At 25.1% G+C, this 57,671-nt stretch carries 49 protein-coding genes (1 of these 49 running past the window's edge); 22 read left to right on the forward strand and 27 right to left on the reverse strand.

Annotation, left to right across the window (positions count from 1 at the left end; genetic code table 11):
• Window positions 1–177 precede the first annotated feature (177 nt).
• Window positions 178–1,032, forward strand: a complete 855-nt coding sequence (locus Q0087_RS04860; protein WP_297898551.1) for a UbiA family prenyltransferase — start codon at window positions 178–180, stop codon at window positions 1,030–1,032.
• 199 nt (window positions 1,033–1,231) lie between these two features.
• Here the strand turns inward: Q0087_RS04860 and Q0087_RS04865 are convergent, their stop codons facing one another.
• Window positions 1,232–3,163 (reverse strand): glycosyltransferase family 39 protein, encoded by a 1,932-nt coding sequence (locus tag Q0087_RS04865; RefSeq protein WP_297898552.1) that lies wholly within the window; start codon window positions 3,161–3,163, stop codon window positions 1,232–1,234.
• A gap of 428 nt (window positions 3,164–3,591) precedes the next feature.
• Between Q0087_RS04865 and Q0087_RS04870 the strand changes: the two genes are divergently transcribed.
• Both Q0087_RS04870 and Q0087_RS04875 read left to right on the forward strand, forming a co-directional pair.
• Window positions 3,592–5,703 carry a glycosyltransferase family 39 protein gene (locus tag Q0087_RS04870; protein WP_297898553.1) on the forward strand — a complete coding sequence of 704 codons (2,112 nt, stop codon included), beginning with the start codon at window positions 3,592–3,594 and terminating at the stop codon, window positions 5,701–5,703.
• Between the two features lie 220 nt (window positions 5,704–5,923).
• Window positions 5,924–7,108 carry a glycosyltransferase gene (locus Q0087_RS04875; protein ID WP_297898554.1) on the forward strand — a complete coding sequence of 395 codons (1,185 nt, stop codon included), beginning with the start codon at window positions 5,924–5,926 and terminating at the stop codon, window positions 7,106–7,108.
• 155 nt (window positions 7,109–7,263) lie between these two features.
• Here the strand turns inward: Q0087_RS04875 and Q0087_RS04880 are convergent, their stop codons facing one another.
• Window positions 7,264–7,608, reverse strand: a complete 345-nt coding sequence (locus Q0087_RS04880; RefSeq protein ID WP_297898555.1) for a hypothetical protein — start codon at window positions 7,606–7,608, stop codon at window positions 7,264–7,266.
• 368 nt (window positions 7,609–7,976) lie between these two features.
• Here Q0087_RS04880 and Q0087_RS04885 point away from each other — a divergent pair, with 368 nt between their 5' ends.
• The 3 genes from Q0087_RS04885 to Q0087_RS04895 all read left to right on the forward strand — a co-directional run bounded on the left by Q0087_RS04885 (window position 7,977) and on the right by Q0087_RS04895 (window position 12,492).
• Window positions 7,977–9,167 (forward strand): transglutaminase-like domain-containing protein, encoded by a 1,191-nt coding sequence (locus Q0087_RS04885; protein ID WP_297898556.1) that lies wholly within the window; start codon window positions 7,977–7,979, stop codon window positions 9,165–9,167.
• Window positions 9,168–9,906: 739 nt separating this feature from the next.
• Window positions 9,907–11,817 carry a hypothetical protein gene (locus tag Q0087_RS04890; protein ID WP_297898557.1) on the forward strand — a complete coding sequence of 637 codons (1,911 nt, stop codon included), beginning with the start codon at window positions 9,907–9,909 and terminating at the stop codon, window positions 11,815–11,817.
• 159 nt (window positions 11,818–11,976) lie between these two features.
• Window positions 11,977–12,492 carry an acyltransferase gene (locus Q0087_RS04895; RefSeq protein WP_297898558.1) on the forward strand — a complete coding sequence of 172 codons (516 nt, stop codon included), beginning with the start codon at window positions 11,977–11,979 and terminating at the stop codon, window positions 12,490–12,492.
• Window positions 12,493–12,654: 162 nt separating this feature from the next.
• Here the strand turns inward: Q0087_RS04895 and queC are convergent, their stop codons facing one another.
• The gene (gene queC, locus Q0087_RS04900) at window positions 12,655–13,356 is read right to left on the reverse strand and encodes a 7-cyano-7-deazaguanine synthase QueC (protein ID WP_297898559.1); all 702 of its coding nucleotides are present in this window, start codon (window positions 13,354–13,356) and stop codon (window positions 12,655–12,657) included.
• 343 nt (window positions 13,357–13,699) lie between these two features.
• On the opposite strand from queC, the gene Q0087_RS04905 reads away from it, so the two are divergent.
• A complete protein-coding gene (locus Q0087_RS04905; RefSeq protein WP_297898560.1) occupies window positions 13,700–14,209 on the forward strand; it encodes a nitroreductase family protein in 510 nt (169 codons plus the stop codon).
• Between the two features lie 70 nt (window positions 14,210–14,279).
• Here the strand turns inward: Q0087_RS04905 and Q0087_RS04910 are convergent, their stop codons facing one another.
• The 9 genes from Q0087_RS04910 to larC form a co-directional block, all read right to left on the reverse strand.
• The gene (locus Q0087_RS04910) at window positions 14,280–14,933 is read right to left on the reverse strand and encodes a DedA family protein (protein ID WP_297898561.1); all 654 of its coding nucleotides are present in this window, start codon (window positions 14,931–14,933) and stop codon (window positions 14,280–14,282) included.
• A 204-nt stretch (window positions 14,934–15,137) separates the two neighbouring features.
• Window positions 15,138–16,040, reverse strand: coding sequence for a putative glycoside hydrolase (locus Q0087_RS04915; protein ID WP_297898562.1), 903 nt, complete (start codon window positions 16,038–16,040; stop codon window positions 15,138–15,140).
• A gap of 607 nt (window positions 16,041–16,647) precedes the next feature.
• Entirely contained in the window at window positions 16,648–17,685 is a 1,038-nt protein-coding gene (locus Q0087_RS04920) for a DUF354 domain-containing protein (protein ID WP_297898563.1), read from the reverse strand.
• A gap of 16 nt (window positions 17,686–17,701) precedes the next feature.
• On the reverse strand, window positions 17,702–18,088 hold the full coding sequence (locus Q0087_RS04925) for a restriction endonuclease (RefSeq protein WP_297898564.1): 387 nt from the start codon (window positions 18,086–18,088) through the stop codon (window positions 17,702–17,704).
• Window positions 18,081–18,701 carry an oligosaccharide repeat unit polymerase gene (locus tag Q0087_RS04930; RefSeq protein WP_297898565.1) on the reverse strand — a complete coding sequence of 207 codons (621 nt, stop codon included), beginning with the start codon at window positions 18,699–18,701 and terminating at the stop codon, window positions 18,081–18,083. Before Q0087_RS04930 ends, Q0087_RS04925 begins: the two co-directional genes overlap by 8 nt.
• 25 nt (window positions 18,702–18,726) lie before the next feature.
• The gene (locus Q0087_RS04935; RefSeq protein WP_297898566.1) at window positions 18,727–19,398 is read right to left on the reverse strand and encodes a hypothetical protein; all 672 of its coding nucleotides are present in this window, start codon (window positions 19,396–19,398) and stop codon (window positions 18,727–18,729) included.
• A 51-nt stretch (window positions 19,399–19,449) separates the two neighbouring features.
• Window positions 19,450–20,244 (reverse strand): hypothetical protein, encoded by a 795-nt coding sequence (locus Q0087_RS04940; protein ID WP_297898567.1) that lies wholly within the window; start codon window positions 20,242–20,244, stop codon window positions 19,450–19,452.
• Between the two features lie 973 nt (window positions 20,245–21,217).
• Complete coding sequence (locus Q0087_RS04945) at window positions 21,218–21,469, reverse strand: KTSC domain-containing protein (RefSeq protein ID WP_297898568.1); 252 nt, start codon at window positions 21,467–21,469, stop codon at window positions 21,218–21,220.
• A 295-nt stretch (window positions 21,470–21,764) separates the two neighbouring features.
• Window positions 21,765–23,030: a nickel pincer cofactor biosynthesis protein LarC gene (larC, locus tag Q0087_RS04950; RefSeq protein ID WP_297898569.1), complete on the reverse strand. Its 1,266-nt coding sequence runs from the start codon at window positions 23,028–23,030 to the stop codon at window positions 21,765–21,767.
• A 389-nt stretch (window positions 23,031–23,419) separates the two neighbouring features.
• Here larC and Q0087_RS04955 point away from each other — a divergent pair, with 389 nt between their 5' ends.
• The 3 genes from Q0087_RS04955 (at window position 23,420) to Q0087_RS04965 (ending at window position 26,353) form a co-directional block, all read left to right on the forward strand.
• Entirely contained in the window at window positions 23,420–24,733 is a 1,314-nt protein-coding gene (locus Q0087_RS04955) for a phosphatidylglycerophosphatase A (protein ID WP_297898570.1), read from the forward strand.
• Between the two features lie 181 nt (window positions 24,734–24,914).
• Window positions 24,915–25,724 (forward strand): adenosylcobinamide-GDP ribazoletransferase, encoded by an 810-nt coding sequence (gene cobS, locus Q0087_RS04960; RefSeq protein WP_297898571.1) that lies wholly within the window; start codon window positions 24,915–24,917, stop codon window positions 25,722–25,724.
• An 86-nt stretch (window positions 25,725–25,810) separates the two neighbouring features.
• Entirely contained in the window at window positions 25,811–26,353 is a 543-nt protein-coding gene (locus Q0087_RS04965) for a tRNA (cytidine(56)-2'-O)-methyltransferase (protein ID WP_297898664.1), read from the forward strand.
• Between the two features lie 34 nt (window positions 26,354–26,387).
• Here the strand turns inward: Q0087_RS04965 and Q0087_RS04970 are convergent, their stop codons facing one another.
• The 6 genes from Q0087_RS04970 to Q0087_RS04995 all read right to left on the reverse strand — a co-directional run bounded on the left by Q0087_RS04970 (window position 26,388) and on the right by Q0087_RS04995 (window position 33,812).
• Window positions 26,388–26,891 (reverse strand): fumarate hydratase C-terminal domain-containing protein, encoded by a 504-nt coding sequence (locus Q0087_RS04970; protein ID WP_297898665.1) that lies wholly within the window; start codon window positions 26,889–26,891, stop codon window positions 26,388–26,390.
• A gap of 19 nt (window positions 26,892–26,910) precedes the next feature.
• Window positions 26,911–27,384 (reverse strand): gamma carbonic anhydrase family protein, encoded by a 474-nt coding sequence (locus tag Q0087_RS04975; RefSeq protein WP_297898572.1) that lies wholly within the window; start codon window positions 27,382–27,384, stop codon window positions 26,911–26,913.
• Between the two features lie 430 nt (window positions 27,385–27,814).
• Window positions 27,815–29,017 (reverse strand): tyrosine decarboxylase MfnA, encoded by a 1,203-nt coding sequence (gene mfnA / locus Q0087_RS04980; RefSeq protein ID WP_297898573.1) that lies wholly within the window; start codon window positions 29,015–29,017, stop codon window positions 27,815–27,817.
• Between the two features lie 408 nt (window positions 29,018–29,425).
• Window positions 29,426–31,711 carry a phosphoenolpyruvate synthase gene (gene ppsA, locus Q0087_RS04985; protein WP_297898574.1) on the reverse strand — a complete coding sequence of 762 codons (2,286 nt, stop codon included), beginning with the start codon at window positions 31,709–31,711 and terminating at the stop codon, window positions 29,426–29,428.
• Window positions 31,712–32,103: 392 nt separating this feature from the next.
• Complete coding sequence (gene rplJ, locus Q0087_RS04990; protein ID WP_297898575.1) at window positions 32,104–32,586, reverse strand: 50S ribosomal protein L16; 483 nt, start codon at window positions 32,584–32,586, stop codon at window positions 32,104–32,106.
• Window positions 32,587–33,572: 986 nt separating this feature from the next.
• On the reverse strand, window positions 33,573–33,812 hold the full coding sequence (locus tag Q0087_RS04995; RefSeq protein WP_297898669.1) for a hypothetical protein: 240 nt from the start codon (window positions 33,810–33,812) through the stop codon (window positions 33,573–33,575).
• Here Q0087_RS04995 and Q0087_RS05000 point away from each other — a divergent pair.
• From Q0087_RS05000 to Q0087_RS05015, 4 genes are all read left to right on the forward strand, one after another.
• Window positions 33,709–34,425 carry a carbon monoxide dehydrogenase gene (locus Q0087_RS05000; protein WP_297898666.1) on the forward strand — a complete coding sequence of 239 codons (717 nt, stop codon included), beginning with the start codon at window positions 33,709–33,711 and terminating at the stop codon, window positions 34,423–34,425. The genes Q0087_RS04995 and Q0087_RS05000 overlap by 104 nt on opposite strands.
• Window positions 34,426–34,707: 282 nt before the next feature.
• Complete coding sequence (locus tag Q0087_RS05005; RefSeq protein ID WP_297898576.1) at window positions 34,708–34,941, forward strand: KEOPS complex subunit Pcc1; 234 nt, start codon at window positions 34,708–34,710, stop codon at window positions 34,939–34,941.
• Between the two features lie 590 nt (window positions 34,942–35,531).
• Window positions 35,532–37,160: a serine--tRNA ligase gene (gene serS, locus Q0087_RS05010; RefSeq protein ID WP_297898577.1), complete on the forward strand. Its 1,629-nt coding sequence runs from the start codon at window positions 35,532–35,534 to the stop codon at window positions 37,158–37,160.
• Between the two features lie 407 nt (window positions 37,161–37,567).
• Entirely contained in the window at window positions 37,568–38,485 is a 918-nt protein-coding gene (locus tag Q0087_RS05015; RefSeq protein WP_297898578.1) for a hypothetical protein, read from the forward strand.
• A 390-nt stretch (window positions 38,486–38,875) separates the two neighbouring features.
• Here Q0087_RS05015 and Q0087_RS05020 read toward each other — a convergent pair whose 3' ends face one another.
• The gene (locus Q0087_RS05020; RefSeq protein ID WP_297898579.1) at window positions 38,876–39,634 is read right to left on the reverse strand and encodes a peptidylprolyl isomerase; all 759 of its coding nucleotides are present in this window, start codon (window positions 39,632–39,634) and stop codon (window positions 38,876–38,878) included.
• The gene (locus Q0087_RS05025) at window positions 39,625–40,779 is read right to left on the reverse strand and encodes a nucleotidyltransferase family protein (RefSeq protein WP_297898580.1); all 1,155 of its coding nucleotides are present in this window, start codon (window positions 40,777–40,779) and stop codon (window positions 39,625–39,627) included. Before Q0087_RS05025 ends, Q0087_RS05020 begins: the two co-directional genes overlap by 10 nt.
• 510 nt (window positions 40,780–41,289) lie before the next feature.
• On the opposite strand from Q0087_RS05025, the gene Q0087_RS05030 reads away from it, so the two are divergent.
• From Q0087_RS05030 to Q0087_RS05040, 3 genes are all read left to right on the forward strand, one after another.
• Window positions 41,290–42,609 (forward strand): dihydroorotase family protein, encoded by a 1,320-nt coding sequence (locus Q0087_RS05030; protein WP_297898581.1) that lies wholly within the window; start codon window positions 41,290–41,292, stop codon window positions 42,607–42,609.
• A gap of 107 nt (window positions 42,610–42,716) precedes the next feature.
• Complete coding sequence (locus Q0087_RS05035) at window positions 42,717–42,896, forward strand: CooT family nickel-binding protein (protein WP_297898582.1); 180 nt, start codon at window positions 42,717–42,719, stop codon at window positions 42,894–42,896.
• A gap of 89 nt (window positions 42,897–42,985) precedes the next feature.
• On the forward strand, window positions 42,986–43,633 hold the full coding sequence (locus tag Q0087_RS05040) for a DedA family protein (protein ID WP_297898583.1): 648 nt from the start codon (window positions 42,986–42,988) through the stop codon (window positions 43,631–43,633).
• Window positions 43,634–43,905: 272 nt separating this feature from the next.
• Here the strand turns inward: Q0087_RS05040 and Q0087_RS05045 are convergent, their stop codons facing one another.
• From Q0087_RS05045 to Q0087_RS05060, 4 genes are read right to left on the reverse strand one after another with little or no spacing between them, the layout of a single operon-like run.
• Window positions 43,906–45,141, reverse strand: coding sequence for a 4Fe-4S binding protein (locus Q0087_RS05045; protein WP_297898584.1), 1,236 nt, complete (start codon window positions 45,139–45,141; stop codon window positions 43,906–43,908).
• Between the two features lie 12 nt (window positions 45,142–45,153).
• Window positions 45,154–46,581, reverse strand: a complete 1,428-nt coding sequence (locus Q0087_RS05050) for a Ni/Fe hydrogenase subunit alpha (protein WP_297898585.1) — start codon at window positions 46,579–46,581, stop codon at window positions 45,154–45,156.
• A complete protein-coding gene (gene mvhG / locus Q0087_RS05055) occupies window positions 46,582–47,508 on the reverse strand; it encodes a F420-non-reducing hydrogenase subunit MvhG (protein ID WP_297898586.1) in 927 nt (308 codons plus the stop codon).
• A 14-nt stretch (window positions 47,509–47,522) separates the two neighbouring features.
• A complete protein-coding gene (locus Q0087_RS05060; protein WP_297898587.1) occupies window positions 47,523–47,951 on the reverse strand; it encodes a hydrogenase iron-sulfur subunit in 429 nt (142 codons plus the stop codon).
• A 1,198-nt stretch (window positions 47,952–49,149) separates the two neighbouring features.
• On the opposite strand from Q0087_RS05060, the gene sufC reads away from it, so the two are divergent.
• The 5 genes from sufC to hdrA all read left to right on the forward strand — a co-directional run bounded on the left by sufC (window position 49,150) and on the right by hdrA (window position 56,093).
• Window positions 49,150–49,917: a Fe-S cluster assembly ATPase SufC gene (sufC, locus tag Q0087_RS05065; protein WP_297898588.1), complete on the forward strand. Its 768-nt coding sequence runs from the start codon at window positions 49,150–49,152 to the stop codon at window positions 49,915–49,917.
• A complete protein-coding gene (locus tag Q0087_RS05070) occupies window positions 49,853–51,124 on the forward strand; it encodes a SufD family Fe-S cluster assembly protein (protein WP_297898667.1) in 1,272 nt (423 codons plus the stop codon). The genes sufC and Q0087_RS05070 overlap by 65 nt, the downstream gene beginning before the upstream one ends.
• Before the next feature lie 818 nt (window positions 51,125–51,942).
• Complete coding sequence (hdrC, locus tag Q0087_RS05075; RefSeq protein ID WP_297898589.1) at window positions 51,943–52,524, forward strand: ferredoxin:CoB-CoM heterodisulfide reductase subunit HdrC; 582 nt, start codon at window positions 51,943–51,945, stop codon at window positions 52,522–52,524.
• 46 nt (window positions 52,525–52,570) lie between these two features.
• Window positions 52,571–53,548, forward strand: a complete 978-nt coding sequence (gene hdrB, locus Q0087_RS05080) for a ferredoxin:CoB-CoM heterodisulfide reductase subunit HdrB (RefSeq protein WP_297898590.1) — start codon at window positions 52,571–52,573, stop codon at window positions 53,546–53,548.
• Between the two features lie 208 nt (window positions 53,549–53,756).
• The gene (hdrA, locus tag Q0087_RS05085; protein ID WP_297898591.1) at window positions 53,757–56,093 is read left to right on the forward strand and encodes a ferredoxin:CoB-CoM heterodisulfide reductase subunit HdrA; all 2,337 of its coding nucleotides are present in this window, start codon (window positions 53,757–53,759) and stop codon (window positions 56,091–56,093) included.
• A gap of 257 nt (window positions 56,094–56,350) precedes the next feature.
• Here hdrA and Q0087_RS05090 read toward each other — a convergent pair whose 3' ends face one another.
• The 3 genes from Q0087_RS05090 to Q0087_RS05100 form a co-directional block, all read right to left on the reverse strand.
• Complete coding sequence (locus tag Q0087_RS05090) at window positions 56,351–56,617, reverse strand: PRC-barrel domain-containing protein (RefSeq protein ID WP_297898592.1); 267 nt, start codon at window positions 56,615–56,617, stop codon at window positions 56,351–56,353.
• A 66-nt stretch (window positions 56,618–56,683) separates the two neighbouring features.
• Window positions 56,684–57,286, reverse strand: a complete 603-nt coding sequence (locus Q0087_RS05095; protein WP_297898593.1) for an NTP transferase domain-containing protein — start codon at window positions 57,284–57,286, stop codon at window positions 56,684–56,686.
• Window positions 57,287–57,357: 71 nt separating this feature from the next.
• Window positions 57,358–57,671, reverse strand: partial view of a methanogenesis marker 14 protein gene (locus Q0087_RS05100; protein WP_297898594.1) — the 3' end only. The gene runs 1,156 nt beyond the window's last position; only the last 314 of its 1,470 coding nucleotides appear in the window; its start codon lies beyond the right edge, outside the window — the gene reads right to left on this strand; its stop codon occupies window positions 57,358–57,360.

The raw sequence follows: 57,671 nt of genomic DNA on the forward strand, positions 1-57,671 counted from the left end.
TAATAGAATTATAAAATAATAAAAATTAAAAAATGAAAAATAATAAAAAATAATAGAATTATAAAATAATAAAAATTAAAAAATGAAAAATAATAAAAAATAATATAATTAAAACATAATTATATACCTAAAATTAAAGAAGATTGAATATAAACATTTTCAAAAAGAAGTGGATTTATGAATGGATATTTAGAAATAATCAGGCCAGGAAATGCTGTTATGGGGGTAATAGCAGTTATTTTAATGGCAATTATAGGTGAAGATTATAACATACCAATTATATTAGGAGCTATAGCTGTTTTTTTAGCAATGGGTGGAGGCAATGTTATAAATGATTATTTTGACCATAAAATAGATGCCATAAACAAGCCAAATAGGCCTATACCCTCTGGTAGGATTTCTCTTCAAAATGCTAAAATATATGCATATGTCCTATTCTTATTATCAATAGTTATTGGATTTATAATAAGTTATCTAGTAAACAGCCTAATACCAGCAATTATTGTAATAATATCATCAATATTAATGTATTATTATGCATATAAGCTTAAAAAAATTGCAATTATTGGAAATCTAAGCATATCTATTCTAACTGGCCTCTGTTTTATTTTTGGAGGATTTATAATTGGTTTAGAAACTTTTAATAATAATATAATTATAACCTCATTATACCTAGGATTTTTCGCATTTATTATGACAATGGCAAGAGAAGTAACAAAGGATATGGAAGATATTGAAGGAGATAAAACAGAAAAAGCAAGAACTTTTCCAATATTATATGGACTTAAAAAATCATCATATTTAGCTGGTTTTTTAATGATTCTTGCAAGTGTTTTAAGCCCAATTCTATATTTTAATGGAATATTTAATTTTTACTATATTCTAATATTATCTCTAGCTATAATAACCTTTTTTTATGGAGCATACACCATTTTAAAAGACCAATCAATAGAAAGTGCGAAAAAAGCATCTAAACTTGTTAAAATAGGCATGATGATTGCATTTATATCATTTGCAGTAGGATCATTCTAATAATATGGACCTATTGTAATAATATTGCTATTGAATCACTAATAGCAGTATTCACTAATTAATACGTCAAATATATTATAATTATTATCCCGATTATTATTATCCCAAATATTATTATAATTATTATCCTAGTTATTATTATAATTATTTCTAATTATTTAATTCAAAAAATGAAGAAATTAAGAGATTAAGTAGAATATTATTGTATGTTTCTCTGATAAATTATTACATCTCCAAATTTTTTAACTGGTGAAAATCCATTAATATAAGTTTTATTACTTATTGATATAAAATAATCCGTTTTGTTAGCTATCATCATCTCAGAAAGTTTATTAGGAGCATATTTCCAATTTACATAAAATACTTCTTGTTTTAAATACCATGTAAATATTGGGCCTCTTTCTGCCCAAATTACTAAATTTTGATAATCAGGATTGTTTATCTTAATCCACTCTACAGCTTCTCTTTCATTATGAACTAAAGGATCGTTTTTATTCATATCTAAATAGCTAAAAGAAGATATTAAAAATAAAGCTATTAAAACTATTGGAACTAAATTCTTAATTATGCCATTATTTATAGAAAAATGACTCTTTTTAAATAAGCTATAATTTTTGAAATTGAATGAATTTAATATCAATTCTAAAGCTAAAATAACAAAAAATATAAATCCTGGAGCCATAGTAGTGAAATATCTATCTGCTTTAACAAGGTGAGCTGAAAAGAATATTAAATATGAAAAAAACCATGCAAACATTAATAAATCAAAACTAAGTTTATCATATTTATAATCAGAACTTATCTCTTTTAAAGGAATATTTCCAGTATTTATATCTTTTAAAGCATTATTATTTGAATCTATTCCTTTTGAATCTATTTCTGTTGAATCTATTCTTTTTGAATCCCTTCTTTTTGAATCTATTTCTGTTGAATCCCTTCTTTTTGAATCTTTTCCTTTTACATTTATTCCATCAGGAACCATAAAGATAATTTTATTTAATATATACGATAAAGTAAATGCAGATGCAAAGAAGATTAATTCACTATAAATAAATGATATTTTGCTAGCTGTTAAAAATGAAAGAATAATAACTAATAAATTTATACAAAGAAACATGTAAAGAAGTTTATTTGAAATTTCAACATTTAAAAATTCAAATTTGCTTTTATTATTATCCCTAGATTCATAATACCTATCTTTTAAAAAGTTAATAGATTTGTAAGCTCCAATTATAATGCCAACAATAGCAATAATGATTAGTAAATATGCTAAAATTTCATTTATACTATAAATAAACCTCGGCATGTTTGTAAAATAAAAAAATAAATCATTTTGAACTTTTAAAGTAGAACTTGTTGTCTTTGAAGCTATATCCTGAGCCTGATTTAAAAATCCAAAAGGTATTTTATTTATTAAAAAATAAGCTATAAAAGGCATAGCTGTTATAATTCCTAAAATTATTCCTAAAACGGTATTTTTCCAATATTTCTTAATATTAAGAATAATATCTGGTTTTGATATTACATATAAAATCATTAATGGAATAGCTAGTCCTGCTGTATATTTTGCAAAAAAACCTAATACTGCTATTGGGAATGCCAAGTATAAATATTTTTGATTCTTTTCAATTCCTAAAACAAAGAAATATATAGATATTATAGTTAGTGAAACACTTGGAATATCTATTGTACCATTAGCAGCCCATAAAAGATTTATTGAAAGACCAGCATATAAAATACTTCCTAAAATAGCAATTAAATTTCTAAATCTTAGTTTTAAAAGTGAGAAGAATCCAAGAACCCCAATAATATAAAAAATTCCAGTTACTGTGAATATACTTGTTTCACTAACAAATCCTAAATCAAATAATAATGAGGTTAAAAAAGGTATAAGAGGAGATAAATAATTAATATATCCATATCCATCAATAGAATACCCAGAAAATCTAAGAGCCTCAATTAGATAAAAATAAACATCCCGATATGAAGTTCCTAAAATCTCATGAGAAGTATTTATCCATATTAAAAGTATAGTGATAATGGAAGAAAATAACAATATAAATAAAAATGAAAGCTTGTTTTCATTTGATTTAAAAAATTTAGTGATTGAATTGATTTTTTTAACTTTCAAAATGTTTTCCTCCACATTTATAGAACAAATATATTAATGAGTTAATTTTAGATAATATTAAATCTAAATAAAATATATAAATGATTAGTTATATCAATATAAGATTATATCAATATTAAGATATTAATTATATTAATATTTACGTTAATAAATTTAATGCTAATAGTTATATTAATAAAAGTATTATCAATAGTCATATTCCATATAAACCATTTATAGTGAAAAAAATATATTAAAAAATATAATAGAAAATATTTTAAAAAGTATTTTAAAAGGTATGTTAAAAAATATATTAAATTAGGCAAATTTAATTAATAAAAAAACAATTTGATTAAAAGAATCGATTTATATAGATTTTGAGATTTTAATTTATATAGATTATAATAATTTAATAAACTCCTATTAATTATTCTGATTGGAGCTAATATATGTTTAAAAGTAGAATCCTTGATAAAGCAGACAAAAATAAAATAGATATATTATTTATATTCATAATAGCTATTTTTACATCAATATTAGTGTATTTATTAATAAATGCAAACAATCAATTAGGAATATATTGCTCTGATGTTTTTATTTATTTAACAAACTCCTTAAATCTTGCAGGATATCCTCTTGGTAAAACATCAAATCTATATTTATCACCAGTAATATGTATCATAACATCTTTAATATTTAAATTAGGATATATCAATCAAATAGCAATATTCACAGTAACAGGTTTATTTTTCCCCATAGCATCCATAGGGACATATTTTTTATTTAGATTAAAATTAAATAAAATAATTAGTTTATTTGGTGCAATACTATTTTCAAGTTTCTCATTAAACATATTATGGGTAGCTAATGGAACAATGGACATACCCGCAATAGCTATCACTATTTGGATTATTTACTTTACAATTTTAGCAGTTAATAGAAATCCAAAATACTATTTAATAGTATTACCTCTTTTTACAATTGGTTTTTTCATAAGATATACTGTTGGATTCATTTTACCTTTGATGATTCTGTATATCTTATTTGAAATAGACATAATAGAAAAATTAAAGATTTTAAAATCTAAAAATAAATTTTTAAGTTTTTTAAATAAATCAAATCTAAAAAAGATATTAAAATCAAATAATTTTAAATATTTTTTAATAGGAATAATCATAGCATTACTTATATTTTCTTTATTTTTAATTTTTTTAAATATTAAAGGTACAGATTTAACATTTATAAGCCAAACCCAAAGCGCTGTTTCAGGAGATAAGGGTTCTTCTCTAGATCCTGGTTTTAGACCAGAACCCTATTTTTATTTGGAAAATTTAGGAAATTTTATATCATCAAACAGTTTGGAGTTTCATAAGCTAATCCCAAGTCTTAAAAGTCCAGGAATATTATCTTACTTTGTATTAATTTTAATATCTGGAGGAGCATTATTATATATATTAGAAATTATATTTAAAAATCTTAAAAGTCGTGCAAATAAAAAATATAAGATTAAAAGCCATATAAAAAATGCAAAAGATACAGATAATAAAAAAAATGGAAAAAATTCAAAAAGGAGATTTTATCTAAAAATATTATTAATTATCATAATATCAATCATTATAATTATTACCTATAAAAAGATTTCATCAATAATAAGTGAAATATTCTTCTTAATTAATATTTTATTAATATATAATATATTAAATAAAATATCTAACAATGATTCGAATATTTTAAATAATAAAAATAATTTGAATAGTTCAGATAGTTTAAATAATAAAAATAATTTGAATAGTTCAGATAGTTTAAATAATAAAAATAATTTGAATACTTTAGATAGTTTAAATAATAAAAATAATTTATATGACCATAGCGCAGATAATAAGTATGAAAGTAATTATAGGCCAATTAAAACATTGAATTTCAATTTATTGATGATATCTTGGTTTTTCATATATTTAATCTTCTTTAGTTTTAGTGATGTTAAGGTAGACAGATATTTTATAACAGTTATGCCAGTTATTGCATACTTTGGAGCATATTCACTTAATTTTTTATCTTTAAAAATTATAAAATTTTTAGAATTTTATAAGCATAATGCTGATAACTATGATAAAAAAGATAGTGATATATTCAATGAAAAAAATATTGAAACAGTTAACAAAGATATAAAGAAATCAAATATTAAAAGTGAAAGCAAAATTCAATGCATAATAACCATAATACTCATTTCAATTTTTATTATTTCTGCTTTCAATAATGTTGGAATAATACCTTCTAAAAATCAAGATGTTGAAGGTCCAATTGTAATTTCAAATTGGCTTAAACATTATGATCCAGATTATGAAAATAAAGTTATTTGGACATATAATACAAGATATTATACCTGGTATTTAATGATGAATGTAGGGGCAGCATATGAAAAAGATATTCCTAAACTAGAAAAAAATAATGTGACATATTATATTTCTAGAAATATATCAAAAGAAAATTATACTATTGAAAATTATACAATGATAAAAAAATATAATAATATTAATCTTTATAAAAGAAATACTAATTAAAAAGGTTAATTTTTATTAATTGAAAATAAAATCAATGAATTGATAAAATATAAGAAATAAAATAGGTTATATAAAAAATAAAATAGAATATATAAAAAATAAAATAGGATATATAAAAAATAAAATAATTTATATAAAAAATATATCTTATAATAAGACATATCTCATAATAATCTAAATTTTATAATAAAATAAATTTTATAAAACAAATAGGTAAACAATGAAAATTTTACATATAGTTCCAACATATTACCCTTGTTTAGAAGCAGGAGGAGTGGTTAATGCTGTTTATCAGTTGGGTAAAAAGCAAGCAAAAGAAGGAAATAGTGTTTCTATTTTTACAACTGATAGCTGTAAAAAACGTATGCAGCTCGATGAAAGATATGGTATTGATGTTGATGGAGTTAAAGTTTATTATTTTAGAAATCTTTCAAATTCACTTAAATCAAAGTTTTTAATTGATACTCCCTATTTATTGCCTTTTAAAATAAGGAAAGAAATAAAAAATTATGATATTGTCCATATACATGAACATAGACACTCTTTAGCTATTTTAGCTAGTTATTATGCATCAAAAAATGGAATACCTTATGTTATACAAGCTCATGGATCAGTACTTCCTTTCTTTCAAAAAGAAAAACTTAAAGAACTATTTGATAAAATTTGGGGATTTAAAATTCTTAAAAATGCATCAAAAGTTTTTGCATTGACAGATACTGAAAAAAAACAATATTTAAAAATGGGAGTGGAAAAAAACAAGATAGAAATTGTTCCATTAGGAGTTAATATTGAAGAATATTATAAATTACCAAAAAGAGGTAATTTTAGAAGGAAATATAATATCGAAAAAAATGAAAATCTACTCCTTTTTGTTGGTAGAATTCATAGAATAAAAGGTTTAGATCTCCTTATAAATTCTTTTGATATTTTAAATCAAAAAAATATAGATAATTTAAAATTAGCCATAGTTGGCCCAGATGATGGTTTTTTAAATGAATTAAAAAGACTTATAAATGATTTTGATTTAGAAAATAAAGTTATTATAACTGGCCCTTTATTTAATAATGACAAATTAGAAGCTATTGTTGACTGCGATATATTCATTATGCCATCCCAATATGAATCATTTACAACAAGTGGTTTAGAAGCAATGGCGTGTGGAAAACCATTAATACTAACTAAAAATAATCACATACATAGTTGGGTTGATGGTAATACTGGATTATGTTCCGAATATGATAAAAATGATCTTGCAACTAAAATTACAGAATTACTAAATAATCCTGAATTAATGAAAACTTTTGGAAAAAATGGATTAAAAGAAGTAGAAAAAAATTATAATTGGGATTCTGTTGAAAAAAGAATAATGTCAATATATAAAAATTTAGTGAAAGAAGATACTTAATTTAAGTATTAAAAATATAAAATACCAAATTAAGAATATCCAATTAAAAATATAAAATTAGAAATATAAAATATTTCAATTTAAAAAAAAAAATATTAAAAAATATTAAAAAATATTAAAAAATATTTGAATAATTTTTATATAATAAGCAATTTCTAGTTATTTAAAACCCCTAACAAATTTTTTGAATCATTTGTTATATTTTCTACTCCATTTTTAATATTTTCTGCTGTTTTATTCAAATCAGATATTTGTTTATCAATAGAATTGATTTGATTTTGAATATTAATATATTCAGCACTACCAGGCTCATATTTTTTCAGTTCTTCAGTTAAATTTGATTTTTGTTCCAATAAAGAAGTTATATTATTCTTAGTTTGGTTTAAAGAATCAATAGTTTGCTCAGCTGGATTCAAATAAGACATTAAACTGCCTGCAGCAAAAACTCCTATTATAACAACAGCTATAATAACAATTAACAATATTAAATATTTAAACATAAATACACCTTTAATTTATTTATATTAAACTCAAATATATGCAACTTTTATATATACTATTTTATACCTATTAAATTATAAAAAAATTTCTATTTAATAGTGAATTTTCTCTTTAAAATTAATAAAATAAAATTAACTATTTAAAAAAATTAATATAAAAAAATAATATAAAAAAAATAATACAAAAAATTAATATTATAAGCACTATAAAAAGACCCAAAATATTTTAATGGACTTCATATATAAATATAATAATATTTATATCCATGATCAATATGGCAATAATTAAATTGAATAATTAATAGAGTTTTTATTAAAGGCCATATGAAGAAAAAGTATCTATCGAAGCAATAAAAGGGTTAATTTTCATGATAAAAAAGAAAAAATTACTATTAATATGTTTTTTTTTAATAATAACCTTTAGTTTATTGATAAGCCATGTTTCTGCAGAGAAGATTGATGACAACCCTGCAAAATATTTCAATAAAGTAAAAGTTAAAAATAGTAAGAACCCTTATTTTCTATATAAGCCATTTAAAAAAACTAATACATATATTGGAAAAGTAGATATAAAAAATACCTCATCGGGAGTTAATTATTACTATAACAAAAGTAGTAACTTTAAGAAGATAATGCCTGTTTATTATACCTACAATTCAGTAATAAAGTTAAAAACCAAAAAAATGGCAAAAACAAAGACATATAGTAATGGAAAATATAAATTAACCATTAAAACAATCAAAAATTCTAAAGGAAAATTTAAATATTTAAAATTAAAAAAAATAGTTCAAAAAAATGAATATTACATAATAAAAAACCCTTATTTTTCTAATTCAGAATATTTAAACTGGAGAAATTCCCATATTACTAAAATTGCGAATATTATAAAAAAAAATATTACAAGTTATAATTATAAAGACAAAAATGTTTATAATACTGAACTTGCGAATGCAGTTATTAGATATTTATGGCTAAATATTAAGTACGATGACAATTATTCAAATGATCAATCTGCTATAACAACTCTAAAAAGAAAAAGTGGAACTTGTTTAGGAAAAAGTATGCTTGCAGGAGCATTACTTAGAGCAGTTGGAATTCCAACATATTTCGAAAGTAGCTACCCCAAAACAGGAAAAGGACATATATGGCCAGTTTCCTATATATTTTATAATAATAAATATCAATGGGTAAGAGCTGAAACAACTTATTATTATTCAGATACAGAAGATAGATATTATTATTCAATTATAGGAAATTTACAAAAAGAAAACGAATTGTATAAAAAGGGAATAGATACTTTAAATAGCCAAATAGAAATAAACAATCAAGAAATAAGTTTTTTAAATTCTTTAATAAATTATAATAATATTTCTGCAACTGAGTACTATACTATAATTAACAAGGAATATTCCTCAAATTGTTTGATTGAAATTAATATTACAAATTTGATTTATTTAAGTATATATTTTAAATTGAAATATCCTTTTCAAAAAGATTCGCTAAATTGGTGGATAATAGGTGAAAATGGAATATATGATTATTCTAAAACATTTACATAACATTTAATTTGATAATCTATAGCGTATTATTCGTTAGATTAATATTTTAAAACTAATATCCAATAATTTATTTTTATTAATTTTATTATTATTTTTATTATTATTTTTATTATTAAATATCTCCTTTTTAATCAAACAACTTCAAATAGTTATTATTTATTTAATTATTCTTTAATCTATTATTCTTTAATCTATTATTCTTTAATCCATCATTTTTTTAATTTATTATTAATTAATCATCGTTTATGTCATTTTTTATTCTTTAAATCATTCTATTTTCCATTTTTTAATATTATATGTTTTATACCATTTTATTAATTATTCCTCAATTAATAATCAATTAATTTTTAGATATTTATTTTATATATTAATTTTATAAAATTCTACAAAAATATATAATAAATAATTATTAGTCATTGGTAATTATCTCAAAAAATCATTATTTTCGTTCTTAATGAAGTAATAAAAAATATAGAACAATTAATATTAAAAAATAAATAATATAAATAAATGATTATAAATTAATTAGAAAGTTATATTAATTGTTAAAGAGACATATATTAAATATATTAATTTTTAAAGAGACATATATTAAATAAATTATATTATATTAAATTTTATATCTAAATAAGTCTTGAAAAGGAAAACATGATTAATAGAAAAAATGGATAATAAATTTAAACATTTTATAAAATAAACAAATATTTAAACACCATATTAAAAAATTAAGAAGGATATTATGAAAGTTGTAGCATGCAAAAATTGTGGGGCTAAATACCAAATAGAGGATAATGAAAAAGTCGATGACTATGAATGTTCCGTATGTGCTGGAAACTTAAAATTCATTGAAAAATATCCTTCAAGACAATCCTTAAAAAAACAAAGTAATAATGGTATTTATAAAAATGATTCAGACCAAAATATTGTTTATTGTGAAGATTGTGGTTTAAAATATAGTCTTAAAAGTAATGAAAATCCTAATGACTATGAATGTTCTAGTTGTTATGGAAATTTAAAATATATTGATGAAAAATTCAATAAGGGACTTAATAAAATTGAAAAAGAAAAAGAAAAAAGTGATAAAGAACATTCCCAGATTGAGTCTGAAGAGGTTATATATGTTGAAAAACCTCATTATGGTACACAAACACAAAATCAGGACAATAATTTAAATAATAATAGCAATAATTATAATCATAATTCAAATAGTAATCAAAATACCAATATTAATTCTAATAATATCCTTAAACCTAACAAAGAAGACAATAATTCACTTAATCCCAATAATAAACCAAAATATGAAAATATACCAATTTTTGATTCGGATATTATTTATCCAATAACAGAAGTTAATTTAAGGAAATTAGAAAAAAAGCTAAGAAAAGAAGCTAAAATAGAATTTTCAGAAAATATATCAATGATTTATGATAAAAAATTTGAAAAAGACATACCTACTACAAATTCACAAAATCAATTCATTAATAATAATGAAAATAATCTTAAATACGATGAAAATGGCAATATCAATGTAAAACAGGAAAATAATCAAAATAAAATTATTGGAAATCATTTAGAAGAAAAATTATTAGATAATGGGCAAAATATAGAAAATTCTAATTATAATGGATCTAAAGAAGACTCAATATTTGATAAAATTTCAAAAAGAAATAATTACCAAAATGAAAAAGTGGAAAAGACATCCAAATTGTCTATTCAAAAAGAAAAATCAAATTATCATAAAAATGAAGTTGAAGATGATTTAAATAGTACATTTAAAACAGCAAATCAAAAACAAGAACTAGTTCCTCACCCAAATATAAAAAACACTTCTTATCATGATGTTTATATAATTGCTGGGCTGATAATTGCTTTAGTGGGACTTTCTGATGTTTTAATATCTAAAAGAATATACAGCATAATATTTATTGCAATCGGTATTATTATATTTATTATTGGGTTAATTAAAAACAAAAAATATGTTTCAACAGAAAAAAGAGGGAAATTAATTCGAGAAAAACTTTTAACACTTCCAGAAAATTTCTATGTATTATATTATGTTAAAGTTCCAAATTCAAATGAAGGGATTAATCATGTGGTTGTTGGATCTTCAGGAATATTTTCAATTGTTAGTCAAAATTACAATGATAAAGAAGATAAAGAAAAGACCAAAACTGAAAATGAAAATATAAACCTAGTAAACAAAGCAAATCTAGATGATTTAACTCTATTAAATGATCCAAAAAATTTTGATGTGACAAACAATAATAATAATAATAATAACGAAAACAATAACAATATAAATTATGATAAAAACAAAAATAATATCCAAATATCTTCAAAAAAATTTAAATTTAAAGAAGCAGAGAATAAATTTCCACACAATAATAAAATAAAACAAAAATCAATACATTTAAGTGAAGAATTAATTGATTTTTTAAATGAAAGTGGCCTAAAAGACTTCTATGTTGAACCATTAGTTGGGTTTGTAAACAAGGAAGTTGCAGTTATAAACATGCCCCTAACAGACGAAGATTTATTTATGGATGAATTACTGCAAAAAATAGTTCATGGGAAAAGACAATTAGATGATAAAACAACACATAAAGTTGCTGTGTTATTATCACAATATTCAACTGAATGTTCTTCTTAATTTAAGTATCTGATTAAGTAATTTTAGTGTACGATTAAAAAAATAAAAATAAATGAAAAATTATTTAATAAAGTTATTTAGTAAAATTATTTAATAAATTCTTAAAATTAATTATTTTCTAATTTTTTAATAAATAAAAATATAATTAAAGGTTATTTTATGAGTATCTTAACATTTTTTTATGAACATTACCAAAATTTTCAAAGAAAAAATTATATGAAAAAGGTTAAAAAAGTAGCTAAAATTGTTGGAAATGATTTAAAAGTTAATGGTAAAAGTTATGTTACAACAAATACTGAATTGGGAAATAATGTAAACTTCAATGGAATAAAAATACAAGGTAAAGGCAATGTTATTATAGGAGATAATTTTCATTCTGGAATTGAATGTATGTTAATAACAGATATTCATAATTATGATAATGGTAATGCAATACCCTATGATGAAAAGACCATATCAAAAAACATTATAATTAAAGATAATGTATGGATTGGAAATAGAGTTATCATACTATCTGGAGTAACTATTGAAGAAGGTGCCATAATTCAAGCAGGTAGTGTTGTAGTGAATAATATACCTAAATATGGAATTGCCGGAGGACATCCTGCAAAAGTTTTTAAATATAGGGATAAAGAACACTATGAAAAGCTTAAAAATCAGGGAAAATTTCATTGATAGAAATATGTAATGGAATATCTTGAAAAAATTATTTTTTATAATTAAAAATTAATATAAACTAAAAAATAGTTTAAAAATATAAAAATGAAAAAAATATTAGAATTATAAAATATTAAACATTAAAAAAGTCAGAATAGTAAAATTAAAATTATATCAAATTTATTCAATATATGAAGTAGGATCATCAATTTTTGATTCCATAAAAGCTCTTTTACGACGAACACATGATTCACAAACCCCACAATGTTTATCTTCACCAAGATAACATGAATAACTATCTTCCATTGGAGCATTAACTCTTTTTCCAAGTTTTACAATTTCTATTTTATCTAAATCAATTAAAGGAGCCTTTATTTTGATTTTATTATCCGAAATTGTTCCAACTGAAATAAGATTATTGAAACTATCTAAAAATTCTTTAGAATTATCTGGGAAAGTTACTGCTTCTTCTTTATCCCAACCAACAATTATTATATCTGCTTTTTCACTTTCAGCGAAAGAAGTAGCTATAGCAGTAAAAACAACATTCCTTCCAGGAACCCATACTTTATTAGCTGTTTTTTCACTAATTTCAATATCATCAATATCTTGGAAATTAACCTTAGGGATAGTATTATCACTAGTTAATGCAGAATTTCCAAGATTAGATAACCACTTAATATCTATTATGGTGTGTTCCATCCCTAATTTTTTGCATATTTCCTTTGAAGCACTAATTTCCTTATCTAAACTTTTCTGACCATAATTAAAAGTTATTGCATGAATATCATAATCTTTTGCAAAGAAACTTGTTGCAACAGTTGAATCTAGTCCTCCTGAAAGAACAGAAATTGCTTTTTTCTTATTATTTTTATACTTCATTTTTACCAACAAAGATAATTTAATTGAAATTTTCCATATTATTACAATTTTTTATCATATTAAGATAACTTAAATATATATTAAACTTTTTAATATTAAAAATAAGCATATAGAAAAAACTTAATCTTAATCTTAAATAATATCCTAAATAAAATATTACTTTAATAAAAATATTTTTATAATAAATATTTGTATAATAACTATTTTTATAATAAATATTTATTTTTATAACTAATATTATATCTTTAACTCAAAATAATATTATTAGTTAAATTATTTATACAATTTGATTATTATATATTATTGAATAAAAATAATTATCAATCAAAAAGGAGTTTAGCTAATGGAAGAAATATTTAAAAGAAGAAGCATTAGAAAATATAGAACCCAAAAAATTGAAGATGAAAAGATAGATAAAATGTTAAGAGCTGCAATGCAGGCTCCAGGATCTAGAATGGGTAAAGAACCTTGGGAATTTGTAGTTATAAAAAATAAAGAAACAATTACAAAATTAAGCCAAATGGATAGTAATGCAAAAGTTTTAGAAGGAGCTAGTTTAGCAATTTTACTTATAGCTAATATGAACACGTCACATTTTAAACATGTTTGGCAACAAGATATGGCAGCTGCCGCAACTACAATGCTTCTTGAAGCAAGTTATTTAGGTTTAGGTGCAGTTTGGATAAATATTGCACCAAAAGAGGAAAGGATGAAATATATATCTGAATTATTTAACCTTAATCAAAATTTAAAACCTTTCAATATAATAAGCATTGGTTATCCTGCAGAAGGTCAAGAAAATAAATTTATTGATAAATATCATGAAGAAAGAGTTCATTACGAGAAATATTAAAATTTAATAAAAAAAGTAATATTTATATTATAATCTTTTAGTTAGTATAACCTTTTAGTTCTTAAATTTTCTATTTTTTAGATTTTCTATTTTTTAGATTTTTTACTAATATTTGTATTATTATAGGTAATCCAGAGATAATGATAATACCTATTACCAATAAGGAGAAATTATCCTTAACAACAGGCAAATTACCACAAAAATACCCCAATAAAGTAAATATTAAAACCCAACCTATTCCTCCAATTACATTATAAGATAAAAATTTTTTATAAGGCATTAATCCTATACCTGCAACAAAGGGAGCGAAAGCACGGATTATAGGTATGAAACGGGCCAAAATAATCGTTTTTCCCCCATATTCTTCATAAAAATCATGAGCTTCCATTAAATGTTTCCTATTGAAAAATCTTGAGCTTTCTTTATTAAATATCTTAGGACCTATAAATTTACCAATATAATAATTAACAGTGTCACCAAGAATAGCTGCAAGTGACAGAATAACAATTGAAAGTATTAAATTCAGTTCTCCTCCTGCAGATAGAGCACCAATTATAAATAATAATGAATCCCCAGGCAAAAATGAAACAATTATTATTCCTGTTTCAGAAAATATAACTAAAAATAATATTAAGTAAGTCCATAGACCAAATGCGCTTATTACATAAGCCAAATAAGTGTCTAAGTTCAAAATAATATTTAAGAATTGGTTTGTAAAATCCATGCGAAAAATCTCTTTAACTAATTTTATAAATTTTCAAAGTATTAATTTAAAAATGTTATTTTCAAAATTAAAAATCTTAAATAACATTAAATATTTTAGAAAATAATTTAATTTTTAATATTATAGAATAAATTTATTTATTATTTATATAAAAATTAATTAAATAATATTAATTATAAAATATTTAAATCCATAAATTATAAATTATTTAATATGATTTAAATTAAACCATTTTTTCATAAGTTCCCAATTAAATAATGCAATTCCATCAGCTCCACCATCTAAAGCCGCTTTAGAATTTTCTTTTATCGTATTGATAGGCAAAGAAGTTTCATTTTCATCACTATCATATACTTGAATACCCATAGTTACCTTTGACCACCACGCTAAGCTTTTAAAGTAGGATGCTGTTTCTTTAATCCAAGAAGAATCTTGATTATAATTTCCAGAATATGCCATAGGAATAATAACATCAACATATTGAGATAATGTTCTAACATCCTGGCCATAATATTTTTCGTCCTCTTTTTCAGGCATGACTGTTGCAGATAATGTTACATCTTTATCTTTAAGGCTATCACTAACCATTGAAACAAATTTTGAAACAGCATTAGTAGAAGTTACACCATTAGGATAATTATATTCATATGCATTTCCAGGATATCTAATATAATCTAGCTGAATTCCACTAATGCCCGGAATAGCTGCAAATTTATCTATTTGATCTATTTTTTTATTAAAATAATCATAGTTAAAATCTTTTTTATCAGTATCTATTGGATTTACCCATGTTCCATTATAAAAACATTGCACCCAAATATGGACCTTAATACCTTTTTCATTCGCTTTTTTTGCCCAATTACTGACATTTTTTTCTCCAAATTCATCAACTGCACTCGAATGGAGAAAAATATTTTGAACACCATTTTTAGATAGATTATCTAAGTCTACATCATTCATATGTTTTCCTTGTACCCATACAGCATTTTGAACACTATCTTTTAAAGCCACTGTTGCAAAACCATTTAATAAAAGGGCAATTATAAATATAATTGCTATTAAAGCAATGTGCCTTTTTTTGATAGATTTGGTGTCAATTTTTCTCATTTTATCTTTTATGAATTTTTAATAATCAAACCAAAATTTTTAGATTTATCTTATTAATATTATTCAAATAATATTATTCAAATTTAAAATTCTTGTCATTAAATTTAATATTTAAAAATATAATAAATAGATTAAATTATAATATTTATTAAATATACTAAATTGAACATATTTATTATATTTAATTAAAAATTTCAATCATTATATTAGTTAGTTCATGAACTTATATATTTGGTTAAAATTTTTAAATATTTAATATAATGAGTTATTTTATACAAATATTTTTATATTTATTTTGTGAATTTATTATAAATAAAAATATAATTTAGATAAAAACAATGCAAAAAATAAATTAAAATAGGTATGAAATAAATTAGAACTAAATACAAAACTATATTTTGAATTGAATGTTAAAATAGATTTTAAAATAAAAAAACTAATAAAACATGATTTGAAAATTAATAAAATATAATTAACTAAAATATATTTAAATAAAATATAATTAAATAAATTATATAATTAACTAAAATATAATTAAATAAAATATAATTAAATAAAATATATTTAAATAAATTATATAATTATTATTAATGAATATTGTCATTATTTAATTTTCATAAACACAATTAATAATAGTTTTAAATAGATTATCGCAAGAAATATTATGTTTCTCATTATTGAAATCTTTTTCCTTATCCATAATCAAAAAAGCTAGTGCATTATTTACAATATCCTCCACATCATTAGATTTGAGCATTAAGCCCTTATTAATATAATATTGGTCAACTGCCAATGTTTCTCCAGGATAACAAGAAATGACTGGTGTTTTTAAGACTGCTGCCTCCCTATTTATAGTACCCCCTGCACCTATAACCAGATCACATTTTTTTATTACGCTTGAGATATCTATAGGAGGTTCCAAAATACTAACATTTTCTATGTCTTTAAAAATATCTGCTTGTTGTTGAAAGCGAGGCAATATAAGAATATTAGCATAATCCTTCAATGCATCCACAATAGGAGAAAGTACAGATTTTTCACAATCAACATCTAAATATGATGCAAGTGAAGGTTCAGGACGCATCAGGATAGTCTTTTTTAGATTGAGATTGATATTTAATTCTTCAAAAATTCTTTTATTGCATTCAAAACTTTTAAAATGTAATATTTCACTAGTACCATCATATCTTATTATTTTGTTTGGATCCACACCATAACGCATTAATTTTCTTAAATCAACAACTTTTGGTGCAATAATTTTATTACATAATGGTAATGTCATCTTGTTTACAGCTTCAGCATATTCATTATCTATCATATAAATATTTGGTATTTTAAGGCCAAAAGAGACCCTAGGAAGCTCAACAGAATGTTTAGCTAGGCATATATCAATTTTTTCAGGAGCTATAATATCAACAAGTTCATTAACCCTATTCGTACTTTCTTTAAGCTTTTTATATAAACCAGACCCTCCATGTTTTCCAGCTGAAATAAAATCAATAGAATGAGTTTCCATCAGCCTATGTATATCCCCAAAGTCACGAGCAGTTACTATTACATCTTCCCCTTGATTCTGAAAGTATTTAATTATATCCTTAAAAAACATTACATGAGGAGCATTTGTTATATCTATCCACAATTTCACAAAAATACCTCATTTATTATGTTCCATACTCGGAAATTAAGTTTATTAATTCACTTCCATTAATTAGTCTAATATTATTATTTTTAGTGAATTCATTACTTTCAAAATCAGAAGTCGTGATCAAAATTCCATTTTCAGCATTACAGGTATTTAATTTTTTCATGAAATCTTGAATTTCATCTTGAGAAATATTATCCTTTGACTGTATAGCTTTTAGATAAATCTTTCTAAGTCCTAAAATATCTTCATTTATAATACCCTCAACAAAAATTGTTTTATTATCCATTATTTTTAAATTTGACTGAGTTTGTTTTCTTCCTCCACCATAACCCATTGAAACTAATAAATCAATTATTAATTTAAAAAAATTATCTGAAGGATAATCTATTATATCGCTAACCATTACTAAACACTTCTTTAATATTTAATCTTTTTTTATTATGAAAGATATTAGCTAAAAAAAGTAAAAAACCTAATAAAAAATAAACCATGACATTAATATCCATTAAACCCGTTTCAATACATATTACTGCATAAGTCAAAAGTAAACTATAAACAAATATATAAGAAGAATCTTTTGATATCTTCATTATTTTATAGCCCAATCCTAGTATAAATCCTAGGAGAGTCATACCTAAGAATACACCTATTCGTCCAAAATCAACCAACATTGGTCCAATAATAGTTGGAGTAATAGAAACAGTACTCCTCCAAGCAATTAATTTACCAATAATCATTCGTGTACTGAAACCACTACTCCCCGGAATTGAACTAAGTGTCAATCTACCATGAGTAATGCCAAAATCGCCTGAAACACTATTTAAAAGATTTAAAACATTTATCGTGAAATCAACCCTAGATCTTAGTGAACCAAAAAGACCCATACTTCCAACACTATTTTCTTCAAGAGATCTATAATATCCAAATCCTAAAAGGAACAAAAATCCCAAAAATATGCCAATTATAACTTCCCAAATACAAAATATCCTACCATAATATCCTATTATAAACATCATAAGAATAACAGCACAAATATGTGTTCTATATCCTAGAGCAAATAAAAAAAAACGATGCAATTAAAATTAAGGTTAAAAATCTAAACCTTATTTGACCAAGGTTTAATTCATTATCTTTAAAACGTTTAAGATAAGAGACTCCGACTAAACCTACACCAGGTATTAACAAACTAATAGGCATAGTTAATATAGGAATCAATTTATAACGTAAAGAAGGGTTAAAAATTGGTAGTCCTCCCATGGATATTGCACAAACAAAAAAAGATAGAATTCCGATCAATATACAAATAAAGCCAATAGAATAAAGATCGATTGGCCTAATTTCAATAAAGTTGATTTTTTTTCTATCTTTAAAAAAGAATCTAGGCAATATAATTGCACCAAAGATAAAACTAAAAAATGCTAAAAGCAGTGTGATTTCCAACTCTAATGATAAATTAATAGTAGAAAGTAAAATAAAAATAAAAAATGCAATTAGAAAAGATAGAGGATGGAATAAATAATTTTTTAGTATTTTACTTTTTTTAAGAAAGCTTAAAAAATTTTTATTTGGATATATACTCCTGAAATAGCTATTAAGAAAACAATTTTCAATAGACAACATAACCTCAAATATGAGAAGAAATAATTTAGAATTTCTAAAAGACTTTTGAATAAATGTGGAAATCATTATTCCTAAACTATAAAAAAAACTCATATTAATACTCCCTATTAAATATAAAAAACCAAATTTTAAACTAAGTAATCATTATGTGACATTATTAATACTTATAACATCATAATTCTTTTTTATTGCTTCAATTTGATCTTTATTTGAATTATATATCCTAATATTAATTGTATCAGATTCACCATTAATATTTCCAAGAATTTTCGAAGCCACATTTATATCTTCATTATTAGCCATTACAAGAGCTAGTTGAAGATATGAATTTTTAAAAGTGGGCCGAATAGATTCTTTTTTTAAATCAGAATACATAACATTAGATAAATTCTGAAATACATTATTATTTACATTATTAACACTGATTCTTGTAGATATTGTGTAATTAGTTCCTTTCGGAATCCCTGATACAAATTTACTTAATGTTGAAATTTTTTGAGATTTAATTTCAAGATCAGTGACATTTTTGTATTTTTTACCATTGCTTTTCAGAGTTATCTGATTAATATAAATATCTGCATCATCTGCATCATATGCCGCCATTATAGGCGTGCTTGAATTATCAGGTAAAATTTCAACTTTTATATTACCTCCTTTATAAACATCAACCCATATAACTGTCCCATTAGCACTGATATCATTGCCTTCTTTATCAAAGCCAGTAATATCCGCATGAACAATTTCACCATTATTATATAATGTGGAATATTTATCTGGAAGATTTTGTATTGTTTGAGAATCGAAAATGTAAGTTTCGACACCACCAGCATCATCACTAATAATTGTATAAATAGAGAATACTAAAGCCCCTACAAAGAATACTATAATTAAAATATCAATTATTGTGAACCTAGATATAATCAAACGCAATTTTTTCATAATATTACAAAACCATTTTTTAAAGGATATACCTGCATAAAATCTAGAAATCTTTTTAAAATATCATTATCATGAACATTTCTGATGATTTATTAAATGATTTATAGACTTCTAAATTTGATATAAACTTTAAATAGTCATAGTAAAAATTTCAGGCATCATAAAAATAGCAATATTTGCCAATAATAAAAAGTTTATACTTCGTAATATGAACTTTAAATATCTAACATATACTCTTTAATATTTTAAATATAGAATTTAGAGTGTTCAAAACAATTATAATATCGTATAATTCAATACGAACTGTTTTATAGTTCTGAACATTAATGCCTAAGGTAATAATTACCATTATGTGGTGTGTTAGTAATAATATATAAAATTTACTAAAATATTCTTAAAATAAGAAAAAATATCAAGTTTTTTAAAGTTCTAAGCATCATTAGAATCTTTAAAAACTTTAAAATATATATTGATTCTTAATTTCGATAAATAAAATGTATTGTATTATATTTAACTAATATATTAACTTAATAAATTTAAAATTAGCTATTTAGAATTAAAATGAATCTAATTATTAATATAAGAAATAAATACTCTTTAAAATTTGTTAAAACTATAATTAAGTGTATAAATCATTAAATAAATGATATAAAGCCTATAAAGTTAAAATAATAAATAATATTAAAATAAAAAGCATAATTAAGTACTAAAAAAGATTATAATGATTATCATGATACGAATATAATTCAAATTAACCTATAAAAACTTTAAATAAATAATATTAAAAATTAACTAAAATTTAAATGATAAATAGATATTTTAAAAGTTTTAGGCATATATTATTAAGAAAGAAGAATAGTTGAAAGATTATTAAACAAATTTTAAAAAATTGAAACAAAAAATGAAAATAAACAACTTAAATATAAAACTAGAAATTAAATAATATTAAAAAGAACCATTATAAAAAATTAAATTAATCTTTAAAATTAAGATATTCATAGTCCATATCAGACAAAAAATCTATCTCATGTGAATATTTATCCTTAATATTTTTATAATAAAACCTATTAGAAAAATTTGACTTTTTAAAATCTTCGAAAACCTCATTAGGAACATTTTTATGCGCATATTTAGTACCATGACCATTTCTGAAAATAACAAACAATGTTTTAGATTCAGAGTCATAGTAAACTCTTTGAAAAGCAATATTATTAGAAAAATCCATTTATTACACTTCCACCATAGCCAAATAAACAATATAATTGGTTAAATTAAACTAAATTAAACTAAATTAAAACTAAATTAAAACTAAATTAAAACTAAATTAAACCTAAATTAAACCTAAATTAAACCTAAATTAAATACTAATTATCAAATATGATCATTTTAATAATAATTTCATGATATTAATAATGGGAATAAAATATTTAAAAATCATATAACCAATAGATAAAATATTAAAAAATAATATATAATAGATAAATACTATAAATTATAAAATACCCTAAATGAGACAAATATTATAAATTAGATAAATACTCATTAATTTTAAAATTAGCTATTTCAAACGCTTTATTTAAAGAAATATTATGTTTAATAGCTATTTTTTTTATATCTTCAAATTCTGGCCTATAGGATATTATTTCATCCCCAGTAGCCCCTATTTTAAAATTTATGGGCTCGATTTGCCCATCAAAATCAATTTCTAAAGATATAAACCTTACATTAGCTACACCCCTATGAAGATCTTGAGAAACCCTAATACCTAATGTGCCAGTTTCTTTAAAAAGAACAGATACTAAGTTATCTGTATCCTCTTTCTTTGATATTACTTTAATAATGTTTCCCGGCCTATTTTTCTTCATTATAACAGGAATAATAACAACATCACGAGCTCCTTCATCCATTAATTTTTCAAAAAGATAACCAATGCTTTCACCAGATAAATGATCTATATTAGTTTCTATAACATCAATGCTTTGAGATTTTATACTTGATTTAGCTTTTATGAGTCTTAAAACATTGGGAAAATCAAAATCTTTCTTTCCAGCACCATATGAAACCTTATTCACTTTAATAGTTGGTTGAAAATCCCTAAATTCGTCACATAATTCAACATAAAGAGCAACCCCTGTTGGAGTAGCAATTTCAGTATTAACTGGGCCTCCAAACGAAGATATATTATTTTTACTTAGAATATCAAGAGTAACTGGTGCCGGAACAGGAATCCTACCATGAACAGATTCTATTGAACCTCCGCCAACAGCTATTGGAAGGCCTATAACTTTTTCATTTTTTTCATTAAATCCTAATTTGCAAAACCCAAAAACAGCACCAAAAACATCTGCAACTGCATCAGCAGCCCCTACTTCATGAAATTTAACATCTTCCAAAGTTTTCCCATGAATTTTTGATTCCGATATAGCTATTCTTTTAAAAACTTTTCTTGAAATATCAAATACATCATTTATTAAATTATTTCCAAAAACACTATTGTTTTTTTTAAGTTCAATTTCTTCAATTTCATTTAATTTAGATAATAATTCCTTGTAAGAAATAGAATGATTATTGTGAGATTTATTATTTATAGTTTCAACTTCTAAAAAGGTGGATTCAATTCCTGCTTTATTAACCTTTTTTATTCTAACATTAACTCCACCAAAATCAATAGCCATATATTCCATGACTGACTTCATCTCTTTAGGATTACATCCTAAGTCTATAAGTGCACCTCCAAGCATATTCCCTGCTATGCCAGAGTTTTGAGGATCTATTATAAGTACCATATTTTACCTTCTAAAGAGTTTATAAAGTGATTAAATAGTTAAATAATATAATTAATAATAGTAATATAATTAAATAATTAAATATAATTAATTATTCATAATATAAATAAAATTATTCAGATATTATCAACATATATTTCTAAAAAAATTTTTAAATCAATAAAATAAATATGTTAAACAACATAAATAATCTTATTGAATATGAGTAAAAAAATTGAATTAATATAAAATTATAATAATCATTTATATAATATATAAAATTTTAATATCAAATGAAATAATAATTATTAAATAAATTATTAAGCAGAAATATTAAGTAAAAATATTAAGTTAAGTAAAAATATTAAGTAAACTATTTTATTAAGTTTATAGCCCTATTAGTGATTATCATGAAAAATAGTAAAAGTAAATTTAAAACAAAAAGAAGAACTAGTGAAATTTTTAATGATATAACACTATATAGCGACTATGATTATTTTTACATGGAAAATCCAAACTATTTTTTAACATTTTCAGATGTAGCAGATCATGAAAATCAAATAAATAATGGGATCGATATTATAAAAAATATAATCATTTTATCTCCCAATTATGACATAAAAAACAATTTTGAAACATCTATCAAACATTTTGAGAATGAAAAGAAAATTGAAAGCAATTTAAATGATTATGGCAATTATAACACATATATTGCTCAACAATTCCCTATTGATCCATTCATTAATGAAAATAATGATGAAACTAAAAACAAAAAAAATGATATTATTCCTAATAATAATATAAACTATTTTTTAGAAAAAACAGATAAAATAAGCATAATTAATTTTATAAATAGTAATCTTAACTTGATAAAAATATCTGACAATTTACAAGTAGCTAAAGTAAAAAGGGATTCTAATTCAATTGAATTAAATTTAAGTCAAATAATATATATAGATGAGAGTTTAAATCTAAAAGAACTTATACAACTATATAAAATAGCGGTTGAAACAAAAATTAAATATTTTGACTATTTAAAATTACCAGAACATATCCAAGATGCTTTGAATAATAATGAATCATTGATTTTAGCTTGTAAATCTCCAATTAATTTTAAAAAAGGAAAAAAACAAAATTTAATGAAGTTAATTAATGAGAATGATAAACAAAAAGAGATTAGTACTAATGAAAATCTAGAAAATTTAGAAAATATTAAAAAAGAATTAGTAAATTCAATGGTTAAAAGTTGTAGTTTATCTTTAGAAAAAACAAATTTGTCATTTGGAATACTTGATTATATATTAGCTGAGGGAATTACTATTGATTTACTTGTAGATGCAGGAATGGAATTATGTGTAGGAATAGATGAAACACCAGAAAGAATTAAAGAATTGAGATTGAGACTTAAAAATCAGATCTTAAAATCTTTAGAAGATATAAATGTTATTGCACTTTTAATCTCAGCAATACGATGTGAAGAAGATTTTAAAACTAATAGAGTCCGGGAAGTAGATGTTAGTGATGATCCTGCTTATCTATATACTGATGAAGTATTGGGAATAGCTATAGCTAATCAAATAGCTGGAACAAAAGCAACATTCAATTTTAAACGTTATGATGAAGAAAAACCAGGAATATTGTCAAAATTAGGACCAATGGTAGATGATATATTTGCAGGACTTATAGCTGGTTGTATGTCCAAGATATTTGAAGAAGAATATTAAAATATCATCATATTAATTATGTTTATAACAATTTCATTCTAATTAATATTAATAATGACATTATCAACAATATTAATAATGATATTGAATAATGATATTAAATAATGATATTAATATTAATATTAGAAATAAAGAAATAATATAATATACATTATCAAAAACTTTTTAAAAAGGAATTTAAATGGCAGAAAAAGATAAAAAAAAAGATAACTATTTTTCTAATGAGAAATCATCAAAATTAAGATCAATTGGGGGCCTTTTGACCTTTTCAACAATATTACCAATACATATATATACAAACATTGAAGAAATGGCTAAGATGACATGGTTTTGGCCATTAATAGGGGCATTAGTAGGATTTATTGGATTAATTATTGGTTACTTTTTAAATATTCTAAATTTTCCAATTTTAGTTATTTCTGCTATTATCTATAGTTTTTTCATCTGGTTTAATGGATTCCACCACCTTGATGGACTTATAGATATTGGGGATGCATTGATGGTTCATGGCACCCCTGAAAAGAAAATATCTGTTATGAGAGATTCCATGATTGGAACTGGAGGAATAGCTTTATTTTTTATTGTTGGAATCTTAACTATCTTCTTTTTAAATTCAGTTCTTTCAATCGGATTTTTATTTTCCATATTAATATGTGAAATGTCTGCAAAAGTAGGTTTAGTTAGCTGTGCAATCTCTTCAAAATCAGGAAACGATGGGACAGGGAGATACTTCATAAAATCAATGACTATACCTAAATTTCTAATAACGCTGATTATTACCTTAACTATTGGTTATATGATAGGAGGAAATATAGGATTATTTGGAGTTGTTGGAGGAATATTTGGAGGAGCTTTAGTTAGTTTCATTGGAAGTAAAAATTTTAAAATAGCTACTGGTGATGTTTTAGGAGCTTCAAATGAAATTGGTAGGCTTTTTTCATTGTTTTTTATGTTAGTATTAATATCAATCTCTCAAATAAGAATATTTTAAAAAATATTCAAAATAACTTACAAAAAATAAATTGAAAAATAATATATAAAATAATTTTATTTAATATTGAATAATAACTTGTGATAATAATGAATATTAATGTTTTAAGATTAGACCATAGATCAAAAAGAGATGCTAGGATAACCACCCATGTTTGTTTAACATCAAGAGCATTTGGAGCTTCAAAAATATATTTAAGTGGAGAAGAAGATGAAAAGTTGATGAAGAATGTTGAAGATGTTGTAGAAAGATGGGGAGGCAATTTTCAAATTGAATATAAAAAAAGTTATATGAACCTTATTGAAGAATGGCAAAAAAATGGAGGAGAAGTTGTTCATTTAACAATGTATGGATCCCAGGTTCAAGAAGTTATAGGAGAAATAAGAGAATCTCCAAAAGATAAGTTAATTATCGTAGGAGGATCAAGAGTTCCTACTAAAGTATATAGAAAATCAAACTACAATGTTTCTGTTACAAAACAACCTCATTCTGAAGTTTCTTCACTTGCAGTTTTTCAACATATGTTAATGGATGGAAATGAATTTAACCTTGAATTTGATGATGCTGTTTTTGAAGTTATTCCAACAGCAGAAGGTAAAAGAGTTAATATACATGAAGAAAATAAATAATGGAAATATTAATAAGTCAATTAATAACTAAAAATTAATAAATAGACTCTCCATGAGCAATAGCTACTATTCCAGGGATATTTTTTACATTTAATTTAAAAATAGCCTCTATTCCTTCTTCTTCATAGGCAATTAGTTCTTTTGATATAATATGATTGGTTAATAAAGCAGCTACTGGAGGAGTTACAACAAAAATAGATTTTTCTTTAGCTAAGGACATTTTTGTTTTATCATTAAGAGCACCTTTCCCAATATGGATTTTTACCCCATTTTTAGCTAAAATTACCATTGATGATTCTATTTCCTCTTTATTACTTGTAGTGGGGGCTATTCCTGCACCACTAACAGCAGTATGCATAATAACACTACCTTCTAAATTAAAAGGAATTTTTCTTTCTAAATTATTGATTAAATTTTCTTTTAATTTAGGGAGAACTGCATCCCTTCCTGTGAAAATAGTTCCACTAATAAGTAATTTATCCCCTACTCTTAAATCATCAATATCCATATTAGATATAGGAGTTCTTAATCTTTTAATAACATTCATATTATCCAAATTATTTGTTATGTTTCTTTGATAAATCAACATACATGTATGCATTTGATTTACTCTCTTCTATTTCTTCAAAATTTAAACTCCTTACAACTCTGCCAGGTACTCCTAAAATTAAACTACCCTCTGGAAATTCTTTATCTTCTGTTACAACAGCACCTGCACCAACGATAGAATTTTTACCAATTTTTGCCCTATTTAAAATTGTTGCATTCATGCCAATTGTAACATTATCCCCAATTTCACATCCATGAACAACCGCACTGTGGCCAATAGAAACATTATTACCAATATAAGTAGTTGTTTTGGGAGGACTATGTATTACAGCATTATCTTGAACATTAGAATTTTTACCCAAAACAATTTTACCATGGTCTCCTCTTATAACTGCATTATACCAAACAGAAGAGTTTTCACCGATTTCAACATTTCCAATTACATGAGCTCCAGATAAGATTACAACAGTACTATCAATCATGAAAAAATTCCTATAAACATTTATAATAAAATATATAATAAAATTTGTAATAAAATCTATAATAAAATATATAATAAAATTTGTAATAAAATCTATAATAAAATCTATAATAAATCTATAATAAATCTATTAATTTATAAAAATTTAAATTTTTTCATTTGATATAAAAATTTTTATTTTTATAAATTTAAAAATTAATTTTTTAAAATAATAAATTTCTATCAAAATAATGTAATAAAATAAAAAATAATGAAAAATTAAAATAAAAAATTAATATAAAAATAAAAATATTAAAAGCAAAAATTGAAAAATTAATATAAAAATAAAAATATTAAAAATAAAAATTAAAAACAATTCAATTTAATGAAAATAACAAATAATAATAATAATAATAATAATAATAATAATATAAATAGAAACTATAATATTCCTATCTTATATTCAAACTACTTTTAATTTCACGAATACTTGTTAAAAAGTCAATTAAATGAGTGTATTTTATATGTCCCATCAAAACAATTCTAATTGCTTTTGGATAAGATGAAACCGATACCATCCATCCTCTTTCCTCTAACATGTTAGCTAAATCATCGGTTGGAATTTTTGGATGAGTGAATGCAACAATATTTAATTCAGGATCAACTATCAACTCAAAATCCTCTTTGAATAAAGCATCAGCTAAAAATTCAGTGTTAATCATACATTCATTAGCATTTTTAGCATAACCTTCTCTACCCATATGTTGCATAATAGCCCAGGTAGCCGCAGCTGGTGCGCCAAGACGAGTCCCTACAATAGTAGACTGTTCTTTAGAAGTTAAATATGGTGATTTAACCGCCATAACATCCAAATATTTTTTTTCTCTGAAAAGTATACATCCAGAAGGAATAGGAGCAAGACCCATTTTATGAGGATCAACAGTTATAGAAGAAACACCCTCAAGAGAAAAATCAAATTTGGGCATTTTATATCCAAAATCTTCTAAAAAAGGAATAGAAAATCCCCCAAATGCTGCATCTACATGAAAATAAATATTATTATCAAAAGCTAACTTAGATAATTCCTCTATAGGATCTATAACACCAAGTTCAGTAGTTCCAGCTATTCCCACAATAGCAATAGTATTCTTAGAAATATTATCCCTAACAGAATTTACATCAACATGATAATTTTCATCCAAATCTGCTTCAATGAGTTTTAAATTAAGTAAATCGGCAGCTTTCTTAAATGAAAAGTGAGCAGAACGAGGGACAATAATCTCTGGAGTAGAATAACCACTTTCACTATAAATATTTCCAATATCTTTCTCTTTTCTAGCCATATTACGAGCAGCACGTATAGCCATTAAATTAGCCTCAGTTCCACCAGTAACAACATTACCAAAAGGTTTCTCAAGTGATAAGAAAGAACCAATATCATTTATAACTTCTTCCTCAAGAAATTGAGTTCCTTTAAAAAGGCCAGGATCTCCAAGATTAGCATCTAAGAAATCATGAAAAACTTTTTTAGCTAATGGATCAGCACGAGTACACATTGACCCCAAAATTCTTCCATCAGAATATTCTAAATCCTTATTTTTAAATTTAGATAATTCTTCTAATATTTTTTCTTTTTCTAATGGTTCTTGATTCATCTGAATACCCTTTAGATATTAATCATGAAATAATTTTAAAATAATTTTATTAAGCAAATAATAAAGTAATCTCATTAATTAAATAATAAAATAATCTCATTAAACAAATAATATAATAATCTCATTGAGCAAATATTAAAATAAACTCAATAATTCAAATAATAAACTAATTTCATTAAACAATTAATAAATGTATTAGATATTGATATAAATAAATGTATTACATTACAATATAATTTATAAATAAATTATAAACAAAAGCAATTATAAATCAGTGAATTATATATAAAAAATCAAATCAATTAAAAAATAAATATAAATAATTATCAAATAGCTAAAAAAAAATAAATATAGATAACTATCAAATAATTAAAAAAGTAAAAAACCAAAATAAGATTTATTCAAATCTTATTTTTTTTGTTTTCTTGCTGCATCTAATATTAATTTCTGTTCGGATCTAGCTACAGTGTGTCTAACATCGCCTACAGCATCAGTATTAGCTGAAACACTATTTATTCCAAGTTCAACAAGTTTTTCAACAATATGTGGCTTACTACCTGCCTGGCCACAAATACTAGATGTAACTCCTGCCTCATTACATTTTCTAATAGTTCTTTCAATTAGTTTTAAAATTGCAGGATGTTCTTCATTATAATTTTTAGCTACTAATTCATTATTTCTGTCAACTGCAAGAGTATATTGAGTAAGGTCGTTTGTTCCAAGACTAGCAAAATCAATTCCAATATCAATAAATTCTTCAATAATTAAAGCAGCAGCAGGTGTTTCTACCATTATACCAAAATCAATGTCTTTATGAGGCCTAAGTCCAACTTCTTCAGCTATCTTCTTAGCTTTAATAAGTTCATCAGGACTTTGTGATAATGGAATCATAACTCCAATATTAGTGTAACCTTGTTCATAAAGTTTTTTAATTGCTTTAAACTCTGCTTTAAGTATTTCTGGTTCATCAAGTTCTCTTCTAATTCCTCTCCATCCAAGCATTGGATTATGTTCATGAGGCTCTTCTTCTCCACCTTCAAGAGTCTGGAATTCATCAGTAGGAGCATCTAAAGTTCTATACCATACTGGTTTAGGATAAAAAACATCCACAACTTTTAAAATATTTTCCATTAATATTTTTACAAGTTCATCTTCTCTATTATCTTGAATAAATTTGTTTGGATGTACACCAGCAGTTAACATCATATGTTCAGTTCTTAAAAGACCTACACCATCAGCACCAGTTGCAAAAGCTTTTTTAGCTGCTTCTGGCATGCTAACATTAGCTTTAACTTCTGTGACTGTGATAATTGGTGCAGCTGACTGAGCAACTACAGATTCATCTTGTTTATTCTCTTCAGATATTTGGAATTCTCCTTCAAAAACAAGCCCTTTTTTACCATCAATAGTTACTTTATTATTTTCTTTTAGAATTTCAGTAGCATTTCCAGTTCCAACAACACAAGGGATTCCAAGTTCACGAGATATAATTGCTGCATGGCAAGTTATTCCTCCCTCATCAGTAATTATCCCATTAGATCTTTTCATAGCAGGAACCATATCAGGAGTAGTCATTGTAGTGACCATGATGTCACCATTTTTAATTTTATCAAGCTCATCAATTTTTTTAATGATTTTTACAGTTCCAGCAGCCATTCCGGGACTTGCACCAAGACCTCTTACAATTACTTCCCTGTTTTCAATATCGGATTCTTCCTTTTCATTAGAAGAAGATTCATCTAAAGTAGTAATTGGTCTAGATTGTAACATGAAAAGAGTATTATCATAAAAAGCCCATTCAGTATCTTGAGGAGCCCCATAATGTTTTTGGATTCTTTTACCCATTTCGGTTAACTCAACAAGTTCTGCTTCAGATAAAACTCTTTTATTTCTTAATTCCTCTGGTACATCAACCTGTTTTGTTTCCCCATTAGGTAATTTTTCAAACATGACTTTTTTATCTGCTATATTAAAATTTAATATTTCATTAGATTTTTTATCAACATAATAAGTATCAGGTGTTACAGAACCTGAAACAACAGCTTCTCCAAGACCCCAAGAACCTTCAATAAGAGCAACATCCTCACCAGTAGAAGGATTAACAGTAAACATTACTCCGGCTTTTTCAGATTCCACCATCTCTTGAACAACTACTGCAATATAAACTTTTGAATGCTCAAAATTATTTTCTTCACGATAAAATATCGCCCTAGCTTCAAAAAGAGATGCCCAACATTTCCTAACGTAATCAATTACAGACTCTGAACCGTAGATATTTAGGAAAGTATCCTGTTGTCCAGCAAATGAAGCTTCAGGTAAATCTTCAGCTGTTGCAGATGACCTAATAGCTACAAGAACATCTTCAACACCAACTTTCTGACAAAGAGCATTATAAGCTTCAATGATAAGTGCAGATATATCTTCAGGGATAGGGGCATCAATAATGATTTCTTTAATTTTTTTAGCAGATTTTTGAAGTTCTTTAGTATTGTTAATGTCAATACCATTTAATATATCCATGATATTGTCAAATATCCCAGTATCATTCATAAATTTATTATAAGTTTCTGCAGTGACTATAAATCCTGGAGGTACTGGTATTCCTGCTTGGGTTAACTCACCTAAATTAGCCCCTTTACCTCCAGCAATTCCAACATCATCCTTACTTATACTTTCAAACTTTTCAACATACATATTTTTCGTCCTTGTTGAGTTTTAAACCTTTTAATAATAATTTTAGCAATTAATATCTTTAAGAATTCTTTTAATACCTTAAAAGCTTCGTTTTTTATAAAGCCAAAATTTCCATGATTTTAAGCAGATAAAAAAACTACTTTACAAAATTTATTAATTTGCAAAATTTTGTAATTTTGAATATATGAAATTTATTAATATGGAATATGAATACTAAATGTAATATATGAATTCATAATACTAAACAAATACCTGATAAGTACTAATAAATATATGAATAAATGATAAACAAATTCTTTTAATGCATGAAAATGCACTATAATAGAATATTAATTAGTTAAAGAGAAATATTATTTAAATAAAGCCAAAGCTTATTTAAATAAAGTTTAAGTTTATTTAACTAATTCTTCACCTTTATCTACTACAATTCTACAACTTACAGGTAATTTCATTGCAGCTCTTCTTAAAGATTCTTTAGCATCATTAAAGTTTTTCTTATTAGTGTCAATATATATAACTTTTTGATTCTTTTTCACAATAGCTTCTGAGCTTATAGATTTACCAAAAGATTTTCTCATACCATTCTGTACCCTATCTGCACCTGCACCAGTTGCCATTGGATTTTCCCTAACAATTTGGTGTGGGAAAACTCTAATCTTCAAATGATAACCCATTCTTCCAGCTTTCCTTTGCATAAATCTGTTAGAAGCAATACGTGCTGCTTCGAGAGCATTATGACTAATATGTGTAGGGTTTTTTACAGCTAAACTTACTCTTACAGGAAATTCATCAGTTAAATTTCCCATATCAAATTGAACTACCTTAGAACCAGGAATTTTTCTTATATATTCTCTTCTTGTATAAGCACGAACCATTAATAGTCCTCCATAATAAAATTGAATTAAATATAAATGTGTTTCTATCAATAGATTAATAAATTATCTATTATATCAAATGGACATTAATAACAATTTTTAATGGCAAAATATGTTAATTATAACGACCTTGTCCAATAATATAAAATTTAAAATTTGGAATTTAATATTAAAACTATAATATTTGACTAAATATTTATTATTTTAAATTTGATATACATAATTAGATAGAATAAAATTATTTATTTTTATAACTATTAATAAATGTTACTATATCATAACCAAATTTAGTATTTTAATTCTTAAAATAATTATATCCATTCAAAAAATAATAATTTTATTTAATATTAATTAGCTATTTTTATGTTAATAAATTTATGAAAAAATGAATTTATAAAAAATATTAATTGAAAATTTAGCTGAAAAATATTTATTTTATTGAATATGAGTTTAAAAATATGATAAAAATTTTATATCAACTTTATATCAATCCTAAACAAATAATATCCCAAAATTGCAACCATTATTTTCATAATTCATATATCCTCATAAAATCAATCTTATACTATCAATATTATATAATTTAATAATAAGTATAATCATTATCTATAAAAATCAAACAATTAGTGAATTATAATATCGAACATTTATTAATATTGAAATTTTTAATAATTATAATATTATAAATAGCCATTTTATTAACGTTTATCTTAAACAGCTATGTTAATAATATTTATTATTACTACTATTTATATGCATTATTTTGATAATAAGTTTTAGTAATTAATTTTTCATTATTACTTTTTATAGTTAAACTTCCATATTTGATTTTTTTAATTATATTTTTTGATTAGATTTTATTTATTGATTTTATTATTAATTTGAATAATAGAATATATACTAAGTCAAATATTAGTTAGAATTAACATAACAATAACAATTAATTACTAAAAAATACAAATTTAATAATATATTTTAATAATAATCTAGAGATATTTATTAGAAGATAATAGTAAAAAATTAGTAAAAATTATGATTAAATAAAAGAGGGAAAAAATGAAGATAGCTATTACCGGGAAAGGAGGTGTTGGAAAAACAACAATATCAAGTACTTTAGCCTGTATATTATCAGAAAAGCATTCAGTGTTTGCTATTGATGCAGACCCAGATATGAATTTGGCTTCAAGTTTAGGAATAAAAGATAAAATAGAACCCATATTCTCCATGCGAGATTTAATTAAAGAAAGGACAGGTGCAGAAAGTGGATCTTCTTTTGGAGAAGTCTTTAAGATGAATCCTAAAATAACAGACCTTCCTGAAAAGTTATCTTACGATTATAAGAAAGATGGATCATTAAAACTAATGGTAATGGGAACTATTGAAAAAGGCGGTGATGGATGTGTATGTCCTTCAGCAGTACTTCTTAAAGCATTAATGAGAAATATAATTGTTAAAAAAGAAGAAGTAGTCATATTAGACATGGAAGCAGGAATTGAACATCTTGGAAGAAAAACCGCAGAATCTGTCGATACAATGATAGTTGTCGTTGAACCAGGATTGAAATCTATAGAGACCGCAGCCAGAATTAAAAAATTAGCAGCAGATATTGGAATTAAAAAAATAGTTGCAATTTTAAATAAATGTTCTTCCTTAAAACAAAAAAAATTTGTTGAAAAGAAACTCTTATCAATAGATATTGATTTAATAGGATCAATTCCAATGGATGATGATGTTATAGCATCAGATATGGAAGGAAAGCCACTTATGAGTTATGGAAATTCAGTTGCATTAAATTCTCTCAAAGAGATTGCATCTAAATTGGAAATTTTATTAAAATAATTATTAAAATAAAAAATAATTAAAAAAATAGTCTTATACTATAAATATTATACTATAAATATTATAATATTATATAATTATGATTAATTATTCTAAACTTAGTTCATTATTATTTATATATAGATAAAGATATATATTAATAAAAACAAAAATTATTATATAATAATATATTTTAATGATAGTATAATTAATAATATTACAAATTGTTAAAGTATATATTATTATGAATTTTAAAAACTGCTAATTTTTAAATACTGATTTTATATTTAGATGTTTGATAAAATGAAAATAGATGCCAAAATTGAGATAGAATATAAAAATTCCAAAGATGCAAACATATCCCTAAAATCCTTAGATGTTGAAAATAAAGGTTATGTTGAATCTGAAAAGGAAGAAAATATTCTTACTTTTAAATTAAAATCCAAATCACTCTCTAATTTCTTAGCTACAGCAGATGATTTAATATTTTCTGAGATATTAGTCGAAAAGATAATTGAATCGGCATCGAGTAATTAAATCAATCATATTATTATCAAGTACTCCATATTTCTACTAAAATTCAAAAAGGTATTTCTATTTAAAGAGAAAAAATATTTTTATATTTTTTATTAAAGAGAAAAAATATATCTATTTTTATGACATTAATAATAATGAAAATAAATCCTAAAATAACTAATAAAATGATAAATAGTAGTAATAATAGTAAATAATGTTAATTATGGTAATTTATTAAATATACAAAAATACTTAACTAAACACCTAAAAATATTATTCTAACAGAGTATTCTTAAAAGATAATTATTTAATTTATAAGAAATTTATAAGGTTAATGATTATTTAAATCTATTTAATGTTAATTTTAATAAAATAATAAAATTATATTGATATTTATACTAAAATATAATTAAAATAAAGCATATTAAAATAAATTATACTAAATAAAATCATAATAAGAATTAGATAGAAGATATATTAAAAATTAAAAGAATATATCCAAATAATTTATTATTAATATAATATTCTAAATAATATTCTAAAATAGAATTATATTCTAAAATAAAACTTTTCAAATAATATCAAATAAAATAAATATTACTGGTGAAATTATGAAATTTCTACTTAAAGGGACAATAACATTTAATAAAAATGCTGAAGATGCTGAAGAGGATATTGCAAAGTTTGTTGAAGAAGCAAACAAAGACATATTACTTAAAGGTGTTAAAGAGGGCCATGAAAATGAAGGAGCCAAAATAACAGATTGGAATATTGAAGGGAATGAACTAAAACTTGAAATAAAATCTGGAAGTAAAGTAAGATCCCATGATGGATTACTTAGAATAAAAAAACCATTAACACAATTACTTGGTAAAAAATATCATTTAGGAGTCAGAAAAATTCATATTGACACATATCAAGTGACTATTCCTACGGGGGAAGGAGAATATGAAATTAATCACCAATTAGTTAAAGAGCTTCCTCAGATAGAAGATTTTCAAATTAAAGATAATTATGTTATAGTCACTATAAAAGATATGAATGAATCTGAAATTAGAAAACAAGGCATAAATAGAGTTATAAAACATATAAGCACGAAAAAAGAAGAAATTAAAGAAGAAAATGATGAAAATGTAGCTGAAAGTAGGCAAATGGCTTCTGGAGACCCTTCTGAAAATTTAGAAGAAAAAGATCTTACATTTACAGTTACAAAAACCACACCTGGAAAAATAATTGCTCGTAGCCCCGAATTTGAAAATTATTTCGAAGGAGATGTCACTGAGAAAGCTATTGAATTAGGTTGGATAAAGACATTTCCTGGAAGAGGTCAGTGGTTTTATGGACCTCAGATGACAGCACTCCAAAGAGCTTTTGAAAAAGTTTTAATCGATGATATAATTGAAAAACTTGGATTCGATGAATGTTTATTTCCAAAATTGATTCCTATTCCTACAATGGACAAAATGAGATATTTAGATGGACTTCCTGAGGGTATGTATTATTGTAGTGCACCTAAACGTGACCCAGAAGTATTTAACAAATTTAAAAATGAATTAGCTATTAATAGAGAAGTCCCAATGGATCTTCTTAAAAGTGGACTAAAAGATCCTGCTTATGTTTTAGCTGCAGCACAATGCGAACCATTCTATGAATTTCTATCCCATGAAGTTATAGATGAAAAAGATCTTCCAATAAAATTTTATGATAAAAGTGGTTGGACATATAGATGGGAATCTGGAGGAGCTAAAGGAATTGATAGAGTTCACGAATTTCAACGTATAGAGTTAGTATGGATAGATAAACCTAAACAAACAAATGAAATTAGAGACGCAACTCTGGAATTATCTCATGAATTAGCCACTAAACTTGAACTTGAGTGGTATACTGAAATTGGAGATGATCCTTTTTATCTTGAAGGAAGAAAAGTTGAAAGTAGAGGGATTGAATTTCCCGATGTTCCAAAATATGAAATGAGATTAAAAGTTCCAGGTCAAGAAAAAGGAGTAGCTGTTGTTTCTGCTAATGTTCATGGAACCCACTTTACAGAAGGTTTTTCTATTAGAGAAGCACATAAACACACACTTTGGACAGGTTGTACTGGATTAGGTCTGACACGCTGGTTATTTGGATTTTTAGCACAAAAAGGATTTGATGAAAATAATTGGCCAGAAATGATTAGAACTCAATACAAAAAAACCAAAATTCCAAAAATATTAACATGGCCGCAATCCAAAGAATAGAAATATTTAATAATTTATTTATAAAAATACTATTTTTTCACTAATTTTTAAAAAAATAAAATGAAAAATTAGATTAAATAATACCAATATCATCAGTTTATAAATAAAAATTAATATTAAATGAAATAGAATATTATTATTAAAAATAGTTGGAAAACATTAAATATAAATAATAAATAGAACAATTATAATATATTAATTTAAAAATTAGTAAATATTTTAGTATTTATTATAATTTCTGAAGTATTATTTTCAATAGTTAGAAAGTATTATTTTTAATATTTAGATTATAGTTTAATATTATATGTATTAAAAATACTTAATGAAATATAATTTTAGAGAAAAATTATATTTTATAATATAAACTAAAATTTAAAATTTCATCGAAATCAACAAGGGTAGAAACCATGAGTTGTGAAAAACATCCCAATAGAAATTCTGTAGCTAACTGTCAATTCTGTGGGAAAGAATTATGTGAAGAATGTGCCATAAATATTGCTGGAAAAAATTATTGTGAAGATTGTATGAGTGAGCTTGTAGGTCCAGAATTAGCGAGTATAGCTAGTAATAAACATGATGATGGACATCGTGAGCAAAAAAATGCAATTAATAGTGAAAATAATCAAATTCCTGCTGAACAAGACCCTTATCAGACAGAAAAAATCAGAAATCCTACAGAAGAAAAGAATTTTGCAGATGAAGACTACTTAAACAATTCCCCAACACAGCAAAATCCAGAAGGTTCTAATGAAAATTATGATGACCTCTATGGTGATGATAGATTTTATAATGATACTCGTGAAAATAAGGATCATATAACTCCTGATAAAAAAATCGAAGATAAATATGAGAAATATTTAGATGACCTTTACTATGATGAAAAACCTCAAAAAACAAATATACGCGAAAATGATCAAATAGGGATAGAAAGAGAACTGTCTTTGAGTGATCAACTAGCTATGGATGAAGCAAAACATGGTTCAATTACTAAAGAACCATTTATCCAAGAAAAACCTACTAACAAACAAAATGAATTTGAAGATTATGGTAACCAAAATAAAAGTGTTCCAATAATGGAAAATTTAAGGAATGAAAATTCAAATATTCAGCAAAATAAAAATAATGATGAATATACTCCTGCCTCACTTCATAGAAAAAATATACATTATAAAAAACAGGAAAAAAAACCATTTACATCAACAGAAACAGTTTTAACTGCAATATTGATATTATTAATAATATTTGTTGTAATTTATGTAGTATATTTATTAACACTACATAGTCAATATCCAAATATTTTAGATGCTATAAATTCATTATTTTAGTTAAAATATTTTTTAATATTTTTTAATTTTTTTATTATATTTATTTTCATATTAATTTAATTTTATTTCTAGATTTTACTAATTAACATTAAATATTATTTTTTAAATATATACTTAATTAATTTTTAAATATAGATTTTTTATTTTTATATTAGATTATATAGTTTAAACTTATTATAATTGAAAAATTAGTTAATATGCTGAAAAATAGAAATAAATACAAACAATCAATGAATTAAATATGTAATAATTATTTAAACATGAAAAATATATTAAAAAAATCCATTCAAAAAAAAAAAGTATATTAAAAAAAGTTAAATGAAAAATCCCTATTAAAAATAAAATTAAGCAAATAATAGAATAAATAGAAAATGAAAAATGAATAATTTATTAATTATTTTCTTCACTTTCATTATTTTCATCAGAAGAGTTATCCTCTGCTTCTTCTACTTTCTTTTCAAATGCATCTACAAATTCTACTTTTTCAAAGTCCATATTGTCCCAAATATCTTTGGATATTCTGAATCTTGCAAAAGTAACATCCATGTAAGATTTTTGATCAAATCTAGTAATTTCATCTAGTTTTATACTAACTTTATCCCCATCAATTTTGATTTCAGTTTTATCAAGATCCATATTCGGATAGGAATAATGAAGTTGAATCATACTTTTGATTTTTTCTTCATCATCTTCAATTATGTCAGAGATTACAATACTGTACTCGAGATTTTTACCAGCTAAGTCATGGTTGAAGTCTACTTTAACTCTTCCACCACTAACAGTTAAAACTCTCCCTTTATGGCCTTCGGAAGTTAATTCCATACCAACATGAGGAGTCATACCCTGTTTTTTGAATTCCTTCATAGGAATTAATTGAATTAGATTAGAATCTCTTTCTCCGAAACCATCTTTAGGAGAAACTTCAATTTCTTTTGATTCTCCAACATCTAAACCAATAACAGCTTCATCAATAGCTTTTAATAAATGATTACCTCCAACAACAATAGGTATTGGACCATATTCTTTATTTTCTACTAAAATTCCTGATTCTTTAGCTATTTCTTCGTTAGTAGTATCAAAAACATCTCCAGTTTCTTTAATTTTACCAGTAAATTCTAATTTAATAAAATCGCCATTTTTTATTGCCATAATTCGATTCTCCTATTATTTTCATTAATTTTTTCTTTAAACTCTTCTAAAACATTCTCATTTTTGTAATCTAGAACTCTAATTTTAGAAGGATAGTTATCAATATAATCATAAATTATATCCTTATTTATTTTAGTTTCTAATACACTTAAAACCCTATGGTTAAAGTGACTAGAAAATCCATATGAGATGCAATTTTGAACTTCTTCAATTGACTCGAAATCTTTATCTTCTCTAAAATTAACTATTTTTTTAGCTGTTTTATCATCAATAAGATTTAAACTTACTAATTCAGTAAAAGAAAGCTTATTCACTGAATCAATAATTGAATCAAAATCTCTAGACATATTTAAAGGAGCCCTATTATTTTTTATCTCCTCATCTAATATATCTATTGTGGAAGATGGCATCATATTATTTACATTTGAAAAGTCTCCTTTCATAGTAGCTTCACGAATTAAAGTCCCGCTTACTCCTTCAATACGTTTTACAAAAATAAATTTATCTTTAAAATCAAAATTTATCCTTTTCAACGATTTTGAAAGAGATGTTATAACATAATTATCTTCTTCAAGCTTGCCTTCATAAAGAACTTCCCTTTTGTCCATATCCATAATTTGATATGGTCTTGGAGCAACAGAATGTCCTAATTTTATCCTATCTAAAATAATATCATAACCTTCAAAAGGTCGATACCCCCTAGGGATAAAATCAGCACCTAAAGCTTTGAAAGTTTTAGCTAAACAGAGAGAATATTGACCAGACCCCATTATTCCCATAGGAGGACCTTCAACAACTATATCTGCACCAGCAGCTATAGCTGTTTTTGCTCTTGCTTCCCTTGTCATGATAAAAGGTAGTCCCCTACCACTTCTTTCAAATAGCCCAGGTACAACAGCTACAAACAAATTGTTAGGAATTTTTTCTTTAGCTACATTCATACAATGGTAATGACCATTATGAAGAGGATTATATTCTGTAAAATCAGCAATCAGACTTTTTTTAGAATTGCCAACATCTTCCAATTCCTCATTTTTATTTGACAATCCAATAGAATCATTATAATCTTTATAAAAAATATCCATATCTCTTTTAATTATCTTTTTTACAAAATCATCTAATGTTCCTAATTCATCTGAGTGCATACTTATATTTTTATTTTTTTAGTTATAACTATTTTACTAATTAATTATTATATAACAAAAAATAGTTCAAAAATGAATATTATTTATGATATTATTAAAGAATTATAAAATAAAAAATAATATAAAAATAATATAAAAATAATGTAAAAATAAAATAAGAATATTAAAAGTATTAATAAAAAAGTAAAAAGTTAAAATGAAAGTGAAAAATTTATAAAAATAAAAATAATAAAAAATAGTTCCAAAAATAATAAAAAGGAAGATTAAAGATAAAAATATAAATTATTAAAACGAAATATTAATATAAATTATTAAAATAATTAGTAGAATAAATAGAATAAATATAAGAAAAACATACACAAAACAGATAATTATTGGTTATATTTCAAATATATCTTTAATATTTTTTAAAAAATTTAATAGAATATTTTAAAAGCTAATTAATATATTTTAAAAGCTAATTTTATAAATTAAAATAATTATTATAAAAAATAATTAGGAAAAGTCAAAATGAATGATTTAGTAATTAAAAATTCTAAGTTAATAGAGAAATCTGGAAATCATTATATAGGTATAAAAGATGGGAAAATATCTGAAATATCAAAACAGCCCATAAATGGTGAAGAAGAGATTGATATAAGTGGAAAAATTCTTCTTCCAGGATTAATTGATCCACATGTTCATTTTAGAGACCCAGGATTAACATATAAAGAAAATTTTAAAAGTGGCAGTTTAGCTGCGGCTCATGGTGGATTTACAACAGTATTGGATATGCCAAATACTATTCCTCCAACAAATACTGCTAAAGCATTTAAAGAAAAGAAAAAAATAGGTGAAAATAAAAGCATTATTAATTTTGGACTTCATGGAGGATTAAGTAGTATAGAGGAAATAAAAAAAATATCTAAACTAAATCCTGCATCATTCAAAATATTTATGGATTTATATGAAAATTTTGAAATTGAAAAAATGTTTGAAAATCTTTCTTTTAATATTAAATCAAAAAACATACCTATAACCTTACACTGTGAAGATAAAAAGACCATAATAGAAAATACAGATAGAATTAAAAAGTTAGGGCGTTCTAGTGAAAATAATGCAATAGATTATAGCTATGCAAGAGATTCTAAGTCAGAACTTATTTCAGTCAAATATGCAATAGGATTAGCCCATAAATACAATTTATCTCTACATATTTGTCATTTAAGCACCATAAATGCACTAAATTATCTAAAATCAATTAAAAATTTAAAAATAGGAATTACAACTGAAATAACCCCTCATCACTTACTTTTAGACAATAGTTATTTTAATACATTGCGAAATATTGTTAAAACTAATCCTCCTTTAAGACCAAAAGGAGAAAATTTAACAATTGAATCATTGAACTCGATTGATATGATTGGTACTGATCATGCCCCACATTCTTTAGATGAAAAACAAAAAGGAGTTTGGGATTCAAACCCGGGAATTCCAAATTTAGAAACTACACTCCCACTTATATTGACTGAAGTAAATAAAGGAAATATTGATTTGAAAATGATTCCTAAATTAATGTCAGAAAACCCTGCAAAGCGATTCAATATTCCAAATAAAGGAAAAATAATTAAAAATTATGATGCTGACCTAATAGTAGTTGACCTCAAAAAAGAAGGAAGGCTAAATATGGACAATTTCTATACAAAAGCAAAATATAGTCCTTTTGAAGATTTTTATTATAAAGGAATAGCTACTATGACAATTTGTAATGGTAAAATTATTATGAATGATAATGAATTTTTAGGTGTAAATTCAGAATATAAAAATATAACTAAATATGTTTATGATTAAAAATTAATAAAGTTTTGAGATTAATAAAGTTTTAAAATTAATAGAAAATTAAAATTATATATAGTTTAAAATTAATATCATTTTTAGAATCAATAGAGGTTTAAATCATGTGTGAATCTAATATTTATAATAGTAATGGAGAATTAATAATGGAAGATGTTATGGTTGTTGATATTGAAGATACAAAAATAACCATGACGGATATACTAAATGAAAAAAAAATTATCTATGGGAAATTTATCAGATTAGAGCTAGAAGAACATAAACTAATTATAGATGAAATTTAAAAAAGATAAAAATTGAATTATAATTCAAAAATTAAAAGCTGAAAATTAAAAGCTGAAAATTAAAAGCTGAAAATTAAAAGTTGAAAATTATGTTAGAAACAGTTACAAGCTATTTACAATCTTTTTTTATTGAATATGGTGCAATTGGAGTATTTCTTGGAAGCATAATTGAAGAGATAATCGCCCCAATACCTTCAACAATAATTATATTAGGAAGTAGTTTTTTTATATTAGAAGGACAAATAATTGGATTAACTTCCATTACAAATCTTTTCTTGAATGTCGCACTTCCCGCAGCTTTGGGAATGACAATAGGATCACTATTCATATATGGTATTTGTTATTATATTGGCAAACCATTCATAGTTAAATGGGGAAAATATTTAGCTATTAACTGGGAAGATATTGAAAAAACAGATGAAAAATTCCAAAAACAAACAAAAGACGAAATTATTCTCTATGGTGTAAGAGCTATACCAGTTATCCCTAGTGTAGCTATTAGTGCATTCTGTGGAGTTATTCGGTATGATCTTAAAAAGTATATTATCATAACATTTCTAGGAGGATTAACAAGAGCCACTATTCTTGGATTTTTAGGATGGCAATTTGGAAATGTATATAAAAATATAGCAAATCAAATATCATTTTTAGAAGAAATAGTTGTAATAGCTATATTTGTTGGCATAATAGGATATATATTATATAAAAAAAATCAGAATAATGATAATGAGAAATAATAAATATATAATCTGTTTTTATTAAATACCTGGAAAAAATAAGTAATTATAATTCTATTAAGAATAAACTAAATATTATTTTTATAAAATATATGCTAAAAAATAAAAATGTTATTTTATAAATAGGCTAAAAAATAAGCTAAATATTATTTTTATAAATAGGCTAAAAAATGAGCTAAATATTATTTTTGTAAATTAAACTAATAAATATATTAAAAAAAAAATTAGATGGATTAACCATCTAATATATTAAAAATATTTTGTTTTCTTGTTTATTTAAATTCCATTGCATCTTTAGGACATGCTTCGATACATTGTTCACATAAAGTACAGAAACCAACGAGAGGTAAATTACCTTCATCCTTAAGTTTCAACATATCATATGGACAAACATCGATACAATCTCCACATTGATTACATTTAGATGGATTGAAAACAATTCTATTTCTTTCAACAATTTCCCCATTAGCTACTTTATCAATAGGTGCTAAAGTTAAAGCCCCTTCAGGACATTTTGCGGCACATGCACCACATCTAACACACATATTGAATGATGGTTCTTTGTTTGTTTGTTCTTCACCAGGAATTTGTACACCGTCTTTCCTAACTACACGAATAGCTTCAGAAGGACAAGAAACAGCACAAGCACCTAAGAAATCACATTTTTCAGAATTATTGACAACTCCTTCCTCATTTGCAGGTTTTGCATCTCCCCATTCGACGTCTAAGCTAATAGCATCAACTGGACAGAGTTTTTCACATAAACTGCAAGCAGCACAAATATCTGGAAGGTCTACGGTTAAATTGGATTTAGCTTCAATGAAGTCACCAGGACAAGCATCAACACAAGTATTACAACCAATACAAGTATCTTCACTTAAAGTAAAGGACTTGATTTCTTTTGAACGTTTTACTGGTCTTTTCTTTGATATAAATACTGCATCCCATGGGCAAGTTTGAGAACAAACTCCACATTTAATACAAGTATCTTCATCAATAACTATTTCTCCACCAACTTCTGGAAGTGTAATAGCATCAACAGGGCATTCAGGAACACAAGTTCCACAGCCAACACAATCTTTAATAAAGATAGGTTCAGTGATTTCTATTTCACGAGTTTTAGGTTCTTTAATTCCTGGAATTCCAATTACTTCAACTGGACAGATGTTTACACATTTTTGACACATTACACAGAAACCTTGTAAATTCAAAGCACCTTCACAATCACAGATTTTTAATGTTTGAGGAGGGCATATTTCTACACAATCTCCACATTCATTACATTTAACTGGATTGAAAACAATTCTTGCTTGGGTGTCTCCATTCTCATTAATGAGTAATTCATCCACAGTGAGTGCACCTTGTGGGCAAGTTTCAACACATTTAGGTTCTCCACCACAGATATCACAGTAGACGACTTTTTGATCTTCTAATTCGATAGCTGCAGATGGGCATGTTCCTTCACATGCTCCACACTTGATGCAGTCTTCTTGATTGACTACGATCATATGTTACACCCCTTAGATTTTGTTAATTAAATTGCCTTCACTATCATAAACTTCTATAGTAGCTAATCTCATTTGGCTATCCATTGAGTGAGTAGCACAAGATAAACATGGGTCGTAAGCTCTGATAACCATTTCCATTAAGTTGAAAATACTATCATCGACTTCAACGCCAGGTTTGATGTAGTCTTTAGCTACTTTTTGAATACCCATTTCCATTGCTGGATTATTTTGGATGGTTGCAACAACAATATTAACATTGGTCATTAAACCATCATCATCAGTTTTATAATGGTGTATTAAAGTTCCACGAGGAGCTTCTACAATACCTGCACCTTCACCAGCTACTCTTTCAATTGCATCTGGGAATTTTTTACCAGATAAGTCGCCTTCTAAGTGTGCAGCTGCACATTCAGCAGAAGCTAATAACTCGATTAATCTTGCCCAGTGGAAGAGTAATGGTGCTTGACCATATCCAAATTTATCATGGAACTCTTTAAATCTATCTTGAGCAAGAGGTGCAGCATCAGGCATTTTATCTGCTACATTAATTCTTGATAATGGAGCTACTCTATAAATACCATCAGGATAACCTAATTCTTTGATATAAGGGAATTTTAACCAAGAGTATGGTTTTACATGTTCAGCAACAACATCTAAGTATCCGAGGTTGTTGTATTCATATTCTGTTTTAGAACCATCTTTACTTTTGATTCTAACATCACCGTTGTAAACATCCCATACACCATCATTAGTTAAACCACAGTGTCTAGTGTCGCCGAAATTACCTAAAGAATTAACTAAATCTATTTTTTCTTCAAATATAGGAGTAGCTAAGTCTAAAGTTGCTTGAGCTAATTCAACATTTTGTTGTGCTTTAGCAAGTAAATCTTTTTGAGTTTCAGCATCTAATTCAGTGGATATTCCACCAGGAGTTGAAGAAGTTGGGTGAATTGGTCTTCCACCAACAGCTTTAACAATATCTAGACCATTTTTCCTCATTTGAATAGCTTGTAATGCTACATCAGGCATATCTTTAATAATTTGGAAAACATTCCTTGTTTTTCTGTTTCCATCAGGAATAACTAAATCAGGAGCTGCTAAAAAATAAAAGTGCAATGCATGAGAATGCATAAATGAACCCCAGTTCATTAATTCTCTCATTTTGTAAGCAGCAGGTAATATATCATTATCTTCAAATCCATAACATTGATCAGCAGCTTTTGCAGCAGCTAAGTGGTGTTGTACATCACAAATACCACAAATTCTAGGAACAATCCTTGGAGCTTCTTCAACAGGACGTCCTTGCATGAATTTTTCAAATCCTCTAAATTCCATTACATGTAATTTTGTATCTTGTACGTTTCCTGCATCGTCGAGTTGGACAGTGATTTTTGCATGTCCTTCAATACGGGTTACAGGTTCCATAGTAAGTTTTACCATTTATTTTCCCCCATTTTGCATTTTTGCAGGTATTAAAGCAGCTGGTAAAGTGTAGGTATAGAAAGTACCAACAATATCATCTAATTGATCAGCCACTTGTTCTGGGTCAATAGTTTTATCTTCTTCTACCCCATAATCAGATGCAATAGCACTAATCATTTTAGCACCTTGATCTTTTACTTTAGCAGTAGGACCATAACAACCTCTACATTGGATAGCTATGGATGGGCATTCTGCACCACATAAGGATACAGTAGCTGGCCCCATACAGATTAAACCTTGAGGTATTAAACATAAATCATCTTCAGGTTTTCCAACTTCAAATTGTCTTTTAATGAAATCCATAGATAAACCTTCAGGTGGTTTTTCTCTTGGACATACTTCACAAAGATTAGTTGTAGGTAATTCAACAGATTCTCCTTTTAATAAAGATACAACCGCTTCAGCTACAACATCAGATCTTGGAGGACAACCTGGTACAATTAAGTCTATATCGATTGCTTCTCCTAAAGGTCTAACTCTACTTTCTAATGCTGGAACATCTTCATTAGGAATAATTCCCTCTTCATTTACAGTACTTGGGGAATTAATGTATGCTTCTTGTTCTAAATCTTCTACAGTATGTAAATTACCAAGTCCAGGTATTCCACCATAAACCGCGCAAGTTCCATAACTTATAACAAATTTAGCTTTTTCCCTTAATTCTTCAGCTAATTCTCTGTTTTCTTCATTACGAATTCCACCTTCAATAATTAATACATCTAATTCAGGGACTTCATCATATTTAGTATCCATTAAAACAGGTGAAAATTCGAAATCAGCTAATTCTAAAACATCTAATAAAGATTCGTGAAAATCAGCAATAGATAAGTGACATCCAGAGCAACCTCCAAGCCACATAGTTCCTATTTTTGCTTTTTCTGCCATTTTATTTCCTCCACTTATGCCTCAGCATCAAGTTGTTCTTTTAAAGGTGCAGGACCTAACTCTTTAATACGGTTTACCATCATTTTAACAGTTTCTGCAAATTTTTCACCTTCAGATGCAGAAATCCAATCATGGTATACTCTGTCTTTTCCAATACCCATTTCTTCAGCTAATTTGTAAATTAGTCTCATTCTTCTATCTAATTTGTAATTACCTGCGTCATAATGGCAGTCACCGTGGTGGCAACCTGCAACTATTACACCATCTGCTCCTTCACGGAATGCTTTCAATACAAACTGAGGTTCAATTCTTCCAGAACACATTACCCTAATAACCCTAATATTCGGTGGGTATTGCATTCTAGCTGTACCTGCAGTATCTGCTCCCCCATAGGAACACCAGTTGCAACAAAACATTACAATTTTTACGTCATCTTCAGCCATAGAGTTTCCTCCACTTAACATATTTTATTTATATTCATAAATTTTAAACTCAATAATTCATTCTTAATTTAATAATATACATATTATTATAGATATCATAAATTATTTTTAGATAATATAGTAAAGTTTAGATAAAAATTTCTATATTTGCAAATTTTTATATAACTATAATTTATCTATAATAAAGAATTTCATCATATTGAATTTAATCTAATTACATATACATGTATATTTGAAAAATTAACATCAAATAAATTAGCTAAAAAGTAATCTAAAGAACATCCTCAAAATAGAAATATATTCCTAAATATTCAATTATAAACACATATCCAAATGAATTATAATCCATTTGTTCAATGAATATCCTCTGCATAATCTATTAATGTTGAATTTTAAATGTACCTTAATGAGCTAGCTCAGCGTTACATCAATGTACTGTTAATACATTAGGAATATAATTAATATAAAGGTTACTTAGAAATCAAAGTCGAAAAACTTATATAGGATATTAAGTTTTAAAAAAGTAATAATAAAATCAATTAAATAAATGATTAATATTGTCGAAAAAGAAAAATAAAAGCTTTAAAAAGATTTTAAGATATTTAAAAGATTAAATTAAATTTAAAACTATTATTATAGATTTAAACCATGTAATATGACAAAAAGTGATATTTAAAATAATATTAGTAAAAACAAAGCAAATAAAAGTATTGGTTAATAAATAAAATTATTAGTCTCACTTAAAAATAAAAATAAAAATAATAATAATTTTTATTATAGTATGAAATAATAAATAATTTACAGTATAGTTCATATATGATAAAATAAAATTTTGAAAATTTTTTTATTAAAGAAAAAATTTTAAATTTTGATAAAGTAAAAAAAATTTTATTAAAATAAATTATTATAATTAATATTACTGCAAGTTAATAATGTAATTATTATAATATTAATTTTAATATTAATTTATAATATCATATTTAAAATAATAAATTAACATATTTATAATTTAAAAAATATATTTATAAAATATATAAAAATATTTTATAATATATAATAATTTAAAAAAAAGAATTAATAAAATAATTATATTATGTAAATATAACTAAAATTATCAAATGATTATATTATAATTATAATTATAATTAAAATCAAATAATTAGAAATATAATTAATAAAGATAATAAGGTGGTGAATTATGTTACTTGAAATAAAGGATTTAGCTGTTGAAGTTAGTGGAAAACGTGTTTTAAAAGATATAGATCTGACTATAAAAGAAGGAGAGACACATGTACTTTTAGGGCCAAATGGGAGTGGAAAAAGCACATTGTTTATGAGTATTCTTGGATTTCCAAAATATAAAATTGTAAATGGTAGCATATTTTTTAAAGGAGAAGATATAACTAACTTGAGTACTACTGAACGGGTTAAAAGAGGAGTAGGAGTTAGTTTTCAAAATCCTCCTGCAATTAGAGGAGTTAATTTGAAAGATCTACTAAAAGTAGAAAGTGGTCAAGATACAAAAGAAGAAAATCTTACTCCTGAAATGCAATTACTTACAGATAAACTTAAATTTAATGAAGAATTCCTTGAAAGAGATGTTAATCTCGGATTTTCTGGAGGAGAAGTTAAAAGATCAGAAATACTTCAATTGCTTGCTCAAAAACCAGATTTTACTATGTTTGATGAACCAGATTCTGGCGTTGATATTGAAAATGTTGAATTACTCGCTGAAGAGATAAATGTACTACTTGACAAAGATAAAAAGCCAGGACAAAGAATGAGGTCCGGATTGCTTATCACTCATTTAGGCTACATACTTAATTTTGTTGGGGCAGATATGGCCCATGTATTAATGGATGGTAAAATTGCCTGTTCTGGAAACCCTGATGAAATTTTACATGACATACGAAAAGAAGGATTTAAAGGATGTGTTGAGTGTGCGAAATGTATTACAAAAAGCTGAAAAGGCTAAAGATAAAAAAGCAACTATTGGATCCGATATTGACATGGATGAATTTACAAAAGAAGATAAAGAAGAACATGAAAACGTAGATAGTATCCAAGATGTTCCAAAAAAAGTAAAAGAAACTCTTCTCAAAGTAGGAGTAGATACCTCTGAAAATGAGCGAGCAGGATCTTTCCTTCAGATGGATCAAAGTAATATTTATTCAAACTCAATTTCAGATTCCATAGAATTAATGAATCTTGAAACTGCACTTAATAAATATAACTGGTTAGATCAATATTTGTGGAATGTTGTATCCCCTGATGCAGATAAATATACTGCTCAAACCGCCCTTAGAGAACATGAAGAAGGAACAAGAAGTGGATATTTTATAAGGTCTTTACCTGGAACCAAAGAAGTTTTCCCTATGCAAGCATGTATGTTTATTGGTGATGAAACAGTTATGCAAACAGCACATAATATAATAATTGCTGAAGAAAATTCAGAACTACATGTTATTACTGGATGTGCAACTGGAGAAGATGTTTCTTCTGCACTTCATGTTGGAGTTTCAGAGTTTTATTTAAAACCAGGAGCAAAAATAACATTTACAATGGTTCATAATTGGGCAGAACAGGTCGAAGTAAGACCTAGAACCGGTATAAAAATTGATGATGATGGTACTTTTATAAATAATTATATATTAACAAGCCCTGTTAAAACAATACAATCTTATCCAACTGCATATTGTTCAGGTAAAAATTCAAAAGCAATATTTCAGAGCATACAAAGTGGACAAAAGGATTCTATTATTGATGTAGGTTCAAGGGTTTATTTAAATGGAAAAGGTTCTGCTGCAGAAGTCATATCTAGAGCCGTTTCTAATGATGAATCAAAAATTTATTCAAGAGGACACTTAGCAGGAACTGTTCCAGGAGTTAAAGGACATCTTGAATGTCATGGACTAGTCCTTTCAGATGATTCCATGATTTATGCTGTTCCAGAACTTGAAGCAAGTGCTGCAAATCTTGAAATGTCCCATGAAGCAGCTGTTGGAAAAATTGATGAAGAAGAAATATATTATCTTACATCAAGAGGCCTTACTGAAGAAGAAGCAACTTCTATGATTGTTAGAGGTTTTTTAAGTATGGATATAACTGGTCTTCCACCAGAATTAGCTAATGAAACCAAAAGAATGATTGATATGAGTTTAGAAGGTATGTGAAACACTACCTTTTTCTCAACACCTATAAATTATAAAATTTTTTTAAATTGAGAAGATATTAAATAATTTAATTTTTAAATCTTTCTGAAATTAATATAATTCTAAATCTATCTTAAAATAATCTAATTCTAAATATATCTTAAAATAAAATAATTATAATCCTATCTAAAAGTAAATTTAAAGATATACACTAAAAATATTATATAAATAAAATAAGATGGGAATTATTAAATTATTAATCAATATAATAGTATTATTAAATAAGTATAATACAATTATTAACAAAATATTTATACTATTAAAAATAAAATATATTATATTAAATTTTATTAAAATTAGAAAAAATATTAATTCATACTATTAATTTAATACTATTGATTTTTTAACTATTAATTTTTTACATTATTAAGTATTATGGTAATATCTATCAACTATTAGGACACATATTATTAATCGAGATATATTTTATTATACAAAAAAAACATATTATTGTACTTTATTTTAAACAAATTATTTTTATTTGAAAGAGTTTATAAGTTATAAAGAGTATTATAATATAAGAATTTTTATTAAAAATTCATCAACAATAATTTATTTTAACATATCAATTAAATTTTAAGATATGGCCTTTATCGTAACATATTATTTATAAATTAAAGTATATTATTTGTTTATATTATAATTTTGCTAATATTTAATTTTAATATATTAAATTTTTTGAATAAAAGATAAATAATACAATATTAAGATGAAATATAAGATTAAAATATTAAATAACTAGTTACCATTTAAAAATTATCTTATTGAAGAGGAATAAAATGGAAACCATAAAAATAGATGAAAACCCATTAGAGTTAGCTGAAAAAATTGTAGAGGATATTAAATTTTCTAAAGATAGAGGGCTTTTAAAATGTGTACAGTGCGGAATGTGTACTTCAATGTGTCCTGGAGCTAGAAACTCTGAATATAATCCTAGAACGATGATTGAAAAGGTTCTTGAAGGGGATGAATCAATAATTTATGATGAAACAATCTGGAATTGTTTTTATTGTTATACTTGTCATAGTATTTGTCCTGTTGGGAATAGTGCATGTGAAGTTAACCAAATACTTAGACAAATAGCCATATCGAAAGGAATAGCAAATGAAAAAGTAAAACCATTTGCAGGTTTTGTTGATTTAATGATGGACTTAGGTCTTGGAGGTATCCCTGATAATTTCCACTCAGACTTAAAAAGAGATGTTGGTGAAGAATGGGAAGAAAAAAACCTAAATTTAAATGATATAAGGGAACAATTAGGTCTTAAACCACTTGAAATGCCAGAAGAATCAAAAAATGAAATAAAGGCTCTTTTAAAACAGACTGGCCTTGACAAAAGAGCTAAAAAAGTTAGAAAATGATTTAAAAATAAAATAATATGTTAATAAACTTATAGAAGGTAAATATATGCGAAAAATACCTGATAAAAATATTATGCTCTTTAAAAGTTGTTTAATAAACGGAGAGTACCCCGGAATTGAATCTTCAACAAAATATGTTTTTGATAAAATAGGTGTCGAATATATTGTTGATGATAGGCAATCTTGTTGTACTGGTCTTGGTCATTATTCTGATATTTATGATCAACTTTCAACAACAGTTATTGGAGGAAGAAACTTCAGCATAGCCAAAAAAACTAATCATACTAATATAGTGATGATGTGCTCTACTTGTTATGCAATTCATAAAAAAGTAGCTAAACTATTAAATAATAACATAGAAGTTAGAGATAAAGTAAATAATATTTATGATGAAACTGGTTTAGATGAAATGAAATATGAAGAAGGAACAGTTGACTCTTCAAAAAATATATTTCATGTAGTAGATATTCTATTTGATAAAAAAGATGAAATTGCTAAAAATATAAAAATAGACTTATCTGGATTTAGAATAGCTACTCATCCTGCATGTCATTATTGTAAAGTCCAATATGAAGATGTTACTGAAGGTTTTAGAGATCCAAAGATCTTAGATGAAATTCTAAAAAGTTGTGGAATAGAAACAATTGGTTGGTATGACCATAAAAGATCTACTTGTGGAGCCGGTTTCAGGCAAAGATTTGTTAATCGAGACCTTTCTATGAAGGTTACATCTGAAAAATTAACATCATTAAAAAATGAAAATGTAGATATTCTAGTTCATATGTGTCCAAATTGCCAAATGCAGTTTGATAGGTATCAACCATTTATTGAAAAAGATTTAAATCTTGATTTTAAAATGTTACACTTAAATATATGTCAGTTAATAGCATTTGCAATGGGTTCAGACCCCTACAAAGTAATGGGAATCCAAACACACACAGTCCCGATTGAACCTTTAATTGAAAAAGTGGAAAAAAATCTAACAAATGAAATAAAAAAAGTTAAAACCACTAATAAAGCTTAATTTAGTAATTTGGAATTATTAATTTAATTTATTAATTATTATAATTAATTAATGATATTATGGTTTTAGATTATTGTTAGTTCTTAAAATTTATTAAATTATAGTATTAAATTGTATTATTAAATTGTATTATTAAATTGTATTATTAAATCAGAATTATATATGTCATAATATTAATATATTAAAATTATAATTATAAGGGATTAAAATGTATAATAAAATAACCCCAAATTCTCAAAAATCAGATCTCCGTGTTGGAGTATTCATTTGCAGATGTGGTGGAAACATCTCAGATATTGTTGATATTGAAAGGCTTAAAAATTCAATTGATGCAGATGTAATTGAAGAATTTGAAAATCTGTGTTCATTGAATGGGAGAAAAATAATTAGGGATAATATTGTCAACAACGATTTAGATCGTGTCGTAATTGCATCATGCTCACCCATAACTCATGAAAAAACTTTTCAAGATTATATACAGCCATTAAATCCTTATCTAATGGATATGGCTAATTTACGTGAACAATGTTCTTGGGTCCACAATGATATAGAAAAAGCAACAGATAAAGCAATTACACTTGTAAATGCATCAATCGAAAAAGTAAAACAATCACAAGCTGTTGACCCTATTCTTTGTCAAACTCCAGAAAGTGCCGCAGTTATTGGAGGAGGAATATCAGGAATAAGTGCTGCACTATCATTAGCTAAACAAGGAGTTAAAACATATCTAATCGAAAAGAAACCCTCAATTGGAGGAAATATGGTAAAAATTGGCAAAGTTTTCTCTCCAGTTAAATTAGCAGAAGAATGTGGAATGTGTTTACTTAACCCCATAATGAATGAAACAGTTTGGCATGAAAATATAGAAATACTAACTAATACTAAAGTTTTAAACACAGAAAGAAGAGCTGGAAATTTCAATATTCTACTTGAAAGCAATCCACGATATGTTGATGAAGATAAATGTATTTCTTGTGGCAAATGTATTGAAGAATGTCCTGTTGAAGTTCCAAACATATGGGATGACGGACTTTCAATGAGAAAAGCCATTTATAAACCATTTTCACAAAGTTATCCTGATGCATATACAATAGATATGGAAAATTGTGAAAAATGTGGAAAATGTATGAGAAAATGTCCAATGGATGCCATTTATCTGAAAGGAGAAAAAGAAGTAATTCCACTAAATGTTGGAGCAGTTATATTAGCTACAGGACATAAAACCTTTGATCCTGAACTTCGACCAGAATATGGATATGGTAGATATGAAGATGTTATAACCCAAAGTGAACTTGGGCGTATTATGGGAGTCAATGGTCCAACTAAAGGTAAACTGAAAATGTTATCTAAAGAAGAAGTTCCAAGAAGAGTTGTCATGATACAATGTGTAGGTTCAAGAGATGAAAAACCAGATGGGCATAAATATTGTTCCAAAGTATGCTGTATGGTAGCTTTAAAAAATGCAAATATAATCAAACATAAATATCCAGATACTGATGTTATAATATGTTATACTGATATGCGTACCCCAGGAATGTACGAAAAATACTACAAACATGGACAAGAAAATGGAATAAGATTGTTAAGAGGTAGACCGGGTGAAGTAAATAAAAAAGGAGATTCATTAGTAGTTAGAGTAGAAGATACTCTTCAAAAAAAATTTACTGAAATTGAAACTGATATGGTTGTTTTATCAACTGCAATGGAACCATCTACTGGAAGTCAAGAAATAGCAGAAATAATGGATGTTGGACTAACAGAAGATATGTTTATTAAAGAAACACATCCAAAAATAAAACCTGTTACTACTGATGTTAAAGGAGCTTATGTTTGTGGAAGTGCACAGGGTCCTAAAGATATCACCGACAGCATAATGCAAGCCCATGCAGCTGCTTCTAAAGTTGCAGAAATAATGAATGATGGACTTGAAATAGAACCATTTGTTGCAGAAATAGATGATGAAAGATGTAATTTATGTGAAGACTGTATTTCTATATGTAAATACAAAGCCATGTCTATTAAAGATGATAAAATTTACATAGACCCTATGTCTTGTTCAGGATGTGGAAAATGTTTGACTGTTTGTAAACCTAAAGCAATAAATATACATGGAAATATTGATGAAAAAATATTTGCAACTATATCTGGAATGTTAAAAGACAAAAAAGAAGGGGAAAAAAGAATTCTTGTATTCCTTGATCAAGTAGGTTATACCGCAGCAGATAATATAGGAGTTAATAGAGTAGATTATCCAGAATCAATATATATAATCAAAATTCATTCAGTAAATAGAGTAATGCCAAAACATATTATTTATGCTCTTGAAAATGGTGCTGATGGAGTATTTATTGGAGAATATCCTGGAGATCTAATGTATCAAGAAGTAGAAAATAAAATGAACCAAATAAGAGAAGAAATAAAAGAACATGGAATGGATCCAGAAAGACTTCAATTTTCAAATGTTTACATACCTTATTTCAGAGGACTTGCAAATAAATTTAAAGAGTTTGATGAAAAAATTGAAAGTATAAATGAAGAAGCATAATAACAAAAAATAAAACAAAATAATTAAAAAAAGTTAGAAATAATAATTTATCATTTAAAATGAAAAAAATATACAAATTAATAAAATGAAAAGTATGTAAATTAATAAAATGAAAGGATAGAAAATATTTTAAAAAAATGAGAATTTTATAAAACTAATAAACTTTTAAAAATTGGACAGAATTTAACTTAAAAAATAATTGTAATAAATTAAATAATGATAAATTTTTAATTATGAAATAAATAAAATAATTACAATTATTCTGTAACTATTATAAATTCTCCAACTTTTTCAACTTTTGCAAAAGGAACTAACAACAAATCCCCATTCCTTTTAGCACCTTTAACATGAATATTTCTACCCTGTTCTACTTTTATAGCTATATCAACAATTTTACCACTTTTTTCATTGATAATGAGTTCATCTAGAGAACCAAGAATACGAGCATTATTTGTTGCAACTTGATATCCTTTGACCTCACTCCATAATTTCTCTTCCTTTTTAGGGATGTTTTTATTTTCCATTATTTCACCATTAAATTTATTATATCCTCTATAGTTTATATAGTTTAGCTTTTATTGATTAATATCTCATATCTGATTATTCTCAAATAAGAAATAGGCTAATTTAGCATCACCAGTAGTGTTTATATTTAAAGCTAGTTCAATTTTAGGAATAATTAATTTATACTCATTTTGAACTTCATTTCGACTTAATAAAATATTTAAACCTGATGGAACTAAATCATCGATTATAAAAGAAGGTTTAATCCCATACTTATTAAAAATAGATAAAGGAACAAAAACAGACAGAGCATCAAAATTATTTTTTATATATTCTCCTATAACATAATCAATAATTTCTGTAGAGATAAAAGGCAAATCAGCATTTATAAATAATAATATATCTTCTTTAGATAATTTTTCAAAATATGATAGTATAAAAGATAAATCTTCCAAATATCCATTTCCTGGTGTTTTTAAACAATTAAAAGAATTTTTAGAGAGATATTTCTTGGTTTTGGGAGTATTTGGGCTTACTGCTATAATAATATCCTCAACATATATAGAATTCTCTAGATTAGCTAAAACATGGTCAATTAAAGGCTTATCATAAATTTTAAAAAGAGGTTTTTCAGAATTCAAATTCATTCTTTTACCTTTACCTCCTGCCATTAATACTGCTTTTATCATTATAACCCTAATAAGTTCTTATTATAGAAAAAAATAATTATTTAAATAATTTAAATAGAAAATAAAAATATTTATTTTTTTTGCTGTAATTTTCTTCTAGCGGCTAAAATACAAGGCCCTCCTTGTTTACCACCAATAGGAACTTGAATTGTACCCATAGAATTCATACACCTTGCCATAATAGCAGATCCAAGAGCAAGGCCATCAGAAACAAATACAGAGTCTTCAAATTTATCTTTAGTGTATTCTAAAATTAATTCAGGTTTTTTACCGGTTATACCTGCCCTACCAGTTATCCCTAAAACAGAACCTGGAACAATGATATTTTCATTAAATGCTACATTTAAAAGTCTATCAACAATCATTGCACTCACATGATCCATTG

This window comes from uncultured Methanobrevibacter sp. (genome assembly GCF_937881195.1).
Lineage (GTDB): Archaea > Methanobacteriota > Methanobacteria > Methanobacteriales > Methanobacteriaceae > Methanobinarius.

What these genes read in the sequence shown, in the direction of transcription:
- Q0087_RS04860 (WP_297898551.1), top strand. Translation starts at nt 178, where the DNA reads ATGAATGGATATTTAGAAATAATCAGGCCAGGAAATGCTGTTATGGGG.
- Q0087_RS04870 (WP_297898553.1), top strand. Translation starts at nt 3,592, where the DNA reads ATGTTTAAAAGTAGAATCCTTGATAAAGCAGACAAAAATAAAATAGAT.
- Q0087_RS04875 (WP_297898554.1), top strand. Translation starts at nt 5,924, where the DNA reads ATGAAAATTTTACATATAGTTCCAACATATTACCCTTGTTTAGAAGCA.
- Q0087_RS04880 (WP_297898555.1), bottom strand. Translation starts at nt 7,608, where the DNA reads ATGTTTAAATATTTAATATTGTTAATTGTTATTATAGCTGTTGTTATA.
- Q0087_RS04885 (WP_297898556.1), top strand. Translation starts at nt 7,977, where the DNA reads ATGATAAAAAAGAAAAAATTACTATTAATATGTTTTTTTTTAATAATA.
- Q0087_RS04890 (WP_297898557.1), top strand. Translation starts at nt 9,907, where the DNA reads ATGAAAGTTGTAGCATGCAAAAATTGTGGGGCTAAATACCAAATAGAG.
- Q0087_RS04895 (WP_297898558.1), top strand. Translation starts at nt 11,977, where the DNA reads ATGAGTATCTTAACATTTTTTTATGAACATTACCAAAATTTTCAAAGA.
- queC (WP_297898559.1), bottom strand. Translation starts at nt 13,356, where the DNA reads ATGAAGTATAAAAATAATAAGAAAAAAGCAATTTCTGTTCTTTCAGGA.
- Q0087_RS04905 (WP_297898560.1), top strand. Translation starts at nt 13,700, where the DNA reads ATGGAAGAAATATTTAAAAGAAGAAGCATTAGAAAATATAGAACCCAA.
- Q0087_RS04910 (WP_297898561.1), bottom strand. Translation starts at nt 14,933, where the DNA reads ATGGATTTTACAAACCAATTCTTAAATATTATTTTGAACTTAGACACT.
- Q0087_RS04915 (WP_297898562.1), bottom strand. Translation starts at nt 16,040, where the DNA reads ATGAGAAAAATTGACACCAAATCTATCAAAAAAAGGCACATTGCTTTA.
- Q0087_RS04925 (WP_297898564.1), bottom strand. Translation starts at nt 18,088, where the DNA reads ATGGTTAGCGATATAATAGATTATCCTTCAGATAATTTTTTTAAATTA.
- Q0087_RS04930 (WP_297898565.1), bottom strand. Translation starts at nt 18,701, where the DNA reads ATGATGTTTATAATAGGATATTATGGTAGGATATTTTGTATTTGGGAA.
- Q0087_RS04935 (WP_297898566.1), bottom strand. Translation starts at nt 19,398, where the DNA reads ATGAGTTTTTTTTATAGTTTAGGAATAATGATTTCCACATTTATTCAA.
- Q0087_RS04940 (WP_297898567.1), bottom strand. Translation starts at nt 20,244, where the DNA reads ATGAAAAAATTGCGTTTGATTATATCTAGGTTCACAATAATTGATATT.
- Q0087_RS04945 (WP_297898568.1), bottom strand. Translation starts at nt 21,469, where the DNA reads ATGGATTTTTCTAATAATATTGCTTTTCAAAGAGTTTACTATGACTCT.
- larC (WP_297898569.1), bottom strand. Translation starts at nt 23,030, where the DNA reads ATGGTACTTATAATAGATCCTCAAAACTCTGGCATAGCAGGGAATATG.
- Q0087_RS04955 (WP_297898570.1), top strand. Translation starts at nt 23,420, where the DNA reads ATGAAAAATAGTAAAAGTAAATTTAAAACAAAAAGAAGAACTAGTGAA.
- cobS (WP_297898571.1), top strand. Translation starts at nt 24,915, where the DNA reads ATGGCAGAAAAAGATAAAAAAAAAGATAACTATTTTTCTAATGAGAAA.
- Q0087_RS04975 (WP_297898572.1), bottom strand. Translation starts at nt 27,384, where the DNA reads ATGATTGATAGTACTGTTGTAATCTTATCTGGAGCTCATGTAATTGGA.
- mfnA (WP_297898573.1), bottom strand. Translation starts at nt 29,017, where the DNA reads ATGAATCAAGAACCATTAGAAAAAGAAAAAATATTAGAAGAATTATCT.
- ppsA (WP_297898574.1), bottom strand. Translation starts at nt 31,711, where the DNA reads ATGTATGTTGAAAAGTTTGAAAGTATAAGTAAGGATGATGTTGGAATT.
- rplJ (WP_297898575.1), bottom strand. Translation starts at nt 32,586, where the DNA reads ATGGTTCGTGCTTATACAAGAAGAGAATATATAAGAAAAATTCCTGGT.
- Q0087_RS04995 (WP_297898669.1), bottom strand. Translation starts at nt 33,812, where the DNA reads ATGGAGAATATGGGTTCTATTTTATCTTTTATTCCTAAACTTGAAGCC.
- Q0087_RS05005 (WP_297898576.1), top strand. Translation starts at nt 34,708, where the DNA reads ATGAAAATAGATGCCAAAATTGAGATAGAATATAAAAATTCCAAAGAT.
- serS (WP_297898577.1), top strand. Translation starts at nt 35,532, where the DNA reads ATGAAATTTCTACTTAAAGGGACAATAACATTTAATAAAAATGCTGAA.
- Q0087_RS05015 (WP_297898578.1), top strand. Translation starts at nt 37,568, where the DNA reads ATGAGTTGTGAAAAACATCCCAATAGAAATTCTGTAGCTAACTGTCAA.
- Q0087_RS05020 (WP_297898579.1), bottom strand. Translation starts at nt 39,634, where the DNA reads ATGGCAATAAAAAATGGCGATTTTATTAAATTAGAATTTACTGGTAAA.
- Q0087_RS05025 (WP_297898580.1), bottom strand. Translation starts at nt 40,779, where the DNA reads ATGCACTCAGATGAATTAGGAACATTAGATGATTTTGTAAAAAAGATA.
- Q0087_RS05030 (WP_297898581.1), top strand. Translation starts at nt 41,290, where the DNA reads ATGAATGATTTAGTAATTAAAAATTCTAAGTTAATAGAGAAATCTGGA.
- Q0087_RS05035 (WP_297898582.1), top strand. Translation starts at nt 42,717, where the DNA reads ATGTGTGAATCTAATATTTATAATAGTAATGGAGAATTAATAATGGAA.
- Q0087_RS05040 (WP_297898583.1), top strand. Translation starts at nt 42,986, where the DNA reads ATGTTAGAAACAGTTACAAGCTATTTACAATCTTTTTTTATTGAATAT.
- Q0087_RS05045 (WP_297898584.1), bottom strand. Translation starts at nt 45,141, where the DNA reads ATGATCGTAGTCAATCAAGAAGACTGCATCAAGTGTGGAGCATGTGAA.
- Q0087_RS05050 (WP_297898585.1), bottom strand. Translation starts at nt 46,581, where the DNA reads ATGGTAAAACTTACTATGGAACCTGTAACCCGTATTGAAGGACATGCA.
- mvhG (WP_297898586.1), bottom strand. Translation starts at nt 47,508, where the DNA reads ATGGCAGAAAAAGCAAAAATAGGAACTATGTGGCTTGGAGGTTGCTCT.
- Q0087_RS05060 (WP_297898587.1), bottom strand. Translation starts at nt 47,951, where the DNA reads ATGGCTGAAGATGACGTAAAAATTGTAATGTTTTGTTGCAACTGGTGT.
- sufC (WP_297898588.1), top strand. Translation starts at nt 49,150, where the DNA reads ATGTTACTTGAAATAAAGGATTTAGCTGTTGAAGTTAGTGGAAAACGT.
- Q0087_RS05070 (WP_297898667.1), top strand. Translation starts at nt 49,853, where the DNA reads ATGACATACGAAAAGAAGGATTTAAAGGATGTGTTGAGTGTGCGAAAT.
- hdrC (WP_297898589.1), top strand. Translation starts at nt 51,943, where the DNA reads ATGGAAACCATAAAAATAGATGAAAACCCATTAGAGTTAGCTGAAAAA.
- hdrB (WP_297898590.1), top strand. Translation starts at nt 52,571, where the DNA reads ATGCGAAAAATACCTGATAAAAATATTATGCTCTTTAAAAGTTGTTTA.
- hdrA (WP_297898591.1), top strand. Translation starts at nt 53,757, where the DNA reads ATGTATAATAAAATAACCCCAAATTCTCAAAAATCAGATCTCCGTGTT.
- Q0087_RS05090 (WP_297898592.1), bottom strand. Translation starts at nt 56,617, where the DNA reads ATGGAAAATAAAAACATCCCTAAAAAGGAAGAGAAATTATGGAGTGAG.
- Q0087_RS05095 (WP_297898593.1), bottom strand. Translation starts at nt 57,286, where the DNA reads ATGATAAAAGCAGTATTAATGGCAGGAGGTAAAGGTAAAAGAATGAAT.